Annotated in this window: 47 protein-coding genes and 5 tRNA genes (1 of these 52 only partly in view); 27 read left to right on the top strand and 25 right to left on the bottom strand. The window is 44.6% G+C overall.

What is annotated here, in order from left to right; genetic code table 11:
• Positions 1 to 14: 14 nt before the first annotated feature.
• Positions 15 to 596, bottom strand: a complete 582-nt coding sequence (locus AACV20_RS13610) for a UPF0149 family protein (protein WP_013856580.1) — start codon at positions 594 to 596, stop codon at positions 15 to 17.
• Between the two features lie 161 nt (positions 597 to 757).
• Between AACV20_RS13610 and AACV20_RS13605 the strand changes: the two genes are divergently transcribed.
• From AACV20_RS13605 to AACV20_RS13580, 6 genes are all read left to right on the top strand, one after another.
• On the top strand, positions 758 to 3,181 hold the full coding sequence (locus AACV20_RS13605) for a hybrid sensor histidine kinase/response regulator (protein WP_212752603.1): 2,424 nt from the start codon (positions 758 to 760) through the stop codon (positions 3,179 to 3,181).
• A 237-nt stretch (positions 3,182 to 3,418) separates the two neighbouring features.
• Complete coding sequence (locus AACV20_RS13600; protein ID WP_017042265.1) at positions 3,419 to 3,868, top strand: L-alanine exporter AlaE; 450 nt, start codon at positions 3,419 to 3,421, stop codon at positions 3,866 to 3,868.
• A gap of 168 nt (positions 3,869 to 4,036) precedes the next feature.
• Positions 4,037 to 4,124: transfer RNA gene (locus tag AACV20_RS13595), tRNA-Ser, on the top strand.
• 188 nt (positions 4,125 to 4,312) lie between these two features.
• Complete coding sequence (locus AACV20_RS13590) at positions 4,313 to 5,347, top strand: ABC transporter substrate-binding protein (RefSeq protein ID WP_019280927.1); 1,035 nt, start codon at positions 4,313 to 4,315, stop codon at positions 5,345 to 5,347.
• Positions 5,344 to 6,684 (top strand): GGDEF domain-containing protein, encoded by a 1,341-nt coding sequence (locus AACV20_RS13585; protein WP_013856589.1) that lies wholly within the window; start codon positions 5,344 to 5,346, stop codon positions 6,682 to 6,684. The genes AACV20_RS13590 and AACV20_RS13585 overlap by 4 nt, the downstream gene beginning before the upstream one ends.
• A 149-nt stretch (positions 6,685 to 6,833) precedes the next feature.
• The gene (locus tag AACV20_RS13580; protein ID WP_170907466.1) at positions 6,834 to 8,285 is read left to right on the top strand and encodes an NAD-dependent succinate-semialdehyde dehydrogenase; all 1,452 of its coding nucleotides are present in this window, start codon (positions 6,834 to 6,836) and stop codon (positions 8,283 to 8,285) included.
• A gap of 11 nt (positions 8,286 to 8,296) precedes the next feature.
• Here the strand turns inward: AACV20_RS13580 and AACV20_RS13575 are convergent, their stop codons facing one another.
• Positions 8,297 to 8,551: a DUF1496 domain-containing protein gene (locus AACV20_RS13575; protein ID WP_017050367.1), complete on the bottom strand. Its 255-nt coding sequence runs from the start codon at positions 8,549 to 8,551 to the stop codon at positions 8,297 to 8,299.
• Positions 8,552 to 8,580: 29 nt separating this feature from the next.
• Positions 8,581 to 9,474 (bottom strand): pyridoxal-phosphate dependent enzyme, encoded by an 894-nt coding sequence (locus AACV20_RS13570; protein ID WP_170907465.1) that lies wholly within the window; start codon positions 9,472 to 9,474, stop codon positions 8,581 to 8,583.
• 447 nt (positions 9,475 to 9,921) lie between these two features.
• Between AACV20_RS13570 and AACV20_RS13565 the strand changes: the two genes are divergently transcribed.
• The 3 genes from AACV20_RS13565 (at position 9,922) to fabV (ending at position 14,266) form a co-directional block, all read left to right on the top strand.
• Positions 9,922 to 10,548, top strand: a complete 627-nt coding sequence (locus AACV20_RS13565) for a TetR/AcrR family transcriptional regulator (RefSeq protein ID WP_038198255.1) — start codon at positions 9,922 to 9,924, stop codon at positions 10,546 to 10,548.
• Between the two features lie 55 nt (positions 10,549 to 10,603).
• Positions 10,604 to 12,886, top strand: coding sequence for an acyl-CoA dehydrogenase (locus AACV20_RS13560; protein ID WP_170907464.1), 2,283 nt, complete (start codon positions 10,604 to 10,606; stop codon positions 12,884 to 12,886).
• Positions 12,887 to 13,063: 177 nt separating this feature from the next.
• Positions 13,064 to 14,266 carry an enoyl-ACP reductase FabV gene (gene fabV, locus AACV20_RS13555; protein ID WP_026028134.1) on the top strand — a complete coding sequence of 401 codons (1,203 nt, stop codon included), beginning with the start codon at positions 13,064 to 13,066 and terminating at the stop codon, positions 14,264 to 14,266.
• A gap of 121 nt (positions 14,267 to 14,387) precedes the next feature.
• Here the strand turns inward: fabV and AACV20_RS13550 are convergent, their stop codons facing one another.
• From AACV20_RS13550 to AACV20_RS13530, 5 genes are all read right to left on the bottom strand, one after another.
• Positions 14,388 to 14,786, bottom strand: coding sequence for a hypothetical protein (locus AACV20_RS13550; protein WP_017045220.1), 399 nt, complete (start codon positions 14,784 to 14,786; stop codon positions 14,388 to 14,390).
• Positions 14,787 to 15,114: 328 nt separating this feature from the next.
• Positions 15,115 to 15,297 (bottom strand): hypothetical protein, encoded by a 183-nt coding sequence (locus tag AACV20_RS13545; RefSeq protein ID WP_010319035.1) that lies wholly within the window; start codon positions 15,295 to 15,297, stop codon positions 15,115 to 15,117.
• 172 nt (positions 15,298 to 15,469) lie between these two features.
• The gene (locus tag AACV20_RS13540) at positions 15,470 to 16,447 is read right to left on the bottom strand and encodes a J domain-containing protein (RefSeq protein ID WP_094125746.1); all 978 of its coding nucleotides are present in this window, start codon (positions 16,445 to 16,447) and stop codon (positions 15,470 to 15,472) included.
• Between the two features lie 105 nt (positions 16,448 to 16,552).
• Positions 16,553 to 17,236, bottom strand: a complete 684-nt coding sequence (locus tag AACV20_RS13535) for a DUF2786 domain-containing protein (protein WP_017042255.1) — start codon at positions 17,234 to 17,236, stop codon at positions 16,553 to 16,555.
• A gap of 127 nt (positions 17,237 to 17,363) precedes the next feature.
• Positions 17,364 to 18,053, bottom strand: coding sequence for a DUF3334 family protein (locus AACV20_RS13530; RefSeq protein ID WP_170907463.1), 690 nt, complete (start codon positions 18,051 to 18,053; stop codon positions 17,364 to 17,366).
• 275 nt (positions 18,054 to 18,328) lie between these two features.
• Here AACV20_RS13530 and ydiJ point away from each other — a divergent pair, with 275 nt between their 5' ends.
• Together ydiJ and AACV20_RS13520 are read left to right on the top strand one after the other, a co-directional pair.
• Positions 18,329 to 21,364, top strand: coding sequence for a D-2-hydroxyglutarate dehydrogenase YdiJ (gene ydiJ, locus AACV20_RS13525; RefSeq protein ID WP_170907462.1), 3,036 nt, complete (start codon positions 18,329 to 18,331; stop codon positions 21,362 to 21,364).
• Positions 21,365 to 21,444: 80 nt separating this feature from the next.
• Entirely contained in the window at positions 21,445 to 21,906 is a 462-nt protein-coding gene (locus AACV20_RS13520) for a methyltransferase family protein (RefSeq protein ID WP_038148466.1), read from the top strand.
• A 141-nt stretch (positions 21,907 to 22,047) separates the two neighbouring features.
• Here the strand turns inward: AACV20_RS13520 and AACV20_RS13515 are convergent, their stop codons facing one another.
• The 6 genes from AACV20_RS13515 to hutC all read right to left on the bottom strand — a co-directional run bounded on the left by AACV20_RS13515 (position 22,048) and on the right by hutC (position 29,263).
• A complete protein-coding gene (locus AACV20_RS13515) occupies positions 22,048 to 22,773 on the bottom strand; it encodes a DUF3581 domain-containing protein (RefSeq protein WP_026027168.1) in 726 nt (241 codons plus the stop codon).
• 109 nt (positions 22,774 to 22,882) lie between these two features.
• On the bottom strand, positions 22,883 to 24,415 hold the full coding sequence (gene hutH / locus AACV20_RS13510) for a histidine ammonia-lyase (RefSeq protein WP_064625495.1): 1,533 nt from the start codon (positions 24,413 to 24,415) through the stop codon (positions 22,883 to 22,885).
• 11 nt (positions 24,416 to 24,426) lie between these two features.
• A complete protein-coding gene (gene hutU / locus AACV20_RS13505; RefSeq protein ID WP_094146921.1) occupies positions 24,427 to 26,124 on the bottom strand; it encodes a urocanate hydratase in 1,698 nt (565 codons plus the stop codon).
• 77 nt (positions 26,125 to 26,201) lie between these two features.
• Entirely contained in the window at positions 26,202 to 27,215 is a 1,014-nt protein-coding gene (hutG, locus tag AACV20_RS13500; RefSeq protein WP_017050359.1) for a formimidoylglutamase, read from the bottom strand.
• Positions 27,208 to 28,422: an imidazolonepropionase gene (hutI, locus tag AACV20_RS13495; RefSeq protein ID WP_170907461.1), complete on the bottom strand. Its 1,215-nt coding sequence runs from the start codon at positions 28,420 to 28,422 to the stop codon at positions 27,208 to 27,210. Before hutI ends, hutG begins: the two co-directional genes overlap by 8 nt.
• A 127-nt stretch (positions 28,423 to 28,549) precedes the next feature.
• Positions 28,550 to 29,263 (bottom strand): histidine utilization repressor, encoded by a 714-nt coding sequence (hutC, locus tag AACV20_RS13490; protein WP_038148510.1) that lies wholly within the window; start codon positions 29,261 to 29,263, stop codon positions 28,550 to 28,552.
• A 210-nt stretch (positions 29,264 to 29,473) separates the two neighbouring features.
• On the opposite strand from hutC, the gene yqfB reads away from it, so the two are divergent.
• Complete coding sequence (gene yqfB, locus AACV20_RS13485) at positions 29,474 to 29,818, top strand: N(4)-acetylcytidine aminohydrolase (protein WP_094150161.1); 345 nt, start codon at positions 29,474 to 29,476, stop codon at positions 29,816 to 29,818.
• A gap of 98 nt (positions 29,819 to 29,916) precedes the next feature.
• Here yqfB and AACV20_RS13480 read toward each other — a convergent pair whose 3' ends face one another.
• A complete protein-coding gene (locus tag AACV20_RS13480) occupies positions 29,917 to 30,237 on the bottom strand; it encodes an HI1450 family dsDNA-mimic protein (protein ID WP_017048043.1) in 321 nt (106 codons plus the stop codon).
• A 2-nt stretch (positions 30,238 to 30,239) separates the two neighbouring features.
• Positions 30,240 to 30,806 (bottom strand): elongation factor P-like protein YeiP, encoded by a 567-nt coding sequence (gene yeiP / locus AACV20_RS13475; RefSeq protein WP_013856610.1) that lies wholly within the window; start codon positions 30,804 to 30,806, stop codon positions 30,240 to 30,242.
• A gap of 134 nt (positions 30,807 to 30,940) precedes the next feature.
• Here yeiP and AACV20_RS13470 point away from each other — a divergent pair, with 134 nt between their 5' ends.
• Positions 30,941 to 31,708, top strand: coding sequence for a nucleotidyltransferase (locus AACV20_RS13470; protein WP_013856611.1), 768 nt, complete (start codon positions 30,941 to 30,943; stop codon positions 31,706 to 31,708).
• 24 nt (positions 31,709 to 31,732) lie between these two features.
• Here AACV20_RS13470 and AACV20_RS13465 read toward each other — a convergent pair whose 3' ends face one another.
• Positions 31,733 to 34,096: a DNA polymerase II gene (locus AACV20_RS13465; protein ID WP_170907510.1), complete on the bottom strand. Its 2,364-nt coding sequence runs from the start codon at positions 34,094 to 34,096 to the stop codon at positions 31,733 to 31,735.
• Positions 34,097 to 34,577: 481 nt separating this feature from the next.
• Between AACV20_RS13465 and uvrY the strand changes: the two genes are divergently transcribed.
• The 8 genes from uvrY to AACV20_RS13425 all read left to right on the top strand — a co-directional run bounded on the left by uvrY (position 34,578) and on the right by AACV20_RS13425 (position 40,078).
• On the top strand, positions 34,578 to 35,222 hold the full coding sequence (uvrY, locus tag AACV20_RS13460) for a UvrY/SirA/GacA family response regulator transcription factor (protein ID WP_026028128.1): 645 nt from the start codon (positions 34,578 to 34,580) through the stop codon (positions 35,220 to 35,222).
• Positions 35,222 to 37,054 (top strand): excinuclease ABC subunit UvrC, encoded by a 1,833-nt coding sequence (uvrC, locus tag AACV20_RS13455; RefSeq protein ID WP_047688276.1) that lies wholly within the window; start codon positions 35,222 to 35,224, stop codon positions 37,052 to 37,054. The genes uvrY and uvrC overlap by 1 nt, the downstream gene beginning before the upstream one ends.
• A 46-nt stretch (positions 37,055 to 37,100) precedes the next feature.
• On the top strand, positions 37,101 to 37,658 hold the full coding sequence (pgsA, locus tag AACV20_RS13450; protein WP_017046228.1) for a CDP-diacylglycerol--glycerol-3-phosphate 3-phosphatidyltransferase: 558 nt from the start codon (positions 37,101 to 37,103) through the stop codon (positions 37,656 to 37,658).
• A gap of 268 nt (positions 37,659 to 37,926) precedes the next feature.
• Positions 37,927 to 38,000 (top strand) — tRNA-Cys (locus tag AACV20_RS13445).
• Positions 38,001 to 38,002: 2 nt separating this feature from the next.
• Positions 38,003 to 38,078: transfer RNA gene (locus tag AACV20_RS13440), tRNA-Gly, on the top strand.
• Positions 38,079 to 38,163: 85 nt separating this feature from the next.
• Positions 38,164 to 38,250: transfer RNA gene (locus tag AACV20_RS13435), tRNA-Leu, on the top strand.
• Between the two features lie 23 nt (positions 38,251 to 38,273).
• Positions 38,274 to 38,349, top strand: a tRNA-Gly gene (locus AACV20_RS13430).
• Positions 38,350 to 39,103: 754 nt separating this feature from the next.
• Complete coding sequence (locus AACV20_RS13425; protein WP_088728926.1) at positions 39,104 to 40,078, top strand: carbohydrate porin; 975 nt, start codon at positions 39,104 to 39,106, stop codon at positions 40,076 to 40,078.
• Positions 40,079 to 40,162: 84 nt separating this feature from the next.
• Here the strand turns inward: AACV20_RS13425 and AACV20_RS13420 are convergent, their stop codons facing one another.
• Positions 40,163 to 40,645 (bottom strand): GNAT family N-acetyltransferase, encoded by a 483-nt coding sequence (locus AACV20_RS13420; RefSeq protein ID WP_094132000.1) that lies wholly within the window; start codon positions 40,643 to 40,645, stop codon positions 40,163 to 40,165.
• A 216-nt stretch (positions 40,646 to 40,861) separates the two neighbouring features.
• Between AACV20_RS13420 and pheS the strand changes: the two genes are divergently transcribed.
• The 3 genes from pheS (at position 40,862) to ihfA (ending at position 44,967) form a co-directional block, all read left to right on the top strand.
• Positions 40,862 to 41,845 carry a phenylalanine--tRNA ligase subunit alpha gene (gene pheS, locus AACV20_RS13415; protein ID WP_017044058.1) on the top strand — a complete coding sequence of 328 codons (984 nt, stop codon included), beginning with the start codon at positions 40,862 to 40,864 and terminating at the stop codon, positions 41,843 to 41,845.
• Between the two features lie 16 nt (positions 41,846 to 41,861).
• Positions 41,862 to 44,249: a phenylalanine--tRNA ligase subunit beta gene (pheT, locus tag AACV20_RS13410; RefSeq protein WP_170907460.1), complete on the top strand. Its 2,388-nt coding sequence runs from the start codon at positions 41,862 to 41,864 to the stop codon at positions 44,247 to 44,249.
• A gap of 421 nt (positions 44,250 to 44,670) precedes the next feature.
• Positions 44,671 to 44,967 carry an integration host factor subunit alpha gene (gene ihfA, locus AACV20_RS13405; protein ID WP_010319630.1) on the top strand — a complete coding sequence of 99 codons (297 nt, stop codon included), beginning with the start codon at positions 44,671 to 44,673 and terminating at the stop codon, positions 44,965 to 44,967.
• A 68-nt stretch (positions 44,968 to 45,035) separates the two neighbouring features.
• Here the strand turns inward: ihfA and AACV20_RS13400 are convergent, their stop codons facing one another.
• Positions 45,036 to 45,809 carry a phosphoribosylglycinamide formyltransferase gene (locus AACV20_RS13400; RefSeq protein WP_017044849.1) on the bottom strand — a complete coding sequence of 258 codons (774 nt, stop codon included), beginning with the start codon at positions 45,807 to 45,809 and terminating at the stop codon, positions 45,036 to 45,038.
• A gap of 347 nt (positions 45,810 to 46,156) precedes the next feature.
• Between AACV20_RS13400 and AACV20_RS13395 the strand changes: the two genes are divergently transcribed.
• Positions 46,157 to 46,804 (top strand): thiopurine S-methyltransferase, encoded by a 648-nt coding sequence (locus AACV20_RS13395; RefSeq protein ID WP_170907459.1) that lies wholly within the window; start codon positions 46,157 to 46,159, stop codon positions 46,802 to 46,804.
• 121 nt (positions 46,805 to 46,925) lie between these two features.
• Positions 46,926 to 48,224 carry a methyl-accepting chemotaxis protein gene (locus AACV20_RS13390; protein ID WP_088728922.1) on the top strand — a complete coding sequence of 433 codons (1,299 nt, stop codon included), beginning with the start codon at positions 46,926 to 46,928 and terminating at the stop codon, positions 48,222 to 48,224.
• Positions 48,225 to 48,288: 64 nt separating this feature from the next.
• Here AACV20_RS13390 and purT read toward each other — a convergent pair whose 3' ends face one another.
• Entirely contained in the window at positions 48,289 to 49,464 is a 1,176-nt protein-coding gene (purT, locus tag AACV20_RS13385) for a formate-dependent phosphoribosylglycinamide formyltransferase (protein WP_017047011.1), read from the bottom strand.
• A gap of 288 nt (positions 49,465 to 49,752) precedes the next feature.
• Between purT and AACV20_RS13380 the strand changes: the two genes are divergently transcribed.
• Positions 49,753 to 52,500, top strand: a complete 2,748-nt coding sequence (locus AACV20_RS13380) for a bifunctional diguanylate cyclase/phosphodiesterase (protein WP_249929754.1) — start codon at positions 49,753 to 49,755, stop codon at positions 52,498 to 52,500.
• 58 nt (positions 52,501 to 52,558) lie between these two features.
• Here AACV20_RS13380 and cdd read toward each other — a convergent pair whose 3' ends face one another.
• From cdd to AACV20_RS13355, 5 genes are all read right to left on the bottom strand, one after another.
• Positions 52,559 to 53,446, bottom strand: a complete 888-nt coding sequence (cdd, locus tag AACV20_RS13375; RefSeq protein ID WP_105976632.1) for a cytidine deaminase — start codon at positions 53,444 to 53,446, stop codon at positions 52,559 to 52,561.
• Between the two features lie 208 nt (positions 53,447 to 53,654).
• Positions 53,655 to 54,335 (bottom strand): CidB/LrgB family autolysis modulator, encoded by a 681-nt coding sequence (locus tag AACV20_RS13370; RefSeq protein ID WP_010319624.1) that lies wholly within the window; start codon positions 54,333 to 54,335, stop codon positions 53,655 to 53,657.
• Positions 54,335 to 54,667, bottom strand: coding sequence for a CidA/LrgA family protein (locus AACV20_RS13365; RefSeq protein ID WP_033197434.1), 333 nt, complete (start codon positions 54,665 to 54,667; stop codon positions 54,335 to 54,337). Before AACV20_RS13365 ends, AACV20_RS13370 begins: the two co-directional genes overlap by 1 nt.
• 124 nt (positions 54,668 to 54,791) lie before the next feature.
• Entirely contained in the window at positions 54,792 to 56,216 is a 1,425-nt protein-coding gene (gene sbcB / locus AACV20_RS13360; RefSeq protein WP_017047014.1) for an exodeoxyribonuclease I, read from the bottom strand.
• A 151-nt stretch (positions 56,217 to 56,367) separates the two neighbouring features.
• Positions 56,368 to 57,671 carry the 3' portion of an L-cystine transporter gene (locus AACV20_RS13355; RefSeq protein WP_170907457.1) on the bottom strand. It continues 64 nt past the right edge of the window, so the window shows 1,304 of its 1,368 coding nt (coding positions 65–1,368); its start codon lies beyond the right edge, outside the window; the stop codon is at positions 56,368 to 56,370.

The following is a 57,671-nucleotide window of genomic DNA, read 5'->3' as shown; positions in this document are numbered from 1 at the left end:
ATTCAAAAACAAAGTTATTGCTCTAGTGCCAACTGAGCGCCGCGCTGCGTTAAGCCACACAACATCACCGGTATGGCCTGATAGATTTCTTCAAACTGGTCGAGTCCTTGCATACCTTGTTGGGAAAGTGTTGCTAAGGACGTCTCCGGATCATAAAGCATACTCAGCGAAAGGAGCACGCCCCCAAGTAGCGCATTATCTTGGCTATCTTCAGGCATTAACGTTTCCCAATCATCACGCGTAAGTTGCCAACCTTGAAGAAAACCTTCACAAAAATCACGGACATGTTCAGTCACTATTTCTTGTTCATCGAGTGAGCAACCTGCAGGCCAGCTCCATTGATTTTCGAGCAAAGCAGGGCGATAGTCATTCCACATTTCAACGATCAGTTGGAAATAGGTTTCTAGCTGTTTGCCTTCGCTAAATGGCGCGATCTCTTCTCCCCCCCATAGAAAAGGGAGCCATTCCTCTGGCGGGAGCAAGTTAGGCGCTGACGCCATGGATGCGACAAAACCTTGAGTTTTGGCCTCATTAAGCAATTTATCTTCTAGTTCGGGTTGGGTAAGGAGTTCTTGTAAATTCACAGCAGATCCCATCAGTTGCCGAGTGTATTTGCAGCCATTTTAACGTTAAAGCGATACAATGTGCGAATTTTGCTGATAATTTGTTGGCTTTAGTGAGGTTTTACAACAATCAACATATTGCTCGCTAAGATTATTCACTATAATTTGCACAAAAGAAAAAATTGAAAGGATTTATGAGAGCACCTATTTCATTGAAGAAGAAGAGCATTATCGCCCTTTCTTTTTATCTCTGCTTTTTTATTGCGATCACAGGTACCGTCACTTATTGGATTGTCGAAGCGCCACTACGAGCTGAATTAAAACAGAATTTAGATCTTCGTGCAGAAGTGTTATCAGCCCAAATTCGCGAACCTCTCAACCGTTCTATTGGTGTGCTCCAAAGCATTGTCAGCCTTGGGCAAGCTGCAACTAACCAAGCTGAGCAAGACAGAATGCTCTCTTCGCTGTTCACTATACTTGATGATGTTGTCGTCAGTGGTGGGCTATGGCCGAAACCCTACAGTATTAATGCATCGCAGCGATACAGTAGCCTGTTTTATAATCGGGCCGCTGACGGTCAAGTCGACAAATTGCATTCTTGGAACAATCAAGAAGCGTATGGTTACGATAACGAAGAGTGGTACAACGCAGCAAAAGAAAAGCCTGTCGGTAGTGTGGCATGGTCAGAAGTCTATGTCGATGCCTATACGCACGTTCAGATGATCACGGCTTCATCGCCCTATTACGTTAACGGTGAATTTGCTGGAGTAGCAACAGTCGATCTGTCATTGGCGGGGTTAGCCACATTTATTGCCAGTCAAGCGGAGCTTTATAACCTTGGCGTATCCTTAAGTGATTCGGGGGGCTCCCTGATCACTGAACATAATTTTATAATACGTGAAGAAGCTAACGTAAGTCATTTCGGTTTTGGTGATTTTGAATGGCGAGTTGATGTTATTAATGCCCATCGGTTAGTGAATGACGAAGTGTTTGATCTGGTGATGAATGTCGAACGGAGTATCATTCCAATCCTTTTAGTTTGCGTTATGATCGGTTATTACTTGATCAATCAATATGTGATCAAACCGATTACCATCATAGCCAAAAAAGTGAGTGATTCTAAACAAGGCGGTATTATCGATATGCCGTATCGAAGCCAAGATGAGATCCGCCAGCTTATCGATTCATTTAACCAAAAAACCGTTTATCTTGAAGCGGAAAAAGTGAAAGCTCAAGCTTCCACTCAAGCCAAAAGTGCCTTCTTAGCAACTCTGTCACACGAAATCAGAACTCCAATGAATGGTGTTTTAGGAACCGCGCAAATCTTATTGAAAACAGAGCTTTCCCCAGAACAGAGGCAACACCTTAATAGTCTGTATGAGTCTGGCGAGCACATGATGGTGCTGCTTAACGAAATTCTCGATTTCTCCAAGATTGAACAAGGGCGATTAGAACTTGATAACACCCGTTTCCCCTTGGATTCACTGATTGGTAGCATTAACAGTGTTTACCATACCTTATGCAATGAAAAAGGACTGCAGTTTAGAATTTACAGCGATATTGTTCACGATCGCTGGTATTACTCAGATAAAGCACGATTGAGACAGATTCTGTTTAATTTACTGAATAATGCGGTTAAGTTTACCTCTCACGGCTTTGTCGAAGTGACTCTAAAAGAGCAGCAGATGGAAGATAAACGGTATCTTTCTATTCGGATACGGGATTCGGGGATAGGTATAGCAAAAGAAGCTCAGGAAAAAATATTCCGCCCATTTGAACAAGCTGAATCATCGACGACAAGGCGTTTTGGTGGAACGGGGTTGGGCTTAGCAATTGTAAAACAAATTGTAGAGCTAATGGATGGGACAGTCACGGTAACCAGTGAGTTAGGAATTGGTACCAGTTTTCACGTTATGCTAGCGATAGAAACAACGACGCCCGGGACCATTGAAGTCAAGCCACGTCGCAAGCTTAATTACCAAGGACTGAAAGCTCTCATTGTGGAAGATAACCGGACCAACTCTATCATCATCGAAACCTTTATGAAGAATAAAGGGTTTACATGCGATTGTGTTGAGAATGGTGAATTGGCAATTCAAGCGGTTGTTGGCGGGAATTATGACCTGATATTGATGGATAACCATATGCCCGTAATGGATGGCGTAGAAGCGGTGTCTGCGATTCGGATCTTAGTTGGGGAGCAACGTAATGTGCTCATTTTTGGTTGTACTGCTGATGTTTTCAAAGAAACTCGTGAGCGAATGTTGTCGGCCGGCGCTGATTATATTGTCACCAAACCCATTGATGACAATGAATTAGATGATGCTCTTTTCCAATTTGTCGAAAAACTGTATCAATATCATCCAGAGTCCTCTATGCCGCTAAAGATAGGCTCAGCAGAGGAATCATTGGTGACGTTTTATATGGCCGTGGAAGATCAAAACATAGAACTTGCATTAGCCATGATTCAACGTTTGATACAACAGTTGCCGGAGATTGAAAATACTCATATTCATCAAGTGTTAATCGATACCCAAACAAGCTTAGAAAAACACCAGTTACCTACACAGCAGCAAGTCGATTTGCTAACGGTATTGCTTTCCGATTTTTGTAATTAAATAACCATTTTGAGATTTAGTAAGAATGCGTTGTAACAGGAATTTAAAGAATAGCGTTAGATTCTAGTTTCCGATTCAAAATTGGTTATAAATTTACCTAAGTTAATTAAAATTGGTCACTAAATCTACAAAATATGTGTTCTAATTCCCTCATTATCTAGCTTGTTGTTATTTTCTAGGTATCTGTATTGCTGATTGGCATATTTAATAGTTATATCTATTGTGTAGAGGGAAGTAATGAAAGCTCGTGGCCCATTTTGTATTCGTCATGCTGCGGCGGACACATTTGCAATGGTTGTTTTTTGTTTTATATCAGGCATGATCATTGAAATTTTCATCTCTGGAATGACCTTCGAACAGTCGCTAGCATCACGTACACTGTCTATCCCAGTTAATATCGCAATAGCATGGCCTTATGGTGTATTTCGTGACTTTATTCTGCGCCAGGGACGTCAATGGTCTGAGACTGGCTTAATGAAGAATGTCTCGGATTTGGTTGCTTACGTTCTATTTCAATCTCCGGTCTATGCCGCCATTCTATGGGCTGTAGGCGCATCTACAGAGCAGATCATAACCGCAGTATCAAGCAATGCCATTGTGTCGTGTGGAATGGGCGTTCTCTATGGCTATTTTTTAGATATGTGCCGCCGTTGGTTCCGTGTCCCTGGTTATCATCGTAGCGCCTAACCGTGACACTCACTGAAGAAAGGCTTGTATTGAATTTCATCAAATAAGTCAATAAGTAGTCAAACGAACCAAAGTGGTGGGCTTTTTTATTATTTTGGCTTGACCTAATCCTATAGAATCATTAAATTAGCGCCTCGTTAGCCAAATGCGCTAACCACAATATAATTTGGTGAGTTGTCCGAGTGGCTTAAGGAGCACGCCTGGAAAGTGTGTATACGGCAACGTATCGAGAGTTCGAATCTCTTGCTCACCGCCATATTCTAAACCGTAGACGATCGTCTACGGTTTTTTTGTGCGTAAAATACCATGTTAACTCAAGCTTAACTCACTGTTTAATCTAAACAATCTCAATGCATCCCCTGCTAAAAGTTATTAAATAGCCATTCACTCAAAAATAATCCCAATTCAGAGCTAAACTGTCATATATAAAACTAATTTCACTTATTGGCTATGGTTACGAAAAAGCACAAAGCTCAGACCTTTCATAAAGTTGCAGTGGCTATTGTTGTATTGGTAGTCACTATTGCTATTTTTAATAGGCAACTTGGTCATTTTTATGATGCTAGCCGTGTTGAAGAGCGTAAAGCAGTAAGAATAGCGGTTTCGCAAACGCCACTCTCTTCCTCCTTTATTATTGCCGACAGTTTGGGTTTTTTTGAACAACAAGGGGTGAATGTCGAACTAGTGCCCTGTTCTGGAGGTGTGGCCTGTTCTCAAGCTTTGTTTAGTGGGAATGTAGACTATGCAACTGCCTCTGAGTCGGTGGTTATGTTTAAGCTTTTCCAGCGTAATGATTTTGCACTATTAACCAGTTTTGTTGAGTCAGATAACGATTTAAAGCTGCTCACGTTAGAGCGATTAGGCATTGTTAACCTGAGTGACTTGGAAGGTAAAAAAGTAGGCATCGTTAAGGCGAGTGCCAGTGAGTTTTACTTTGATTCATTGTTGATTGCCAGTGACCTGAAAGAGATGGCTGTTGAAAAAGTCTATTTACCACCAGAAGCGCTAAATGACTCATTATTCTCCTCACAAGTTGATGCTATTTCTGTTTGGGAACCTTACGGTTATAAAACTGAAACCTCTGCACCATCCGATGTATTGAACCTTGGGCTATCTGGTATTTATCATTTGTCGTTTAATTTACTTTCGATGAAAGCAACCGTCGAAGAGGCGCATGACGAGATAGTGGCAATATTACGCGCATTAAAAGAGGCTAATGAATGGATTAACCTCAATCCTGAACAATCGAGAGAGGTGATTGCACAGGCCTTAAATATTCCGTTACCCCAACTCGAGTGGTCTTGGAATGATTATGTATTTCGTTTGTCGTTAGGTAATGCACTTTTATCTAACTTACAGCTTCAAGCAAGATGGGCGATTGAGGCTGGTATGGTTACGGGCGACAAGCCGGATTTTCGGACAGTGCTTGCTTCCAAGCCGATCGAGGAAGTGCTACGTACTAAGGTATCGATAAAATGATCAGTTCGATTGTACGTAAATTGACATTATTGTTCGCATCCACGGCATTTCTAATCCTTTTGATCACTTTTTCTCTGTGGGGCTTACTTAAAGAACAAGAGCAAACAAAAAAAGATCTAGAAGATATTATGCAGATCCAATTGAGTGTGGATTTGTTGCGTAGCCAACTTTGGATTTTCCTGCAGTATTCTGATGTATCAAGTTTGGACCAGGTTGATATTGCTCAGCAAAGCCTCTCCAAGAGACTGCTTAATCATAAGATGATGGGCAAACATATCGAAAACTTACAACGCATGAATACTAGCCTTGCCGTCCTACTGCAACAAGAAAAAAAGCTTACTCATCAAGATGCTGAAGCAAAAAGCAACTCTCTAATCAGCGCGAAAGGGCTGTTACATTCACGTTACAATATGCTTGTGCAAAATATGACTGAAGAGTTGTTTTACTTACAAAAATCAGTCTTAGCAAAAAGCATTGAGAGTCAACAAATGACCTTGATGTTGAGTGCACTGAAAATATTATTTTTTTCAATCTTAGTGAGTGGCATTGCCTGGTTGATTTTGAAACGTTTCAAAAGGGGGTTTGCGTCAATTAAACAAGGTATCCTAGCTTTGACGTATGGTGACCTTGAAAGCAAGATTGAACCAGTTAATCTGGATATTGAATTTGTAGCTTTGGCTGACTTTTTTAACCATATGAAGGTCTCACTAAAAACGACAACCGTGACAAAAGATGAATTGCAATTAGAGGTTGAGCGGCAAACCTCAGAGTTAAAAATTCAAAAAGATCAGCTTCAGTTTCTATCTGAACATGATTCGTTGACGGGGCTACTTAATCGGCGAGCGTTTGAAAAGTTGTTGGATAACGCCATCGTGAAAGCCAACAGGACTAAGGTGAAGTTAGCGCTGCTTTTCATTGATTTGGACAATTTCAAAACCATCAATGACACTCAAGGCCACTGCGCGGGAGATGAAATTTTAAAGCAAATCGCGATTCGCTTAGAGGCCAGTATCCGCCAATCTGATTTTGCGGCAAGGCTTGGCGGCGATGAATTTGTAGTGTGCCTCGATCTGATTGATGAGTACGACTTTGTCGCAGAGAAAGTCAAACAAATCATCAAATGCTTAGGGCTGCCCATTGAGTTTGAAGGGCAAAGCCTAACCGTTGGTGTTAGTGTCGGTATCAGCTACTTCCCCTTACAAACCAATAGTATGCACCATTTAATGGCCTTAGCTGATGAGGCTATGTATCAAGCGAAAGAGGTGGTTGGTAACACTTATTGCCAAAACATTGATCCCTTAAGGGGAGTTTTTACAGTGGAAGACGTGGTGAGTTAACGCCATTTTTCTGCATAGGAAGCGGCTGGGTCGAGGCTGATGCATGAGTAGATAGTCGCAATCCCTGAATAATACCGTTTATCAATTGAACCTGACTCAGTTTCCTTTTACCCTGTGCTTCTCCCCTTATTATCGCTAGGAGCATCGTCATGCAGCTTCGTGATCCTCAACTTTTTAAACAACAATGTTATCTCAATGGTCAATGGGTTTGTGCATCCAACTCGCTCACCTCAACCGTTTACAACCCTTATGATGGCACTCTGATTGGAACGATTCCGCAGCTAGATAGTGCGCAAGTTCAACAAGCGATTGAGGGTGCAGAGCTTGCGCAGAAACTGTGGAAAAAACAGCCAGCGGCGGACAAAGCGAGAGTGCTTAGATCTTGGTATGAATTGATTGTTGAACACAGCGATGATCTGGCACTGATTTTAACCAACGAGCAAGGCAAACCTTTAGCGGAAGCGAAAGGCGAGATCAGCTATGCTGCCAGCTTTGTCGAATGGTATGCCGAAGAGGCAAAACGAGCTTATGGTGAGCTTGTCCCGAGTCATAAAGCGGATGCAAGAATACTGGTATCGAAAGAACCTATTGGTGTGGTTGCTGCGATCACGCCTTGGAATTTCCCTGCGGCTATGGTGACTCGTAAATGTGCTCCAGCGATTGCGGCTGGGTGCGCAGTGGTACTTAAACCAGCACCAGATACGCCTTTTACGGCTCTTGCTTTGGCGGAATTGGCGCATCGTGCTGGGCTTCCCGCTGGCTTATTGCAAGTGGTGACTGGAGAGGCAATCGCAATCGGGCAGCAATTAACCAGCAGCAAAGTGGTACGCAAACTCTCATTTACTGGCTCAACAGGAGTGGGGAAAATATTAATGGCACAGTGCGCGCACAACATCAAAAAGTTGTCGCTCGAGCTGGGTGGTAATGCCCCTTTTATTGTGTTTGATGATGCCGACATTAATGCCGCCGTAGAGGGTGTGATGGTGGCGAAGTTTCGTAACGCTGGTCAAACTTGTGTCTGTGCCAATCGAATCTATGTGCAAGAGGGCGTGTACGATAAATTTGTTAAAAAATTGGTTGATAAAGTCAGCAAGCTGATTGTGGGAAATGGGTTGGAATCGGGCGTAACAATGGGGCCTTTAATCAATGATGCGGCGGTGGCTAAAGTCAAATTACATATTGCGGATGCCACCGCGCAAGGCGCTTTAGTGCAATATGGCACTCTGCCTCAAGCCGGTAGCCGTTTGTTTGAGCCTCACGTATTAACTGAGATGACAGAAGAGATGTTGGTGGCTCAAGAAGAAACCTTTGGCCCACTTGCACCTTTGTTCCGTTTCTCTCACGAAGAGGAAGTGATTGAACGTGCAAACCACACGGATTCTGGATTAGCTGCATACTGCTATACGCAGTCATTGGCTCGGGCTTGGCGATTGAGTGAGACACTGGAAGTCGGCATTGTTGGTATTAACGAAGGTTTGATATCAACTACAGTCGCACCGTTTGGTGGCATCAAAGAGTCAGGTCTTGGCCGCGAGGGAGCAAAGCAGGGGTTAGACGAATATTTGGAAGTGAAATACACCCTAATGGGAGGCTTAAACTAATCCTCCTCTCACTATTTTTGTTGAGTCAGTAACACCCATCTTAAGGGGCCATTGGTTTCAAAATCATTGGCCTCTTGGCAGATCATATACAGCTCACCGACTTGAATCACTGCACCGATAGAATAAGCTTGGTCCTTATAATAGCAAACACGTTGCAAAGCTTTACCTTCTGTAGCCACCACAACCGGTAGCGAAGCGGTAGTGATTACTTTCGTGTAGCCAAAGCTAGGAGCAATCAATAATAACCAAACACAGTACTTCAGCATGGTGTATCTCCTAATTTATAGTGAGGTAGTTAATCAAATTGCCGCTGATAGCGGGGCAGCATACTTTCATTACCCAGTAACCCACCTTGATGAATATAAATCACCGTTTTCTCTGGATGAGCTTCCATCCAAGGTAACAAACATTGCCACATCATAGGATCATACAACAGATCAAATTCCACATGAGTCTGCTCAAGTAGATTTTGCCACATCCGATAATCGGCTTCGTACAATCGTCCAAAGTGATGCTTTTTCTCTGTAGATATAATCGTAGGGTACTGGCGCTCTTCAAGCTCGTCAAATTGTTGGATGAGGTAGTCATTTCCCCCTACACAAGCACAGGTCAGAACCTCAATGCCGTGCGGTTTTAGATATTTTTGCAGGTAGATCGCAGTGGTTCCTGTCCCGGAGGGCAACGCAACGACGAATTGCGTTTTTGTCTCCATCCTCATCCAGTTGAGAATTTCTAGAGCCAACTGCTTAATGCCCGTTTCGGCCACCTTTGAGCGACCGCCTTCCGGTACGACTAAGCATGAAGCATCAGGCTGACGGATCGTATCAATATACTGCTCGGGGGCCATTATATTGAGGGGGCTAACTTCGATGATGTGCGCTCCTAAATCCAGTGCACCACGATAGTTGCCAATCGGCCTTTGTTGTAACCACGTTGGAATGTGGTCTACATAAAACTCAAATTTCCACCCTTTAATGCGCGCAAGAGCTGCCAGAGAATAGAGAGCATTCGACTGCGCCGAACCATAGCTGATTAAAGTGCTAATGCCGGGGAGATCGCTATCCAATAACGCCATGAACTTACGCGCTTTGTTTCCGGAAAAATGGCTGTGAAGTTGATCATCACGTTTTAAATAGAAGCGGTTATTGGCAAAAGTATGTTGCGTTATGGGGGTGTCAGACAGTTTCATGATGATTTTCGAGCAGAAAAGGGCCGTAGTATATACTGACCTGAGCAAAAATTGCAGTGTTGGCCGATTTTATCGCTCGTCAGTTACTGCTTTGCCTCTCATGCGGCAAAAAAAAGCCCAGAGCAAAAGGCGCTGGGCGGATACAAATAAACATAGGAGTTAATAAGAAAAAGCAGCATATCGGTAGTTACAGTAAGAAGAAAAATTTGACGGCCTGTAAAATTCTTAATGCTCTGCTAACTACACTTATTGAGACTGAGCATTTCACAATCAGTTCCATCTTAAAGCCATTTTTTTCAATTTATTTTTAAAATATTTATCTTTCATTAGCTTACTTCTATTTTACTCTTCAGCTCCGATCATTTCGTAAAAATGTGATGTTAACTGCTTGTTAATCAATTGTGTCGATAGTATATTTCAAACACCTGTTTGATACGAGTGATTGAAATGGCACCAAGAAGTAGTACCAAAGAAAAAATCCTAGATGTTGCAGAGGGATTGTTTGCTGAACATGGCTTCAACGATACATCGTTACGAGCTATCACCAGCAAAGCTGGAGTAAATCTAGCCTCGGTTAACTACCATTTTGGTGATAAGAAAACGTTAGTGCGTGCAGTGTTGAATCGTTATTTAGAAGCATTTATGCCAGCCGTTCAACAAGCGCTGCAGGAGTTAAACTCCCAAGATGAATATCAAATGTCGGAAGTGTTTGAGTCATTGCGTACACCATTACGTGCGTTGAATGATGTTAGGCCCAATGGTACCAGCCGTTTTATGTTGTTGATTGGCCGCGGCTATACCGATGTGCAAGGTCATTTGCGTTGGTTTATCACCACACGCTACAACGATGTATTGTCACTGTTTACTCAGTCAGTGATGAAGGCGAACCCAAAACTGACGCCTGAAACTCTATTCTGGCGTTTGCACTTCACGCTAGGCACGTGTGTTTTTACCATGGCGTCGAGCCAAGCATTGGCTGAGATTGCCGAAAGTGATTTTGGCAACCAAGTGGATGCCAAAGCCGTCGTCGACTTACTTATTCCTTATTTAGCCGCCGGCGTTGCGGCTGATTAACCCAATTAAATCTATTATAAGAAGTAACAATCCAAGCGAACAAAAGGATCTGATCATGAGCTCTCTACGAAGAAAATGGATAAGCGACCCCGCCTTTAAACTGTTTAAGCAAGTTTTGCCTCCGTTATCGGAGACAGAAAAAGAGGCGATGGAAGCGGGCAGCGTTTGGTGGGATGGTGAACTGTTTTCAGGTCGTCCAGACTTTACCAAGCTGCATCATTACCCAAAACCAACCTTGTCAGATGAAGAGCAATCTTTCATTGATAATGAGTTGGAAACGCTGCTGTCCATGTTAGATGACCATAAAATCGTGAAAGAAGATCGCGACTTGCCAGCGGAAGTGTGGACGTTTCTGCGTAAAGAGCGTTTCTTTTCTTTGATTATTTCAAAGGCCTACGGTGGTCGTGAATTTTCCGCACTCGCCAACTCCACCATAGTGTCACGGATTGCGACGCGCAGTATCAGTACCGCTGTTACAGTGATGGTGCCAAACTCCCTTGGCCCGGGAGAGCTCCTCTCTCACTACGGTACACAACAACAGAAAGACTACTGGCTTCCTCGCTTAGCTGACGGTACGGATATCCCTTGTTTTGCGCTGACCGGGCCAGAAGCAGGCTCCGATGCTGGCGGCATTCCTGATCAAGGCGTGGTGTGTTACGGCAAGCACGAGGGCAAAGAAGTCCTTGGGATTAAACTCAGTTGGAATAAGCGTTATATCACGCTGGCTCCGGTTGCAACTGTGCTAGGCCTAGCTTTCAAACTCAGTGATCCTGAAAAACTTCTAGGCGATAAGCTCGATATCGGTATTACCTGCGCGTTGATCCCTGCTAATCACAAAGGCGTGGAAATTGGCGAGCGACACGATCCACTCGGCCTTGCGTTTATGAACGGCCCAACGCGTGGTCAAGATGTTTTCATCCCGATGGATTGGCTCATCGGTGGTGCTGACTATGCGGGTAAAGGCTGGCGCATGCTGGTGGAATGTTTGTCGGCAGGGCGTGGTATTTCATTACCCGCACTTGCTACGGCGATTGGTCACTTAACTTCGCGCACGACAGGTGCATACGCTTATGTGCGCAAGCAATTTGGCATGTCAATTGGTAAATTTGAAGGGGTAGCTGAAGCACTGGGCCGTATCGGTGGCTTAACTTATTTGCTTGAAGCGACACGAACCTTAACCACAACCTCGCTTGATTTGAAAGAAAAGCCGGGTATAGTGACCGCCATTGCCAAATACCATATGACAGAAATTGCGCGCACAATTTTAAATGATTCGATGGATATTCACTCTGGTCGAGCGATTCAAGATGGACCAATGAACTACCTCGGAACACATTATCTTGGTATCCCGGTCGCAATTACGGTTGAAGGGGCCAATATCCTAACTCGCAATTTGATGATCTTTGGCCAAGGTGCCACTCGCTGTCACCCTTATGTTTTGAAAGAGATGGAAGCGGCGGCTAATCCTGATACAGAGCAAGGCGCGAAAGATTTCGATAAGCTGTTGTTTAAGCACATTAGCCACGCGACCAAAAATACCTTTGGGGCGCTCGGTGCTGCATTAACGGGTTCGCGCTTTGTCAAAGCGCAGATGAGCGGCCCAACAAAAGCGTATTACCAACAGTTGACGCGCATTAGCCGAGCACTTGCCGTGAGTGCCGATTTCGCTATGTTGACGTTAGGTGGCGATCTTAAACGTAAAGAGATGATCTCAGCGCGTTTAGGTGATGGTTTGAGTTATCTGTACATGGCTTCAGCGACCTTGAAAAAGTATGAAGATGAAGGCCGCCAACAAACCGATTTAGATTACGTGCACTACGCGGTGCAATATTGTTTGTACCACGCGGCTAAATCTTTGCAAGAGGCGTACAGCAACTTCCCCAACAAAGTGGTTGGGCGCTTACTTAAAGTGTTGGTCTTCCCTTTGGGCAACCATTATGACAAACCTAGCGATGAGCTGTCGGTCAAACTGGCGGAAAGCTTAATGACTCCTGGAGCACATCGAGATCGTCTCACTCATCTTTGCTACATTGGGCCAGAGGAAGACGATAGCGTTGGCTTGATGGAAAAAGCGTTTTTGGCGATGTACGGCATCAATGCACTTGAACGCAAGCTGTTCCGTGCGGCCAAAGAGGGTAAAATTGCGCGTAAAGGTGCCCTGACTGAGCGATTGGCTCAAGCCTTAAGCGAAAATGTGTTGACTCAAACTGAAGTAGACCAAATTTTGGCCGCAGACAAACTGCGTTATAAAGCGATTCAAGTTGATCACTTTAGCCATGACTTGAGCGAGGTGATGACCAATAAGCCGGGAAAGCCAAAGCTTAATCATGTTGCTTAGTCGCGAATATCGTTACTAAAAGTGTGACCGTATATCAGGGCATCCTAGTCGGGTGCCCTGATTTTTTGAGCCACGAGAGATCCAACCACTTGCAATTTCTGCCTGTTTTTAAAGAAATAGGGTGAGATCTTCGAGCGAAACTTTTATCCTAGCGGAGATTTTTGAAGGAAGTTGAATATGATCATCAAACCTAAAATTCGTGGATTTATCTGTACGACAACGCACCCTGTGGGTTGTGAAGCTAATGTAAAAGAACAAATTGCTTACACCAAAGCACAAGGCCCTATCAAAAATGCACCGAAACGTGTACTTGTTGTAGGCTCATCCAGTGGCTACGGCCTTTCGTCTCGTATTACCGCCGCTTTTGGTGGAGGTGCTGCGACCATCGGTGTTTTCTTTGAAAAACCGGGCACGGATAAAAAACCAGGCACCGCCGGTTTTTATAACGCAGCCGCGTTTGACAAGCTTGCTCACGAGGCGGGTTTGTATGCTAAAAGCCTAAATGGTGATGCATTTTCTCACCAAGCAAAACAGAAAGCGATCGAGCTAATCAAACAAGACTTAGGTCAAATTGATATGGTGGTTTACTCGCTTGCTTCACCAGTGCGTAAGTTACCTGAAACTGGCGAACTGATTCGCTCATCATTGAAACCGATTGGCCAAACATACACCGCGACAGCGGTTGATACCAATAAAGACATCATCATTGAAGCCAGTGTTGAACCTGCAACTGAGCAGGAAATTGCAGACACGGTAACGGTTATGGGCGGTCAAGATTGGGAGCTGTGGATCCATGCACTTGCTGAAGCTGGCGTATTGGCCCAAGGGTGTAAAACCGTGGCTTATAGCTATATCGGTACTGAGCTAACTTGGCCAATCTATTGGGATGGTGCGCTAGGTAAAGCGAAGATGGATTTAGACCGCGCCGCATCGGCACTGAATGAACAGCTTTCTGTACTAGGTGGTACGGCTAATGTGGCCGTTCTTAAATCGGTTGTTACTCAAGCCAGTTCAGCTATTCCTGTTATGCCTCTTTACATCGCAATGGTGTTTAAGAAAATGCGTGAGCAAGGTGTACATGAAGGATGTATTGAACAGATCTATCGCATGTTTAGCCAACGTCTTTATAAAGAAGACGGTAGTGCGCCGGAAGTAGATGAGCAAAATCGTCTGCGTCTGGATGACTGGGAACTGCGTGAAGATATTCAAAAGCATTGCCGTGAGCTTTGGCCACAGATCACTACTGAAAACCTAAAAGAGCTGACGGATTACGTTGAATACAAAGAAGAATTCTTGAAGTTATTCGGTTTTGGTGTTGATGGCGTTGATTACGAAGCCGATGTCGATACTGAAGTGGCATTCGATGTAATTGATATCTAATCCATTGATGTCACAGTGACACAATAAGATGTTCTAATCTCAAAGGTCTAGCCACAGTGCTAGGCCTTTGCCGTTATGGAGGGTAATACAGCATTATTCACCCTCAACAGCATTTTCTCGATCAATGAAACGGTTGCTGTTTCCCTGCAACAAAAAATACATCACAGTGGTGCTCGGCCGCTAATTGCTTGAGTAGGTGTTGGTTGATAGGCTCAATAGTATTTGACGCGATTATCGCACTGGCATTTCCGGAGCGGATAGCTTTAATCACAATCTCTAATTCCGATAACGTTTGAGAGGGTTTCATGTGGATCACTCTGTCGCAATGTATATTGAAAGAAGCAAACTGTTCATACTGTGGTCGAGGACATTCAGAGGTGAATAAGATCCACTGCTGTTGGTGCTGGGATAGCTTAGCAAGCTTTGACATCATGGCTTGTTCAATCGTATTGACTGAGCGATGGGCATTAGCCAAAGGGTACTGAGCTGATAGTTGAGAAGCGAAATTTACTTGAAGCATAATACTGTCCTTTCATACATGCTGTATGTGTATACAGTATTTGAGTTGTAGATACTGATCAAGTTTTTTTTGCTGAATTTATCAGCATAACCAAGCTTGAATTCGTTAGATTTTGTTTTAATTTATTGATTAATAACTATTTTTAGCAAACAATCAAATTGTTCAAAGATAAAGCGCTGTTGTCTGTTTTGTGATCAATGTAAGTATCCTAGTAACAGTGTCTCGTCACTAATTAGATAAGTTATCATAGTCGCTGAAATGGTTGTGCTTTAAAACAGGCAGTAAAAAAGCGCCGTGTTGGCGCTTTTTCATGTATAGCTATTGATGCCTAATGTGACAGTGACTGTCGATCTCGAAATGCTTGCTCTGCAATATTAAACTGCCTGACATCCATGCGCGCAAACTCATTGCAACTTTCACATGAGTGATGCGATTTCCCATCAATATATTCGTGTTTTATTAATAGCTTTGGTTGTTTACACCAATCGCAAATACCTTCAATCGTAAACATGTTTTCTCCCCACCTAGAAGATTTAGGTGTAATTTTCGCGGCGCATTATCCCATATAAAAGAGAATTAAGTTAACTATTTGTTACTTTAAGTGAGATGGAGATCGATTGCGTTGTCTATCTTTGGCGAGTGTTTTAATCGCGAGCGGTAATATTTCGCATTAAAAATAACATTTACTTAACGTGAGGCAGGATGATTTTTAACGCCCCATTGAGTCGTTTCATTTCTTCTTGTGAGCCTTGAAGATCTGGGTGGTATATTTTGCACAGTTGCTTGTAGCGAAGCTTGATGCTTTTTTCATCGGGAAGTTCACTGGGTTTAAAGCCAAATAATGCACAGGCTAATAGTAATTTTTGATCCTGAGATTGAGCAACATGATTGTTTTGTAGCCTTTTGATCTCTTTGAATAAGCTTTCAAGCTGCCTTTTTTGCTGTTTGATCATAAAAGCCTGCGATTCGATTTCTTGCTGGTGTTGACTATTTTTATCGTGTTGCTGGGTCTTACGTTTTCGGCTCCAGAAGCGGAAAAGATAGATAAGCATCAAAAGGAGTACCATCAGCAACAACAGAGATAAGTAATCCGTCATGATAGAGCTTGTCGAGTTGCGATCAACGGGTGCAGTGCTGACCACCATGTCAGCTTCATCGCTGCTGTCAAAAGCGCTGTCTAATTGGCTGATGGAGGAGACTTGTTTTGCACGTTGTTGATTGAATTTTTCTTGCAATACACGGGCATAACCCTCTTCGGCTTGGCTACTCTTACTTGCCGCAATGCGATACCACATTTCTGACAATTCTAACGCTGAGGGTGGCGAAGGGAGTGTTTCGTATGTTCTAGCGAGTTGTAATTGAGCATTCACATCGCCGCTAGTGGCTAAGTCTGTCAGCCAAAATAGAGCTTGAGGGATGTCTTTTGGGGTTCCTTGTCCCTTTAAATAGAGATTGGCTAGCCTAGATTTGGCTAAGGGGTGTCCATTCTGCGCCGCTTGCTGAAACCAATAAAACGCATTGTTTAGGTTAACAGCAACTTTGTCCCCTTGCTGATAAGCCAGCGCCAATTGATATTGTGCATTTGAGTTTTGTTGCTGAGCTTGGGCAGTTAGCTCTGCAACAGGAGAAGCCAGTACTAATGAGGAGAAAAACAGGCACAAACTAAGGACAACTCTCAAATTTTCACCATGTTTTGTGGGGCTAATTTCTGTTCAAATAGTAGCGCATTTCTATCGAATGCACAGAGCAGAATAGCGCATTAATGGTTATCTAAGACGTTTTGGAGCAGGTGCGCCATCAATCGGTCGGTTTACAGATACTTTACGGCCTTTTTTTAACCCAGTTTCGTAATCCGCGGTAATATTTTTCATAGCATCACGCAGCTGCTGCTTGAAGGTTTCACGGTCAATATTTTGAAACTCTTTATCAATGTAATTATTGATTTTGTTATTGGATTCATCATCGGCGGTGATCACTGGAAGTTTTTCTAATGCCCCTTCAATCCAACCCGAAACGAATGAATTGACGCGCCGTGTGACTTCCATGCTGGAAGTTCCACTACCCGCGAAACTATTTCGAAATTGGCCTGTGTGCTCGTTCATTTCTCGGTAAATGATATCAAAAGCGAATGCGGCAAAAATAGCGCGATCGGCCTCACCAATAAACTCAACACGTTTGAGTCCTTTATGATTGAGTAGCACCGCTTCTACACCAAACTTAGTATTGATACCGCGGATCACTCGCAGTAGTGATGAGGTGATCGATGCGGGTAGTAAATGGGTTGATTGGGTTTTGCCCATCTTGATAAATTCGATGTCATCTTTATCAAGCCCATACTTCAGCATCAGGCTATGCGCCATCTTGATGGCATTGGCCGCTTCATTCACATTCGCGGAATTACCAAGTTCAAGACATTTAGCGATCTTCTTTAGAGCTTTCTGTTTATCCATTAATTCGCAAATACAATTCTACAACTTCAGAAAAGTCCGACATTTTAGCGGTTTTATGCGGGAAGTGAAAGCGAAGTGGAGAATCGCTGCCCAAAATCAGGCAGCGAGTCGAGAGGAGGTTGGTGGTTTAAATACCAAGTTCATCCAATAGGTCTGTAGTCAAATCATCAGCACTGTTGTTTTGCTTGTCGTTTTTTGCTTTGGCAGACAGCTTTTGCTGAGTCGCTTCTAAAATTGAATCAGGGCTTTCATCTTCTTGAACTTCAAACTCTTCAAGTTGGATGAATTCGGTTTTATCCATTGCCAGTTCAAGATAGAAAATATTATTACTTTCTGTCGAGAAGGTAACTCGGCGTGCTTGTGGACGATCTAAATTAGTATCCACCGACAAAATTACCTGTTTGTTGAGTGACAGCATCTTCGGTTGGTTTTGGGTAATGTTGGTTTGCAGTTCTTTGCGGATTTTATTTGTGAAGTCGCCTACGAGTTGATTCATCAATTCGCCCAGTACATCGCCCACCTCGTCAGAAGTGTGCAGCACGGCCAGCTCTTCTTCTGGCATTCCCATGTTGCGCATATAACTGGTGTAAATTTCCAGCGCAGCCTTGGCCGTAAAGTTGATAACAACGAGCCCAGAGAAGCCACCATCAAACAAAACGAAACAGCCGAAATCTGGCTTTAGTGACGTTTTGTTGATTTTTTGTACCATCGCTGAGTAAGCAATGTTGGTCGCTGTTGCAGAACTGAGCACTCCTGACACTGATTGACAAAGCTTAAGCAAAATATCTTCAGTGGTAACAATCTTGTTTTTTTTCATTCTGATATCCGTAATGTGCATTGCAGTTTAAAAGCGGTATTTAACTCTCTATATCAATATATAAAGCATAAAGCGTTAATTAACTATATATAGCTAAAATGTTGTGTACAGGAAAAATGTCGTACTGATGACTTTTTAGAGAGATTCATTCTTGCATTGAGATTCTGATTTGATCACCTTTTTAAATGTTGTAAAGTGACGAAATTCAAAGATTAATATCAAAATAACCATTAACCCACAGCTGATTGGATCAGCGCAGTAGGGGCAGGAAGCAAATGTTACCAAGACTTCATCACCAAACGGACGTCGATCCCGTCGTTTTGAGCTTTTTACAACAACTCGAAAACGAGGGGTTTAGCGGCGATATCGAATCACAATACTCTAGCCGACTTGCTGTTGCGACTGATAACAGTGTCTATCAGCAATTGCCTCAAGCCGTTGTGCATCCCAAATCAACTCATGACGTAGCACTTATTGGTAAGATTAGCTCAAAACCAGAGTTTGAGAGAGTCACTTTTTCACCGCGCGGTGGTGGCACTGGTACCAATGGCCAGTCGTTAACCAAAGGTATTGTGGTTGATTTATCTCGTCACATGAACCAAGTGCTTGAAATTAATGCTGATGAAGGTTGGGTAAGAGTACAAGCTGGCGTGGTGAAAGACCAATTAAATGATGCGGTCAGACCATTAGGTTATTTTTTCTCACCGGATCTTTCGACCAGTAACCGAGCTACACTTGGTGGCATGATCAATACCGATGCGTCAGGGCAGGGCTCTTTAAAATATGGCAAAACGTCGGATCATGTATTGTCTCTGCAAGCCGTTTTTGCCGATGGCTCGGTACTTGAATCGGATCTCTCATTAGGCTTGCCTGAAAGTGGTACTTTTGCTGCGAATGCTTTGCAAGTGACCGAAGCGGTATGCCGTGAAAAGCGCGAACAAATTGTGGCGAAATTTCCACCTCTTAACCGCTTTCTGACGGGCTACGATCTTAAAAATGCGCTTGATGAAGAAGGTGATCACTTTAATCTCACTCGGGTACTTTGTGGCGCAGAAGGCTCTTTGGTCTTCATCACAGAAGCAACCTTGAATCTGACGCCTATCCCCCAAGCTCGCACCTTAGTCAATGTGAAGTACAACAGCTTTGATTCGGCATTGCGTAATGCCCCTTTAATGGTAGCGGCCAATGCGTTATCGGTTGAAACCGTCGATTCCAAAGTATTAAATCTAGCTAAGCAAGATATTGTTTGGCATAGCGTCAGCGAGTTATTAGCGGATGTTCCGGGCAAAGAGATGCAAGGCATCAACATGGTCGAATACGCAGGCCAAAGCGAGCAAGAGGTCGCCGCGCAGGTCGCTTCATTGACGCAGCGTCTTGATCAGATGCTTGAGCAAGAACAAGCGGGCATCATTGGCTATCAAGTGTGCAGTGATTTGGCGAGCATTAACCTGATTTACAACATGCGCAAAAAAGCGGTGGGGTTATTAGGGGCGGCCAAAGGCAAGGCTAAACCTGTTGCTTTTGCTGAAGATACTTGTGTTCCTCCTCAACACTTGGCTGATTTTATTAGCGAATTCCGTACCTTGTTGGATAGTAAAAATCTCAGTTATGGCATGTTTGGTCACGTGGATGCGGGCGTGTTGCATGTGCGTCCTGCTTTGGATTTGTGTGACCCACAGCAAGAGCTTCTGATGCATGAAGTGTCTGATGAGGTGGTCAAGCTGGTGGCAAAATATGGCGGTTTAATGTGGGGCGAACATGGCAAAGGTTATCGCTCCGAATATGGCCCCGCGTTTTTTGGTGAGGAGCTATTTACTGAATTACGACGCGTTAAAGCAGCCTTTGACCCGCACAATAAAATGAACCCCGGCAAAATATGTACGCCACTTGAGACCAATTTTGAATTGGTCAAAGTCACGGACACCAAACGCGGCTATTTTGATCGTCAAATCGATGTGAAGGTCCGTGACAGTTTCAAACAGGCGATGGAGTGTAATGGTAACGGTTTATGCTTTAACTATGACACCAGTTCGCCGATGTGTCCGTCGATGAAAGTCACGGCGGATCGTCGTCACTCACCGAAAGGCCGTGCCGGTTTGGTGCGTGAATGGTTACGCCAACTTACCGAGCAGGGTGTGGATATTCTCGACCTAGAGAAGCAAGTGTTGGAGTCGAACCCAACCATCAAAACCATGATTGATCGCGTGCGTAACTCTTTCAATAAATCGCGTGAGTACGATTTTTCACATGAAGTGTATGAAGCGATGAATGGCTGTTTGGCGTGTAAAGCGTGTGCCAGCCAATGTCCAATCAAAGTGGATGTGCCGAGTTTTCGCTCTCGTTTTTTAAATATCTACTACTCACGTTATCAGCGTCCGGCTAAGGATTATCTCGTCGCGAATATTGAAACGCTTTTACCGGTCATGGCAAAGGCTCCGCAAGTGGTGAACGGGGTGTTGGCTCAGAAATGGGTACAAAGCCTCACCGCTTCAACCGTTGGTTACGTTGATGCGCCCTTGCTTTCGGTACCGACGTTGGCAAAGCGTGTCGCAGGCCAAGTGGTGAAATTCGATATGCAGCGCCTCGCTGGGCTGTCACAGCAAGATCGCGCTGAACATGTGATTATCGTTCAAGACCCATTCACCAGTTATTATGATGCTGAGGTGGTTGAAGATTTCGTACAATTGCTGATCAAATTAGGCAAAAATCCGATACTGTTGCCATTCAAACCCAATGGTAAAGCGCAGCATATCACAGGATTTTTAAAGCAATTCACAACCACTGCGAAAAACACCGCTGCGTTTTTGTCACAAGTGGCTGATCTCAATATTCCAATGGTCGGTGTCGATCCAGCGTTAGTGCTTTGCTACCGCGATGAGTACAACGAAATTCTTGGCGATAAGCGCGGTGAGTTTGATGTGTTGACCGTTCATGAGTGGCTGTTGCCACGTTTGTCGGAATTTAACCATCACCAAAACCACAGTGACGCGCCTTGGTATCTGTTTGCTCATTGCACGGAAAAGACCAAACTACCGAATGCAGAAAAAGAGTGGGGTGCGATATTTAGCCATTTTGGTTCTCAGTTAAAAACGGTGCCTGTTGGTTGTTGTGGCATGGCAGGAACCTTTGGCCACGAACAGGATAAGCTGGAGATGTCGAAAGATATTTATGGCTTAAGCTGGAAGCCAAGTTTAGAAAAACTGCCCAAAGAGCGTTGCTTGATCACAGGATATTCCTGCCGCAGTCAAGTGAAACGATTTGAACAGGTAAAACCAAAGCATCCGTTACAAGCTTTACTGGCATTGTTGTAAACCCTAAGCCCAGACCTTACTGGGCTTTTTACTATACTGTCGATATTGGTTTAGAGCGAAGTACAGTCAGGTGGAGCAGCATGGAAAAATTTGAACTGAAAATACCCCCAGTGGCGATATTTATTGTGGCGCTACTGTTAATGCATCGCATCTCATACAGCTTTGAGTTTGCAAGCCTCGCTTTACCTCTGCCTCGAGTGGTCTTTGCGATTTGCTTTGTTTTATCTGGCATCGTTGGTTTACTGGGGATTTACGAATTTCGTCGCAAGAAAACTACGGTCAATCCAACCAAACCAGAAACGACATCGTGTATTGTGGATAGCGGTATCTACCGTTATTCGCGGAATCCGATGTATCTGGGGCTATTTTTTCTGTTGTTTGGTGTAGCCTATTGGCAACACAATGGGTTGAGCCTCGTGGTCGCATTTTTATTTGTGTGGTTTATGAATCGTTTTCAGATTTATCCAGAAGAGCGAGTGCTGGAAGCGCGTTTTGGCGAAGAGTATGTCGATTACAAGCAGCGTGTCAGGCGCTGGATATAGTTGAATGTCGTAAGGCATCTGAAATCAAAAGCCCCGCGAGAATAGCGGGGCAGCAATCTATACGACGAACATGGTTCTAGACAACAAACATGGTTCTAGATAATGGGCAAAAGAGCTCAAGCCATAGTGAAAAGAATACGGTTAGGCTGCTTTTGAAAATTGAGCTAAAAACATCTCTTTACGTTCATTGAAGCGATTAACTAAGTCATCGACTGCTTCTTGGTCATAAGGTTTCAGGCCACTAGCTACCATGCGCTTTACCCCTTTCCCTACGATTTGACCGTTTTCTTTAAAGGCAAAGTTAAGCGTGACAATGCCACGTTTACCGTCGACATCAAACGTCGCACCAGAAAACTCAACTTCAGGTGAAGTGAGGTCTAAACGTTCAAATTCCACTTCCATGCTTTCATAGATGACTAATGGGCGCTGGCAGTTAATCATCATTTGCGCTTCTTCCATCAATGGCACCATGATGTGCGGGAAGTTCATACCAGAAAACTGCACATAGTTCGTCACAACGTGTTCGATAAATGCGGTGTTGTGGCTTACTTGGCCTTCACGGCTCATGTGTAGATACTCTTTGCCCGCAGTATCGACAAGAGCGCTCTCTTTCATACACTTATTTTCAATGTGCAGTGCAATGCCATCGCTGACCATGCCTGAAAAATCAAAACGCATCTTTTGGCTAATGCCTTCTTTTTGCAGCAATACTGCAAAGAGCAAATCGCCCGGAACACAGAAACGCTTGCTGTCTTCGTCGTGGATTGGGTTGAAATCTCCCGCCACTTTTTTAGCAAAGTGACTCGCTTGTTGGCGAGTGAACTGGAATTTTTGATCTTGATGAGAGAAATAAGATGTAAGAGACATAATGCACGCTGTATAGCCAAAACTGACGCGATTATAAGTCAACTCCACTCGATGAATGGTCCAATCAGTAAAAAGAGCCTCACAGAGAGCGAGGCTCAATAGCGTAACATTATAGGCTAGGGAGAAGATTTTCCGGCATGAGCGAGTTATGTACCGCCAGTTCTAGCAAGGTATTGGCTTGTTCAATGTCTGGCGAGAAGTAGCGATCCTTATCGTAAAACGAAACTTTTTTACGCAGGATTTGTTTCGCTTGTTCGACCAATGCGGAGGATTTATTGGGCGCTCTGAAATCGAGCCCCTGCGCGGCAGAAAGATACTCGACCGCTAAAATACCACGCGTGTTTTCGCTCATATCACGCAGACGACGACCAGCAAACGTTGCCATCGACACGTGATCTTCTTGGTTGGCCGAAGTGGGTAAGCTGTCAACCGAAGCCGGATGGGCGAGCGTTTTATTTTCACTGGCTAGCGCTGCCGCCGTCACTTGCGCAATCATAAAGCCAGAGTTAACGCCACCGTTGTCCACTAAAAATGGTGGAAGCTTGCTGAGCGCGCTGTCAATCAAGAGCGCCATTCGTCGTTCTGACAAACTGCCGATTTCGGCAATTGCTAGCGCCAAATTATCCGCAGCCATCGCGACGGGCTCTGCATGGAAATTACCGCCAGAGATGATGTCGCCATCGTCTGCAAACACCAGAGGGTTGTCGGAAACGGCATTGGCTTCCACTTCTAGCGTTTCAGCCGAATTGCGAATTTGCTGTAAGCACGCGCCCATCACTTGTGGTTGGCAACGCAGTGAATACGGATCTTGTACTTTTTCACATGCGGTGTGGGATTCACCAATCTCGCTGCGGCTGTCAAGTACATGGCGATAAGCGCTGGCGGCATCCATTTGCGCGCGATGGCCGCGAACGCGATGAATGCGCGGATCAAACGGGCGGCGACTGCCCAGCGCCGCTTCGACCGACATCGAACCACACACAATGGCGGAGGCAAATAAGTCTTCTGCGGCAAATAACCCCTCTAGTGCAAATGCGGTAGAAGCTTGTGTGCCATTGAGCAGCGCGAGCCCCTCTTTTGGCGCTAAAGTAATAGGAGTTAGCCCTGCGATTTTCAACGCGTCCAGCCCAGAGATGATTTCGCCGTTGTGGCGAGCTTGTCCTTCGCCGAGCAGTACCGTACTCATGTGTGCTAAAGGTGCCAAATCGCCCGATGCACCAACCGATCCTTTTTGCGGAACACAGGGGTAGACTTGGTGATTAACTAACGCCATCAAGGCGTTGATCACCTCAAGTCGAATACCAGAATACCCACGGGAAAGGCTATTAATTTTGAGTACCATCATCAAGCGAACGGTTTCATCCGCCATGAATTTACCAATGCCTGCAGCGTGTGAAAGCACGATGCTGCGCTGCAAGGTTTCTAAATCTTCAGGGGCAATTTTAGTATTGGCAAGTAGGCCAAACCCCGTGTTGATACCATAAACAGTACGATTTTCGGCAATCACTTGCTCAACGACTTGTGTGCTTGCTTCAATACCCGCTATCGCGCTGGAGTCGAGTGATACGGTGACCGGCTTTCGGCTTACTTGACGCAGTGCTTTTAAGCTCAATTGGCCCGGTTTAATAACAAGATTTAACATGTTTTTTGTCCTTACTTCAGTTGCGCGAGTTCATGGTTGAGCATTGGCAGGTCGAGCTTTTGTTCTTTAGCGCAGCGTTTCGCAATGTCATAGCCTGCATCAGCATGGCGCATGACACCTGTAGCTGGGTCGTTATGCAAAACACGTGCAATGCGTTGGGCTGCGTCATCTGAACCATCACAGCAGATCACCATGCCAGAGTGCTGAGAAAAGCCCATACCTACGCCACCGCCGTGATGAAGTGACACCCAAGTTGCGCCACCGGCTGTATTGAGCAGTGCGTTGAGCAGCGGCCAATCGGAAACAGCGTCTGAGCCATCTAGCATACCTTCAGTTTCACGGTTTGGGCTTGCTACCGAGCCGGAATCTAAATGGTCGCGACCAATCACGACTGGCGCTTTTAACTCGCCACTTTTCACCATCGCGTTAAAGGCTTGGCCTAAACGTTCGCGATCTTTCAAACCCACCCAACAGATGCGAGCTGGTAGGCCTTGGAATTGAATGCGTTCGCGCGCCATGTCTAGCCAGTTATGTAGATGGGGGTTATCAGGGATTAACTCTTTCACTTTTTGGTCGGTTTTATAAATGTCTTCGGGATCGCCAGAAAGGGCGACCCAGCGAAAAGGTCCAATCCCCTCACAAAACAGTGGGCGAATGTAGGCTGGCACGAATCCTGGGAAGTCAAAAGCGTTCGCCACTCCTTCTTCGAGAGCCATTTGGCGGATATTGTTGCCGTAGTCGAGTGTGGCAGCGCCGCGTTTTTGCAGCGTTAACATCGCTTGAACTTGGACAGCCATCGATGCTTTGGCCGCCTTGACCACTTGGCTTTCATCTTGAGCGCGCATTTGAGCGGCGTGTTCCATGCTCCAATTTAAGGGTAAATAACCATTGAGTGGGTCATGGGCCGAGGTTTGGTCTGTCACCACATCGGGGGTGATATTACGCTCAACTAGCTGTGGAAAAATATCGGCGGCATTACCTAACAAACCGATAGAAATCGGTGTCTCCGAGCTATCGATCATCGCCAAGGCTTCATCTAAACTGGTGGCTTTTTTATCGACATAACCAGTGCGTAAGCGGTAGTCGATGCGCGATTCATCACACTCGACCGCAATCATGGAAAACCCAGCCATGGTTGCCGCTAATGGCTGAGCGCCGCCCATGCCACCTAAGCCGCCAGTTAACACCCAGCGGCCTTTTGCGCTACCAGCAAAATGCTGTTTAGCGATGGCGACGAAGGTTTCGTAAGTACCTTGTACAATGCCTTGTGAGCCGATGTAGATCCATGAGCCAGCCGTCATTTGACCGTACATCATCAAACCTTGCTTATCGAGCTCATTAAAGTGCTCCCAGTTGGCCCAATGTGGTACAAGGTTTGAGTTGGCAATTAGCACACGTGGTGCATTTTTGTGCGTCGGGAAAACACCGACAGGTTTGCCTGATTGAACCAAGAGCGTTTGATCCTCTTCAAGGCGTTCAAGCACTTCAACAATTTTATCAAAGCACGGCCAATTTCGGGCCGCGCGGCCAATGCCACCATACACCACAAGTGCATGTGGGTGCTCTGCAACGTCTGGGTCAAGGTTGTTCATGAGCATGCGCAGTGGCGCTTCGGTTAACCACGATTTGGCTCGAAGTGTTGTACCGTGAGGGGCGCGAATGGTGCGCGTAGTATCAAGACGTTGCTCTTGAGTATGGGGTTGCGTCATGTTGAGACTCCTTGTGTTTCACAATGTGGCGCTATTGTTGTTATGGTGCCAGTATCGGGTTAAGTGAGGTGTAGCGATTAATCGTCGGTCATGGCATTGGCGATATCCCAACACAACCTTGCTGCGAGGCGAGCAGTTTGATTGTCTTGGTCAAATTGCGGGTTGTATTCGGCAATGTCGGCAATTAACAGCTTATTTTTGTGGTAGAAAATTTTGTCAAAATAAGGGGCAAGCGCTTCATAACTTACGCCACGTGCTGCTGGGGCGCTGACTCCCGGCGCCGTTGCAGCTGGAAAGACATCTAAGTCAATCGTCAAATAGAGATAGTCACACTGGTCAATGAAGTGTTGCAGTTCACGCAGATGATCAATCGGGCTTAGTGCTGAAAACTGATTATCTTGCATATACCAAACGCCCAGTTCATCAGCTCGTTGAAACAGTGCCGCCGTATTACTTGCTCGGCTCACACCTAAGCAAGCGTAATGAAATGGCCATTGGTTTTGCTCGCACCATTGATGGATTTGATTAAAAGGGGTGCCGGAGCTAGGTCGCACCGAAGCGATCTCTGACTCAAAAGCACGTAAATCGAAATGTGCGTCAAAATTGATGATCCCAATCCGTGGTTGGCTGATGGCTTGTTGACTCAGATATTGCGCTGCGCCTTGAAACGTGGCCCAAGCGACTTCATGACCGCCACCCAGTACGATAACGGGCGTTTGTTTAAGCGTATGGGCAATCACATCAGCGCACTGTTGCTGAGCCAGCTCAAGCTCATCATCAATACAACGAATATTGCCCAGATCAAAAAAGCGAGAGTGCTTATGCCAAGCCATGTTGGCCAGCGCTTGGCGAATGGCATCGGGGGCCTGTTTTGCGCCAATGCGCCCTTTGTTGCGGGCCACCCCTGCATCGCATTCAAAACCGATAATGGCAATGGCTTTCTCATCTTGGTTTTGTTGAATGGGTAGCGTATTGACGGTGCAACGTTGAGTTTGATGATGAACGCGTGTACCTAACTCGCCATCTTCGGCATCGTGACGGCCTTGCCACTCGAAGCTGTGCTGAGTGTTGCTAAAGGTAGGGTTATTCATAGGTCAATGCTCCGTCAACTACCCGTGCATGCAAACGCGGTACGCCTACTTGATAACTTAAATCGGCTGGGTGGCTAATATTCCAAATGGCGAGGTCGGCATCATAGCCAGTGGCAATTTTGCCGCGAGAATCAGCAAAACCTAACGCTTGCGCAGCATGTTGAGTCACACCTCGTAAGGCTTCTTGGGGGGTTAAGCCAAACAGTGTGCACGCCATATTCATAATAAGAGTGAGGTCAGCAAACGGCGATGTACCGGGGTTGAAATCACTTGCGATGGCCATTGGAATATTATGCTGACGCAGTAAATCAATCGGTGGGCGTTGGGTTTCACGTAAGAAATAAAAAGCACCGGGCAGCAAGGTTGCCACGGTATTGGAACGGGCGAGTGCAAACACACCTTGCTCATCTAAATATTCGATATGATCGGCAGACAAACCTTGGTAATGGGCGGTTAAAGCGCTTCCCCCTAGGTTTGATAATTGCTCGGTATGACCTTTCACTTGCAGCCCATGCGCAATTGCGGCTTGGAACACTTTTTCTGTTTGTGCCAGCGTAAAACCAATCGATTCACAAAACACATCGACGCTCGAAGCGAGTTTTTGTTCGGCCACCAGAGGGATGATTTCCTGACAAATATGCTCAACATAATCGTCTGTTCGGTGTTGATATTCTGGTGGAATGGCGTGAGCGGCGAGCAGTGTTGTGACGACTTTAATGCGGCGATGATCCTCAAGGTGCTTAGCCGCTTTGAGCATTTTTATCTCATCATGGAGCGTTAAACCGTAGCCCGATTTGATCTCAACGGATGTGACACCGGAACGCAGCAACCCCTCTAACCTTGGTAGTGCCAACTCAACCAATTGGTCAATGGATGCGGTGCGGGTGGCGTGGACGGTTGATAAAATACCGCCGCCTTGCTTGGCGATCTCTGGGTAGGGAACACCTTGCAAGCGCATTTCAAACTCATTGGCGCGGTTACCGGCATAGATAAGGTGAGTATGGCAATCTATCAACCCCGGAGTGATAAGCTTGTCTTGGCAATCTATGACTTTGTGTTCTGGCGCGGCGGTGATGGGAATGTGGCTATCAAAGTAGGCGTCAATTTTGCCCGCTTTTATCACCACAGTTTTAGGAGAGCTAGGCTGATAGCCAAGCTCTCCTTGTTCCATGCTGACGATACGCGCGTTGGTCAGTATTAGATCCATCTTTATTGTCACCGTTATCGCTTAGTGCGCTGCTGATTTAAATGTATATACAAATAAATAAGGCAAAAGCGCAGGCGGTGCAAGATGAATGTTGCAAAAGTGTGATCGAATGTTGAAATGTGTAGCGTTAATCGAGCATCACTTTAGAGGTTAATTTGTATTTCGAGCCCGGGTGATAAAGCAGTGCAGAGCTGACTAACTTATCGCCACTCCAGGTACGGCGATTAAGTAGTAAACAGGGTTCATTGACGGCCAACTGCAACAATTGTTTGATGTGATGCTCGGCAATAATGGCTTCAACAGTGTGCTCAATTGCACTTAATGGGCAGTTTTGTGAAAGATATTGATTGGGCGTCATGAACGAGAAGTTTTGTTCAAGATAGTGGGGCGCGTAGCGGCTATTGACCCAACGTACTTCCAGTTGTATCGGAGTATCATTGGCAAAGTGAATGATTTCACTATAAAAAACAGAAGATCCTAGCATGACGCCGAGTTTGATAGCGACACTTTCATCTGCTGTTAACGCAAGTTGCTTTAAGACTTTACTGCGATATTGCTTCCCTCGGCTAGCGACCTCGTCAGCAATATTACGAATATCAAGTAGCGGTGATTCCGCTTTGTCTTCTACAGCGCAAACAAAAGTACCTAGCCTTGGTCGGCGTTGCAGTTTTCCATCAGCTACCAGATCCCGTATCGCTTTATTCACCGTCATCCGACTCACATTAAATTGCTCAGTCAGTTCTAGCTCGGTGCTTATGCGTTGGCCGACAGGCCAGTGTCCGGATTCAATGTTATCTAAAATAAATTGTTTTATTTGTCTATAAAGTGGTGAACTTGACATGGGCATGATGAGTTTTATTTGAATATACAAATAATTAACGAAGTCGCTGGGAAATGCAATATTTAGATAAGGCTTTGCGATCATCATCGGTCAAAACTGTGAATTGGTGAAGCAGCTATCGACGACAAAGGGTCAGTGTCACGGTAAGATGGCGCCGTAACTTGTGTTGTAAATGGTAACTTGTGGTTTAGATAATAAAGAGAAAATGCGATGACAGCTCCAACAGAAATGACTTTTTTCGCTCGTTTTGAAGCGGATATTTTGGCGAAAAAGAAAGTGATCACCATTCGTGATGAGAGCGAAAAGCACTACCAAGTTGGCTCTATTGTCGAGGTGAGTACGTTGGAAGAGGGACGAAAGTTCTGCCGCTTGTTAATCAATAAGGTTGAACCGATCCTATTTAGCGAATTAAGCCACTACCATGCAGAGCAAGAAAATATGTCACTCACGACACTGAAAGAGGTGATTCAAGACATTTATCCCAATATTGAACAGTTGTATGTCATTCACTATCAACTGGTTGAAGAGAAAGATCTGGAAAAAGATCACGCTTAAAAATAATAACGCCAATCAATCACGATTGGCGTTATTGCTGTTTTCCTCAAGACCGTGTCACGACGATTTCATTATAAAACGCAGCAACAGTAATGAGGTTAGTCACGCTTCCACAGAATGTGGCAGAACTTTTGGTCTGGGTCGCGGCTAACGAGCATTCTTGCAAACACATCGTCTAGTACGTCGTCCTCTTCATTGACAAGACCGATCAATACTTCCGCGTAAGCTTCCTTATCGACGTCAAAACCCACGTGTTGAACCCAATCATCACCAACGTCAACCAGTTCAGCCGCGCCACGGTCTTCAAATTGTGCTGTAAACAGGATGACATCAACAGGTTCTAGATTATCGGGTGCCATTTCAAGAAAGATGTCGTAAGCCGCATCAATGGCATCGTCGTAAGAAATCAAATCAGACATTATTATGCTCGGCTCATGTATTTGCGTTCAGCGGTGTTGATAATAATACGGTCGCCAGTTGCGACATATTCAGGAACCTGCACAACAAGGCCAGTGCTTAAACGTGCTGGTTTTGAACGCGCAGAAGCTGAAGCACCTTTGATGGAAGGATCAGTCTCTTCAATCACAAGCTCAACAGATGAAGGGACATCTAGTGCTACCGCAACACCGTCAACGACAACCACATACATACCTTGGATTTCTTCAGTGATGAACAGTAGCTCATCTTCGATATCCGCCTGTTTAAACGTAAATTGAGTGTAATCTTCGTTATCCATGAAGATGTACTCATCGCCATCAACATAAGAAAACGAAACCGCACGGCGGTTCATGTCAACGGTGTCGACAAAGTCATCGGCTTTTAAACGCTCATCAACGCGAGCGCCAGTGTTCAAATCAGTACAACGTAGTTTGTAGATTTTAGAACCACCGCGGCCACCAGGAGTGGTCACTTCGATGTCTTTGATCAATAGCGTCTTGCCACCAGAAATAATAGCAAACCCTTTTTTTAATTCATTCGCCTTTGGCATGGAATTTTTCCTTCATACTTAGTTTCGGCGCATTATACCTTGCCGTTTTCGAAAAGGAATATCTTGATTGATTGCTTTGCATAGTAGAACATGACCGCGTGTACTTTTTCTTAAATTAACTAACGCTTTTTGCTATGTATTTATCGGTTATTGACCCAAAACAACCCTTTCAGGCTGAATATCAAGCGGCTATCGATGATCTCATCAAGTTTCTGCGTGCCGGGTTAGGTGACAATCTACATAGTCTTTACCTTTATGGCAGTGTGGCGCGTAGAACTGCGCGTTATGGGCGCTCCAATTTGGATGTAGTGTTGGTCACGCACCGTGATTTCTCCGAGCAACGAGCAACTCTACTAAATACGATAAAATGGCGATTTCAGAAAAGTTTCCCACATATCACCGAAGTCTCGATCAAAACTGCACTCGTGAGCGAGGTAGCCACTTTAGAGAGCATTTTTACGTGGGGATTTATGTTGCGCCATTGTTGCGTTTGTATCTTGGGTGATGATCTGGCGGAATGCTTTGGCGATTTCGAACCCAGTTGGGAAATAGCTAAACACTGGAATATGGACATCGCAGATTGGGTCTTTTTTTACCGTGATAAAATTGCAAAAACCAGTTCTGAAAGCGAACAGAGCAAGGCGCAAGTAGCCATTGCCAAGAAATTACTGCGCGCCAGTTATTCTTTGATTATGTATCGTGACAAAAATTGGTTTGATGATCCTATCGAATGCGGGCAGCAGTTTTTACGTTATCACCCGGAGAAAAAAATCGACATTGAGAGATTGGGTATTTTGCTCTCTGGGCGAGTGATCGCTAAACGCTCAGTGATTGGAATTCTAGACAGTTATGGGCAATGGCTTGCAAAGCAGTATCAAAAAACAGAGTTTCGGATTGGTTAACCGCTGGCTAGATCGTCGTACTTCTTAAAATAACCCAAGTTGTGGCTGGCTGAGCTGTTCGAAATTCAAGCTAACAAAAGGCAAAATGGCTTCTGCGACTGGCTGCAATTGTTTATCGATATAGTGCTGATAATCGATAGGACTTTTTAAATACTCTTTAGGCTCAGGGCCATTCAGTGTGATGAGGTATTCGATACGACCTCGATTTTGATATTGCAATGGTCGGCCTAACTGCTGGTTTATCGTATCAGCAAGTCGTGCGGCTCTTACTTGTGGTGGTACGTTTTTTTGGTATTCATGCAGCTTGCGACGCAACCGTTTTTGGTACACGAGCTCATGGTCGAGTTGACCGGTTTGAGTTTGCTCAACGATTTCACGAATAAACGCCGCAGGGTCTTCACCATTAAAAATCATCGAATAAAGTTGGTGCTGAAAGCGTTGTGCGAGCGGAGTCCAGTCCGTTCTTGCACTCTCAAGGCCTTTAAAAATTAGCCGCTCGTTTTCGCCTTCACCGATCAATCCCGCATAGCGTTTTTTTGACCCCGTTTCTGAACCTCGGATGGTTGGCATCAGAAACTTTCGGTAGTGGGTTTCGTATTCCAATTCCAGCATCGATTCCAATCGGTACTCTTCACGCAAGTGGGTCGTCCACCATTGATTGATGTGTTCAACCAGTTGTTTTCCTACGCGATCCGCTTGCTGCTGTGAATATTGACCACCTAAAGAGACAAAGGTTGAGTCGGTATCACCATAAATCACCTGATAGCCTTGCGCCTCAATTAACTTTTTAGTTTGCTTCATGATCTCGTGTCCGCGCATGGTAATACTGGACGCCAAGCGAGTATCAAAAAAACGACAACCTGACGATCCAAGCACCCCGTAGAAAGAGTTCATGATGATTTTTATCGCTTGTGAAAAGGCTTTGTTATTGTTCTTTTTCGCCACATCACGCGCAGCCCATAATTTCTCGATCATTTCTGGAAGAAAATGTTTGGTGCGGTGAAATTGACCGCCACGAAATCCCGTTACTGCTTGGTTATCCTCTTTACCAAGTGGAATTTTTAGCCCTTCAATCAAGCCAAGTGGGTCAATTAAAAATGAACGAATGATCGAGGGATATAAGCTTTTAAAATCAAGAAGTAATACAGAGTCGTAGAGGTTAGGGATGGAGTCCATCACATAGCCTCCGGGGCTTGCGACCCAATTTTCGGAGTGTAAGTTAGGTGCAATGTAACCCGCGCGATGCAATTGAGGTAAGTAGAGATTGGTAAAGGCGGCGACAGAACCGCCGACGCGATCTAGCTCCACACCCGTGAGACGGGAACGTTCAATGGCGAAATCCAGCAAATGGGTATGTTCAAAGATTTTATTCACTAACACACAATCTTGCAGGTTGTATTTCGCCAGTGAAGGTTTGTCTTTTTTAAACATACGGTTGATTTCATCCATCCGATCATGGGCGTTGTGAATCGCTTTTCCTTCGCCTAATAGCTCCCTTGATACTGATTCCAATGACCAAGAACGAAATTGGTAAGTGGCTGTTTTTAATGTATCAATTCCATCCAACACTACTCGCCCGGGAATGGTAATAAACCCTTGCTGACTCTGGTTTGAACTACGAAAAAAACTGTGCTGTTTGCCACGGCCAATCGCAAGTTTTAACTTATGCCACTCGGCTCTTTTATGGAGTAAGCGAAAATCAAAATCAATCACGCTCCAGCCAATTACTACATCAGGGTCGAACTCAGTGAACCAATCGATGAGAGCGTTGAGCAATGCGTATTCGTCTTTCACCCATTGAATCGGGGTATCGCAAGGCTCAGGCTCACCAATCATGATTACGCGGCTGTCCATTGGGCTATCAAAACCAATCGAGTAGAGAATGCCTTTTTCAGAACACTCTAAATCCAGCGAAACCACTTTCAGATGAGGAAGATAGTTGCCCGGTCGACATTTCGCCTGTTCTATTTTTGAGTGGGAAAACGTCTGGGTAAGCCGTCCAGTGAATTCAATGCTGCCTTTAAGAAAACGCTCCATAAGAAAGCGGTCGGCAAGCTTAATATCATCTTCTAACGTCAGAATATGATGTTGCTTTAGTAGTGCCGAAAACTCAGCATGCGTTTGAATCGTTTGACAATAACAACCCGCTAGGAGGGTATGTTCAAAATCTTCCAAATCCAATGTCTTTAATTCGATAGAGAGCTGCCGCTCTAACGCTAATTTTTGCGCTTGTGGCACATCTTTCTGTGGTATGAAGAAAACGGGTTTTTCACCACGGATAATCAGTTGGGTTGGACCTTGAGGCGTACTCAACCACAACTCAATATGAGTCGAGCCATGAAGGTCTCTTGCATGGCGAGTAAGTAAAAAACCGTGTTGAATAACCAAGCGTAATAAATCCAAATAGTCGTAACCTTGGGGGAGGGCATCATATCAGAGCTACGAGGTAAATAACGAATTTCAGTGAGGTGAGTAAGCGGGCGATGGAGATCAAATAACCGTTAATTGGTATGGTGTATGCATTTTAACTTTATGATTTGTTTTGGTTTTGTATTTTTATGAGGCTGGTTGCATTTTTATGTTTAGGTTCAAATTTGTCAAAAAATCATGTAAAAGTCGTGCGGCATCTCTGCTAATATAATTAAGCTTTTGATTTGTTAATGGATTCTCATTGGATGATTAGCCGAACAAATAAGTACTTGCCAAATTTGGGGTTTGAGCACATATTCAGTGTGAGTAAAAACTAATGTTAAGTTAATTACCCGATTGTGAGTTAATTTCCAATTGTGAGCTAATTAATGTGGGCCGCGATGCTGCTATCCACGATTCAGTGGGTGCAGAGCCAATAGATGAGTGTGGAGATACAAGTTTGATAAGTGTTTTCCTTGTAGATGATCACGAGCTGGTTCGCACAGGGATACGACGTATTATTGAAGACGTCCGTGGAATGAACGTAGTAGGGGAAGCTGACAGCGGTGAAGAAGCAGTAAAATGGTGTCGCAGTAATCATGTCGACGTTGTTTTAATGGATATGAACATGCCTGGTATCGGCGGTTTGGAAGCGACAAAAAAAATTCTGCGCTTTAATCCAGATGTGAAAATCATCGTGTTAACGGTTCATACGGAAAATCCATTTCCGACCAAAGTGATGCAAGCTGGAGCCGCGGGTTATTTAACCAAAGGTGCAGGCCCAGATGAAATGGTCAACGCGATTCGCATTGTGAATAGCGGGCAGCGTTATATCTCGCCTGAAATCGCACAGCAAATGGCGTTAAGCCAATTCTCGCCAGCTTCTGACAATCCATTTGCTGATCTCTCGGAAAGAGAGCTGCAGATTATGATGATGATTACCAAAGGGCAAAAAGTGACGGATATTTCCGAGCAACTTAGTCTTAGCCCCAAAACAGTAAATAGCTATCGCTATCGACTGTTTAGTAAGTTAGCGATCAGCGGTGATGTTGAACTGACCCATTTAGCTATTCGACACGGAATGTTAGACACAGAGACGCTTTAGTGACTTCTTTGTTCGACTCGGTCGCTTTTCTTAAAACCGTTACCCATCAGCCCGGCGTTTATCGAATGTATAACGCCGAGGCTGATATCATCTATGTTGGCAAAGCCAAAGACCTCAAAAAACGCCTTTCTAGTTACTTTCGAAAAACAATCGACAGTGAGAAAACGCGCGCGTTAGTCAGCCATATCGATAAAATTGATGTCACCGTTACTCACACTGAAACGGAAGCGTTGATCCTTGAACATAATTACATCAAGCAATATTTGCCTAAATACAATGTGCTGCTGCGAGATGATAAATCTTACCCGTATATTTTTATTAGTGGGCATAAGCACCCTCGTTTGTCGTTGCACCGTGGCGCGAAAAAGCGCAAAGGTGAGTATTTTGGTCCATACCCTGATTCTGGTGCGGTTCGAGAGTCGTTACACCTCATCCAAAAAATATTTCCGGTAAGACAATGTGAAGATACCGTCTATAGCAACCGGACTCGTCCTTGCCTGATGTATCAAATTGGCCGCTGCGCTGCACCTTGTGTGAGTCATATCATTGCTGATGAAGAGTATGCTGAATTGGTTAATTATGTTCGATTGTTTTTGCAAGGCAAAGATAACCAAGTACTTGAAACATTAGTGCAAAAAATGGAACAAGCCAGCCAAGCACTGCAGTTTGAAAATGCCGCTAAATTTAGAGACCAGATCCAAGCCATTCGAAGAGTCCAAGAACAACAGTTTGTTTCTGAAGAGACGATGGATGACATGGATGTATTGGGATTTGCCCAAGAAAATGGCATCGCTTGCATCCATATTTTGATGATCCGCCAAGGTAAAATATTGGGTAGTCGTAGCCATTTTCCTAAAATTCCGGCTAACACGACTCAAGAAGAGGTGTTTGATGGCTTTTTAGGACAGTATTATTTAAGTCACAATGAAGCGCGTACGATCCCAAGTCGAGTGATCTTAAATGCGGGTCTGCTAGAGGATGAAAAGCCGCTGCAAGAAGCCTTACAGACCCTAGTCGGGCGTAAAGTTTCTTTCCACATCAGCCCAACAGGTGTGCGTGCTCAATATTTAAAATTGGCTAATACCAATGCATTGAGCGCAATAACGGCTAAAATTAACCATAGAATGACGATCAACCAGCGCTTTAAAGCACTTCAAGCTGTTTTAGGGTTGGATAGCATAGAGCGTATGGAGTGTTTTGATATTTCGCACACCATGGGAGAGAGCACGATCGCCTCATGCGTGGTATTTAACCAAGAAGGGCCTGTTAAACCAGAATACCGCCGTTATAACATCACGGGAATTACTGGTGGGGATGATTACGCTGCAATGGGACAAGTGTTAGATAAGCGGTATTCCAAGCAGCTTGACGTGGAAAAAATCCCCGATGTCATTTTCATTGATGGTGGTAAAGGGCAATTGAATCGAGCTTTGCAGATCATCTCTAGCCATTGGCAAGATTGGCCGAAAAGACCGGTGATGATTGGTATCGCCAAAGGTGTTACCCGCAAACCGGGGCTAGAAACGTTGATTACAACCGATGGCGATGAATTTAACCTGCCAAGTGATGCGCCAGCTTTGCATTTGATTCAGCATATTCGCGATGAAAGTCATAATCACGCCATTGCTGGGCATAGAGCCAAACGAGGTAAAACACGGCGTACCAGTACATTGGAAGGCATAGAAGGGGTTGGGCCTAAACGCCGGCAAGCACTGCTGAAATATATGGGAGGGCTGCAAGAGCTAAAAAGAGCCACTGTTGAAGAAATCGCCAAAGTGCCCGGTATTAGCCATTCTTTAGCTGAAAACATTTATCAAGCATTGAAACAATAAGAAAAATAACGCAACATAACCGCGCAATCGATAAGAGCCTATAAATATGCGTTTGAATATTCCTAATATTTTGTCTTTATTACGACTTTTCCTTATCCCAGTATTTGTCGTTGTTTTCTATCTGCCTTACGGCTGGGGCCCTTTTGCTGCGGCAATGGTGTTTTGGATAGCGGGTTTTACCGATTGGTTAGATGGCATGCTTGCGCGAAAACTTGGGCAAACCTCTCGCTTTGGTGCTTTTATCGACCCAGTAGCGGATAAAGTGCTCGTTGCGACGGCTCTTATCTTGATCACCGACCATTACCACAGTCTCTGGATAACGATTCCAGCCGTGACAATGATTGCACGTGAAATCATCATTTCTGCGTTGCGAGAATGGATGGCGGAAATTGGTAAACGAGCCAGTGTGGCCGTTTCATGGGTTGGGAAGGTTAAGACGCTCACCCAAATGTTTGCATTGTGGGTACTGATTTGGCGTTATGATGATTGGATGGTGTGGGTCGGCTATGCAGCGTTATACATCGCCACCATTTTGACCTATTGGTCAATGGTTCAATACTTGGCGGCAGCTAAAGACGACCTCCTCAATGCAGAACATCATTAAGAAACGGGCTTAGGCCCGTTTTTTGTTCCTCCAATTTCTACAATCCCTTTCACAACATGCATTATTGCTTTAGTTAAAGCACAGTTATCTCGTGTAAAAGGTGGTGAATTTTGCTATCAAATTAACCAAATCTGTCCTTTTTGAATGTAAAATAGCCAAACGATTTAAAAACTAAAAAAATAATATTGACTCATCGAATCGAATGCGTAGAATGCATCCCGTACTTGAGAGGAACGGAAGAAACAACCCAACCCCTTGATGTTACAGGGGCGCGTTGGCAGAGGGGCTATGCAGCGGATTGCAAATCCGTGGACCTCGGTTCGACTCCGGGACGCGCCTCCATTGCGACACTAGCTCAGTTGGTAGAGCGCAACCTTGCCAAGGTTGAGGTCACGAGTTCGAACCTCGTGTGTCGCTCCAAATTTTGAGGTGTTGAACTTAACGTTCAGTATCTAAAGATGGTGTTACTAAATTTTGTAAACAGCATCGCAATGTAGAATTGCGTGCCCTGGTGGTGAAATTGGTAGACACAAGGGATTTAAAATCCCTCGACTTTCGAGTCGTGCCGGTTCAAGTCCGGCCCGGGGCACCATCTTTTTACTGCTTATGCAGTATGCGACACTAGCTCAGTTGGTAGAGCGCAACCTTGCCAAGGTTGAGGTCACGAGTTCGAACCTCGTGTGTCGCTCCAAATTAAAGTCCTAGCAGAAATGCTGGGGCTTTTTCATCTCTGTCTCACAGCCAGTTTACAACCAACGATATCGTTTTAGAGCAACCTTGCCAAGGTTGAGGTCACGCTTTTAGTTCAAAAGAAAGCGAACCTCGTGTGTCGCTCCAAATTAAAGCCCTAGCAGAAATTGGGTAAATCCCCCCCCTACGTTCACTATATTCGTTGACGGTTTCGGACGTGAAATTGAAATATTTTAAGCAAAGCCATCACCATCAAACAGCAGTGCTTCAATTTATGGTCAAATCTCGCATCGTTTTTACTCTCCATCCCCAATTCTAGAATGTTAATAATTTGATAAAGCAACCTTTATCTTGAGTTGTTATTATTTTGTGATGTGAAATTTCGGCCTACTTCACATAATTTTCGTGCCAACATTTAATTTATGGTGTGAATTATTTGCAAAAGCGTGATTTATATAAACTTATCAATAACCCATTCATGGGAACGGTTCCTAATGTGACATTGATCTATTTTTACATTGATTTGGTGAATGTAAACTCCATCCCCGTCAGCAACGTTAAGGGAATACATAAGCAGTGGTTGCTGAGTAATAAAGAGATTGAGTTATTCATGATTACCAAAGTAGCGTGCTACTTCCCCCGGTGAATCTGAACTTAACTCATTAATTTTATTGCCTATATCTCAGGATGAGATTCAAGGTGTCAAGCACCAACATAATGATAATGATGACCATAAGGTCGATGGAGTATAAAAAATGAATTTTGCTACCTCTGGTAAACTTTCTCTTGCCGCAATTCTAATTTCAGCCGCACTACAAGCAAACGCAGGTATCAGTGTTGAAGGTGAACAAGGTGTTTTCTCAATCGGCGGTGATGTTGAGTTCGATATCAACCTTCGTGATAAAAATGCCACTGACAAGCAAGAGCTAAATCAAGACGGTCGTCTTTTGGTTCAAATCGCTGGTGAGCGCAGTGTGAGTGGTGACCGTTATATCAAAGCACAAGCACAACCTTTACTTAAAACAACGGGTGATGTTGAGCTTGATGATGCGTGGATTGCATTTGGTCAAGCAAATAACTGGGAATTGAGAGTAGGTCGTTATGAAGCATTTGATCTATTCCCTGTTGGTCAAGATACTATGCTTGAATACGCAACAGCAGAACCGTATCGAGCGAATGCGGCTCGTGGTCGTGGCGATAACGGCCAAGTCGGTTTTAGTAAGACAGCGGATAATCTTTACTTTGAACTCTCTACCAAATTTGAGAAGAATGCGACTACAGCGGATAAAAATGCTGTGTTCGTACGCCCAGTTGTTGCGTACCAAATCGTTGACTCAGTTCGTGTTGCTGCTGGTTTAGAAGCCAATCTGACTGCAGATGATAAAGATGCTGCGAATGATTTCCTTGGTTATGGCGCGACAGTTAACTATTCTGCTAACGATCTTTCTATCAACGTGAACTATGCGTTCCGTGATTTCGACAAAACTAAACAAGAAGATACGACCATCGGTGCTAACTTACTGTTTAAAGGCTTTGGTCTAGGTCATGTCTATGGTGATGTTGATAAAGGTACTAGCGAGAAGGTAAATACCACTTATGCTTCTTACCAATTTGCTAATGTGATGGATGTGGAAGATTTCTCTGTTTATCTAGGTACTTACTACTCGAAAGTAGACGACACAGAAAACAAAGATCTAGGCATGCGTATCCGTCTAAAATACTTCTTCTAAGTTTTAAAACTTAAGCATTAAATCTCAACTGCTTTTGATGCCTACCGTTCGGTAGGCATTTTTTGTATAAGCAGATGCGATGATTTACAGCTGTTTAAGCATCCACACATCGCAGCCGTTGTGCTCAGTGCCGTCCATTGGTCGATCCAAATGTATAAATCCGAGCTTTTCATATAACTGAATGGCGGATGTCATACTAGATAACGTATCCAAATAGCAAGATTGATAACCTGCATTTTGAGCAAACGATAGGCATGCTTCACTGAGCATTTTTCCTAGCCCGAAACCGCGACTTTCTGGTAATAAGAAGAGTTTTTTTAGCTCACAGATCCGTTGGCTATGATGAAAGGCTGCAATACCTGCTCCACCGACAATGATGCCGTCACGTTTGGCTACCAGATAAAGGCTGCTTCTCTCTTGCGTATAATGTTGACTCATGTTTTCTACTTCAGCATCAGATGGGCCAAAACCCTCACCGATGGCCCCAAATTCAGCGCCTACAGATTGGATAATTTTACAAATGTCCGGATCATCTTGTGGTTCGATTGGTGTTATCGTGATGTTCATCGTTTCTTCTCAAAAATAGTCATGTTTTTATTATTGTTTGGGGAGAGGGAGGTGATATCAAGAGAGCGGCAAAAATAATGCCGTTTTTTTGTTCAAGAGCAAGCGTCAGTATCATTTCAATTTGGCTTTAGAGGTGGCTTTCGATACTATGTGCAGCTATCTGAAAAATACAAAAACATCCTATACGGACACTACCTACAGGTAGATGAGGAAACGATGCAACATCTAGAAGAGATTATTGCTAATGCGACCGCAGCGATTAATGCTGCCGATTCGCTAGTCGCACTTGATGAAGTGCGTGTTCAGTACTTGGGTAAAAAAGGTGAGTTAACCACTCAGCTACAGAGCCTAGGTAAATTGCCACCCGAAGAACGTCGCGCTGCAGGTCAAGAGATCAACGTTGCGAAAGAGACAGTGCAACACGCCATTGCTACGCGTAAAGATGCTTTGCAGCGAGCAGAGTTAGAAGCCAAACTAGCGGCTGAAACGATTGACGTTACTTTGCCTGGACGCCGCATTGAAAATGGTGGCTTACACCCAGTGACTCGCACAGTTGAACGCATTGAGCAGTTCTTTGGTGAGCTTGGTTTTCATGTTGAATCTGGACCTGAAATTGAAGACGCCTTCCACAACTTTGATGCGTTGAATATCGCTGCCGATCACCCAGCACGTACTGATCACGATACCTTCTTCTTTAATCCAGATTTAATGTTGCGTACACACACGTCAGGTGTGCAAATTCGCACTATGGAAAATGGTCAACCGCCGTTTCGTTTTATTGCGCCGGGCCGCGTATATCGTAATGACTACGACCAAACACACACACCAATGTTCCACCAAGTTGAAGGAATGTTGGTTGATGAGCACGTCAATTTTGCTCAGCTTAAAGGTATTTTGAACGATTTCTTATGTAACTTCTTTGAAGAAGAAGTTGAAGTGCGTTTCCGTCCTTCTTATTTCCCATTTACAGAACCTTCTGCGGAAGTGGATGTGAAGGGTAAAAATGGTAAATGGCTTGAAGTTCTAGGCTGTGGCATGGTTCACCCGAACGTTTTGCGCAGTGTTGGTATTGACCCTGAAAAATATTCTGGCTTTGCATTTGGTATGGGTGTTGAGCGTTTAACGATGCTTCGTTATGGCGTCAACGACCTACGCGCGTTCTTTGAGAACGATCTGCGCTTCCTCAAACAATTCAAGTAATTCAAGGGTAAACACAATGAAATTCAGCGAATCATGGCTTCGTGAGTGGGTTAACCCTGCGGTTACGACTGACGAACTTACACATCAAATTACAATGGCAGGCTTGGAAGTCGATGACGTTCTTGCTGTCGCCGGTGAATTTACTGGCGTCAAAGTGGGTCACGTTGTGGAATGTGGTCAACATCCAGATGCCGACAAACTGCGTGTAACGAAAGTTGACGTGGGTGAGGAAGAACTGCTTGATATCGTTTGTGGTGCAGCAAACTGCCGCCAAGGCTTAAAAGTGGCGGTAGCGACTGTTGGTGCTGTACTGCCCGGCGATTTCAAGATTAAAAAAGCAAAATTACGTGGTCAACCTTCTCACGGCATGCTTTGTTCATTCAGTGAGCTAGGGATTGATGTTGAATCCGCTGGCATTATGGAGCTTGCAGAAGATGCCATCGTTGGTACTGATTTCCGCGAATTCCTAAGCTTAGATGATGTGACTATTGATGTCGATTTGACCGCGAACCGCGCAGATTGCTTTAGTATTCGTGGCCTTGCCCGTGAAGTAGGTGTATTGAACCGCATTGATGTCACTGAGCCATCAGTCACCGCTGTTCCTACTTCAATTGAAGATAAAGTCTCTATTGAAGTGAAAGTACCGGCCGCTTGTCCGCGTTATCTTGGTCGCGTGGTTAAAAACATTAATGTTCAAGCCCAAACACCGCTTTGGATGCAAGAGAAGTTACGCCGTTGTGGTCTACGTTCAATTGATCCAGTGGTTGATATCACTAACTATATCTTGCTTGAACAAGGCCAACCGATGCATGCCTTTGATCTTGCCAAGATCGAAGGCGGTATTGTTGTTCGTATGGCCGAGCAGGATGAAAAACTTACGCTACTCGATGGTACAGAAGCTAAGTTGAATGTTGATACGCTGGTTGTTGCCGATCACAATAAAGCATTAGCCATTGCGGGCATTTTTGGTGGTGAAGGTTCAGGCGTTAGCTCAGAAACCCAAGATGTACTGCTTGAGTGTGCTTTCTTTGCACCAGACCATATCCGCGGTCGTGCTCGTAGCTATGGCCTACATACTGATTCATCCATGCGTTTTGAGCGCGGTGTTGACTACGCGTTGCAAGCCAGTGCGATGGAACGAGCGACTCAGCTGCTGGTTGATATTTGTGGCGGTGAAGTTGCACCTGTGGTTAGTGTTGAGTCTGAAACGGAGTTACCTAAACCAAATCAAGTCACACTTCGTCGCACTAAACTGGACAGTTTGCTTGGTCATCACATTGCGGATGCTGATGTGGTTGAAATCCTAAAACGTTTAGGTATGAGTGTTGAGAGTCGCGCAGACAGTTGGGTCGCTACCGCGCCAACGTGGCGTTTTGATATCGCGATTGAGCAAGACTTGATTGAGGAAATTGGCCGTATTTACGGTTACAACAATATCCCTAATCAAGCTCCCGTTGCAGCATTGAGTATGAATGACCACCAAGAAGCAAACTTGCCACTTAAGCGTGTTCGTCATTTGTTAGTTGACCGTGGTTACCATGAAGCGATCACCTACAGCTTCGTTGAGCCAGAGCAGCAGAAACTGATTGTTCCAGATGTTGAACCACTCATTCTACCTAATCCTATCTCTGCTGATATGTCGGCGATGCGTTTGGGCTTGATCCAAGGTCTATTAAATACCGTGGTTCATAACCAGAAACGCCAGCAGCCACGCGTTCGTTTGTTTGAATATGGTTTGCGTTTTATTCCTGATGCTTCGGCAGAGAACGGTATGCGCCAAGAACCTATGCTCGCGGGGGTAATATCCGGTACTCGTGGTGAAGAGCACTGGAACATGGACACCGCAACGGTAGATTTCTTCGATCTAAAAGGTGACTTGGAAGCTATTCTTGATTTAACCGCCAACGGCAAAGCTTACAGTTTTACTTCTGTTGCACACCCAGCGCTGCACCCTGGGCAATCGGCCGCTATCGTTGTCGATGGTGAGATTATTGGGGTGATAGGCACTGTTCATCCAGAGCTTGAGCGTAAGTTTGGCTTGAATGGCCGCACCATCGTATTTGAACTTGAATGGTCAGCGGTGAACACCCGTGTAATTCCAGAAGCTGCATCACTGTCTAAGTTCCCAGCGAACCGCCGTGATATAGCACTGGTTGTTGATGGCGCCATTGCTTCAGGTGATATTGTCGATGCATGTCGTAACGCTGGTGGTGAGCTTCTAAAAGATGCGAAGCTGTTTGACGTTTATGTAGGCAAAGGGGTTGAAGAGGGCAAGAAGAGTTTAGCGATTGCGTTGATGCTTCAATCGACTGAACGTACTTTAGAAGAAGCCGATATTGCAAGCGCTGTTGAATCGATTGTGACTTCAGTAGCGGCACAGTTTGGTGCAGCCTTGCGCGACTAATTCAGAAAGTAGCCTAAGTATATTTGAGCAGGTTCAAGTTGGGCCTGCTTTTTTATATGCAATTTAGTGACAAGTTAGTGTTAAACAAGTCTATGATTTAACAGGTTATAAATTTTTTTATCAGAAATCGATATCCATTCAAAATAGTATGAAATTCTAAAAATGTTGGCCGTTATAATATAACTAACTAAATTGTCAGTGTTTTTTCTCAATCTTCGACGTCTAATTGTATAAATGCAGCCAGTATATGCGCTTATTTTGATTAAACTATTAATATTGTTGCGAATAAAAAAGTTGGCGAAAATCAGAAGCTTGGCATACACTTTTCAGGTAAAGCCGATATCTTATTGATTGGCTAAGCGAAAATGCTTTGGCGCTGCTTAGAAGCAGCAAGGTTTAACATAGCTTTGAGGGAAGTTTTATGGCGCTCACAAAGGCCGAATTGGCTGAAAACCTGTTTGAAAAGCTTGGATACAGTAAACGGGATGCCAAGGAAACGGTTGAAGTGTTTTTCGAAGAGATTCGCAAGGCGCTTGAAAGTGGCGAACAGGTAAAACTATCTGGTTTTGGTAATTTTGATCTACGAGACAAAAACGAGCGTCCGGGTCGAAACCCAAAAACAGGTGAGGATATTCCTATCTCCGCTCGACGTGTCGTAACGTTCCGCCCAGGGCAGAAATTAAAAGCCCGAGTCGAGAACATTAATGTCGAAAAATAGACCGAGCAATAGACCACGCTATGCGTGGTCTTTTTTCTGTTTAAAGTGAGTTAAGGGTTCTGAACGTATTAGGCTGCTTGAATATGAGTGGTGATATACGGCTGCCAGGCGTTTTGGTAGAGCTCGATAGATTGGCGACGAAACTGGTTAATTTGCGCCTTTTCAATATCATGTAACGCTCGCTTCTCTAATGCGGCGACACGTTCAAACTTCTGGATCTGTTCATAGAAACGATGCTCGGGGCCATTTTTCACATCGGCAATGGCTTTAAGATGTAATTGTACTTCTGCAATAACATTGGTTTTAGGAAGTTGAACCAGTAAGTTTAAATCACGATAGCCTGATGCGGCAGGCGATTTAAAGCGGTTCTTTACTTTTACGATGCTGGCTTCTCGGCTTAATACTTCATAAGCCTCGACTAAGCTTGGCACATCATTTGCCACAAGAGTTGTTCTGGCTAAATCTGTGATCCTATCAGCTCGTCCACCTAATTCATGTTCTATTTTACTTAATGCTCGGTCACGTGATTTCACGCCAGAAAAGTGAGCCTCTGTTGATGTCAGTAAAGCAGTACTTCTGCACAATGTTTCAAGTTCACGTTGAGCTTGGTGAGCTTTACTGTAGAGAATTTCAAAGTCGTTGTAGGGTTGCAAAGGCTGGTTGTTGGTGGACTGGATGCCATATAAACCGCTTAAACTATGCTTGAACAGTTTAGATGAGAGTTGATTTTTCGATTCACCAACTTTGGCATCACTTTCTGAATTGAACGGAACGGCTGCAAAGGCAGGGGCTCTGCTTAGTACTAAAAGCATCAGTGCCGTAGTACGTAAAAATAGGCTCATTCATTCTCCTTAACTTAGTCTAGGTAAAAGGTGAAACCAAAATAGACCTAAACACGTGATAACCAGAGTCGCTTGCTATGAGATCTTGGGCTAAACAAAGTCAACTCAATAGCTCGTGGAACAATTAATCTATAATTTTGCGCTTTATCACAGGTCTTATCTTCAGACGCCTCGCCAGGCTATCTGTTCAATTTGATGTGTTACCAAGTGTATCTAATGAGGATGAACCAAATATGAACATCTTTATCTGTCTTTGTGCTGTTTGTTTAACCCGTTGGGGATTCACTTATTCGTCAGTAGCATGTACTTTGTCTGGCTGTAGATTTTAATCGTAGAGTACGAAGATAATGAAAGATCCCGAGTTTTGGCACAAGAAATGGGCATCCAACCAAATAGGATTTCACTTAGAAGATGTGAACCCATTGTTGATCGAATATTGGCCTCAACTCTCACCTCAACGAAATGAAAGTGTATTTGTACCATTGTGCGGAAAAAGTGAAGATTTGATATGGCTCGCTTCCCAGCATGAACAGGTTCAGGGTGTAGAGCTGAGTGAAATTGCCGTTCGTTCCTTTTTTGCCGAGCATTTTTATACGCCAACGGTCACTCGTTTAAATGGAGCGCATGAACTGTATCAGTTTGATGAACTGATGATTTATACCGGAGATGTCCTTAGTGCGCCGCTAAAAGCGGTTGAGCTTATCTACGACCGAGCGGCGTTAGTTGCGCTGCCCCCTGAAATGCGAAAGGAGTACGTTACTCGCTTGCTTTCACTCTTAAAAGAGGGCGGAAGGGTGCTGCTTGTGACGCTGGATTACGTTCAAAGTGAAATGATGGGCCCTCCATTCTGTGTCGCCAAAAATGAAGTTGAGTCGTTATTCACTGACTGCAAAGTGGCGTGTCTGTTTCGTGACGATGCTGATGAAAATCACCCTAAGATCAGTCAACGAGGATTGAGCCGTTTTGCTGAAGTCGTGTGGTTAATTGAGAAGTAACAGACTATGCTTAAATCGTTTATTTATACATCTTATACAACAATAAATAGGTAGGTTTTAGGCGTTTGATGAGAGCAAGCCATTACGTCTATATCAGCCGCTCTAATACTAAGGAAAAACTATGGGTTTGTTTAGTCGGAAGCCAAACAGCAATCAACAGTCTAAAAAGAGCAGTGATGAACTGGTGGTTGATTCAATAAAACGCACGATGGCTTATATTGAGTTTGATCCACAAGGACATATTCTGACTGCCAGCTCCTCATTCTTACAAGTGTTGGGTTATTCATTATCGGAAGTGGTGGGCCAGCATCATCGAATGTTCTGTGAAAGTGAATTTGTTAATGCGCCTCAATATAGTCAACTTTGGCAAAATTTAGCGCAAGGTAAACCTCATGCGGGTACGTTTTGCCGTTTAACTAAAAGCCATAATAAAGTCTGGATTGAAGCTACGTACATCCCAGTAAAAGATGAGCAAGGAAAAGTGGTTAAGGTGGTGAAGATTGCCAGTGATGTCACTGCTGCAAAAGAGAAATTGGATAGACAAGTGGCCGTATTTGAAGCTGTCGATAAGTCAATGGCTGTGATTTCTTTCACTCCCGATGGGACGGTTGTGGAGGCGAATCCAAACTTTTTGTCCTGTGTTGGATACAAATTGGCAGAAATCGTTGGTAAGCATCATCGACTTTTTTGTGATGATGAATTTTATAAAAAGGATCCTAATTTTTGGGCGTCGCTCGCTAGCGGCCATTTTAAAACGGGATTATTTAAACGTTTTACAAAACATGGTGATGAAATTTGGTTAGAAGCGACTTATAACCCCATCTTTAACGAAAAGCATAAAGTGATTGGTGTGACTAAGTTTGCAACTGATGTCACGCAACGAGTACTGCAAGCTCGGGCGATTAAAGAGGCAGCAGCGGCTGCGCATCACACCTCACAAGAAACGGTTAATATAGCTCAACTAGGCACCACCACTTTAGCCGAAGCCGCTTCCATTGCTAAAGAGATTGATAACGCGATCACTAAGGCGAATACATCGATGACGCAACTGGCCAACCAGTCGCAGCAAATCACCAAAATTGTAACCACCATTACAGGCATAGCAGAACAGACTAATTTGCTGGCGCTCAATGCCGCTATCGAGGCTGCGCGTGCTGGGGAGTATGGCCGGGGTTTTGCTGTGGTTGCTGATGAGGTGCGCTCATTAGCCTCCAATACCACTAAAGCGACCGATGAAATTGGTAATATTGTTAAGCTCAATAGCGAACTGACCAACAGTTCTACCTCTATGATGGGGGCAATTCAAGGCCAAGTCACGGCATGTAATAGCAAACTGGAAGAGACGCAAAAGCTGATTGATGAAATGAGAAAAGCCGCGGACAGTGTGGTTGGCACAGTCAGTGAACTGATTAAAGAGTAAAGCTCTGCAGCGAGTATTGTTGGTGAAGAAAATGAAAGCGAGCCTAGTGGCTCGCTTTGCGTTTTTACAGAATCACTTGCACGCTTTTGGCACATTGAATTGCGTTGTGCAAAGCCTGTTTGAGTTCTTTATCTTTCGCCAGAGCAACCCCAAGCCGACGGCGTCCATCAATGTCTGGTTTACCAAACAGACGAAGTTGAGTGTGTGGGATAGACAGTGCTTCATTTATTCCATCAAATCTAAGGTTAGTGGAGGTGCCTTGACCTAAAATAACCGCAGATGCCGATGGCCCATATTGGGTAATACTGTTGATTGGCATACCCGTGAACGCGCGCACGTGTAACGCAAATTCAGACAGCTCTTGCGAAATGAGGGTGACCATTCCCGTATCATGTGGGCGAGGGGATACTTCATTGAAGATAACATTATCGCCTTTTACAAACAGTTCAACCCCAAATAAGCCGTAACCACCGAGTGCATTAACCACTTGTTCTGCTACATATTCAGCGGCTTTAATTGCGTTAGCCGACATCACTTGTGGTTGCCATGATTCGCGATAATCCCCTTCCTCTTGTCGATGGCCAATGGGAGCGCAGAAATGGACACCATCCACTGCTCGAATCGTCAAGAGAGTAATTTCGTAGTCGAAATCGATAAAGCCTTCGACGATCACTCTCCCAGCTCCACTGCGGCCACCTTCTTGAGCGTATGCCCAAGCGCGGCTAATATCCTCTTGCGTCTTAATCACACTTTGGCCTTTACCTGATGAACTCATCACAGGCTTAACTACGCAAGGCATACCGACATGCTCAATCGCCAGTACAAAATCATTATAGTCATCAGCAAACTGATAAGGAGAGGTAGGTAAGGCAAGAGTTTCTGCGGCTAAACGGCGAATGCCTTCACGGTTCATCGTCAATTGAGTGGCCGTTGCAGTGGGGACAACGTTTAAGCCTTGCGCTTCCAGTTCAACCAGCTTATGAGTGGCAATTGCTTCAATTTCTGGCACCACGTAGTCTGGTTTTTCGAGTTCGATAATGGCTTGTAGCGCATCGCCATCGAGCATATCCAATACGTGGCTACGATGCGCCACCTGCATTGCTGGAGCGTTGGCGTAGCGATCACAGGCAATCACTTCTAAACCAAGGCGTTGGCATTCAATTGCCACCTCTTTGCCCAATTCTCCGGAACCAAGCAGTAAAACGCGGGTGGCATTTTCACGTGTAGCAGTACCAAACATAGTGAATCCTTACATTCAAGCAATAGGTAATAGCGAAAACAGCCAAAATCATACTAAAATTAAGAATAAAAGCAAACGTTTGCCTTTGTGGTGAGAGATGAGTGATTTCCTGTTCGTGCTGTCGATAGAGTGGTTTGTGTAATACGCAGTAAACGAACTCATATCTGTACAAAATTAAGGCTGAAATAGCAATTAATGTGCAGTAAATAGCATTCGAGAAACTGCGTTAAGAATATGAAGTAATTTCAGTCTAAAGTTTATGTGGGATTGACTAAGAAAAAGACACCTATGGCTATGAAAACTTTCTTACGTTTGCGTTTTATAACTCTACACACGAAAACTGCTCTGTTGTTTTCTGTCGGGTTGGTTGGGATCATTCTTAGCAGCTTATTTATTACTCGCCACTTTTTTTTATATAGTTTGAATGAACTTGAATCAATTGAGATTCATCGAGATAGCAATCAAGCTCAGTCGGTCATTCAAGATCTTTTAGTACAGCAAGAAAAGCGTTCTTATGATTGGGCTTATTGGGATGAAACTTATCTGCTGCTGTTGAATGGCGACACTCAATTTGCTGAGCGCAACTTGTATCCTGATTCCCTCGATACTTTAGGTTTAGACGTTTTGGCTTTCATCACCGAATCCTCGCAATTGGTTGAATACTTATGTCGGGATATTGAACCTGGCACAAACTGTTCGTTAGTGGAACAGTTGATACGCTCACAAGGTGTGAGCGACCATTTAATTCAGATGCATCACACACTTGATGAGGATAAAACTAGCCGCTCTGGCCTCATCCGTGTGGAAAATAGTGTGTGGGTGGTGAGCCTAACTCCGGTGCGTAACAGTGAAGGTACGGCTGATGTTGTGGGGTGGATGCTATGGGGACAGCACTTAACCCGCCGTTTCCCTTCTCAGTATCAGAACCTACTAACCGCTAAAAATGACATTGTAGTTACCGATGCTCCTGTGATTTTACCTGTTAGTCATAATCAAGAGGGTATTGAAAGAGATCAAAATAATATCACGCATTACACCTTACTCAGTGATATGACAGGGCAACCTATTGGCTATCTAAAAACCTGTGCTCAGCGGCTTTACTATCAAAAAGGGAACGAAACTTTTTATTATTTGATTTTGACGATCATTATTGCGGCCGCCTTTGTTGCCGTGGCTACTTTTGCTCTGTTTCGCAGCAAGGTAGCCAAACGGTTTGAGAATTTTGAGCGTGGGATCAATCAGCTGATTGAAGAGAGTGCATTCTCTTCACAATCGAATGATAAACAAGATGAGTTTGAACGAATTACCGAACTTGTCCGTTCACTTGCTGCCTCATCCTCCTTGGCGGAAGATAGGCTTAAAGAGACGTTACAGAAATTTGATGCACTCTATCAAAGCCAAAATCTCGGAATGTTGCTGGTGGTTGATCGCTTCATTGTCGATGTGAACCAAGCCTTGTTGGATATGCTTTCTTATTCTAGAGATGAGTTGGTTGGAAAGGTTTTAGATGAGTTTTGTATTATACAAAATGATGTGGTGTGCAGCAGTGAATTACTCTACCAAAATATAGAACAAGGGATGCGTGAATTTGAGGGACATGTTGTTACAAAGGGTCAGCAGCGTTTAGAGTGTCTTATCGAAGCTACATTGATAGAACAACGTGGGCATCGCTCTATCATGCTATCGATTACTGATATCAGCGAGCAAAAGCAGCAAGAGCAGCTTATTTACGACCTTACTCATTGTGACCCAGTGTCAGGTTTACTTAATCGTCCAACGATGATGAGCCAAGTCCAGCCTTTGATTGACAATCCGACTGAATGTGGTGGGTTTTCCGTGCTCTACCTACGGGTTAAAAGACTAAAAGAAATTTCAGAAGTGTACGGACACAGTGCTTACGATATAGCCGTTAAACATTTTTCGGCTACGCTTAGAAACCGTTTCAATACGTCCATAATGGGACGAATTAGTGAATATGAATTTATGGTGTGTGAGTTGGGTAACGGGGCAACCTCTTTTTTGATTCACAGAGGCACTAAGCTTATCGATAGTTACAAGAGGAAGACTGACATTGGCGGCTTGGAACTCGATTTGAGTGTGGAAGGCGCTGTGATTGATTCACAATTGCCGATCGATTCTTTCGAAACTTTGGTTCAAAGTGGTTTTTATGCCATTCAACAAACAGAGAAAGCTGGAGCCAGCCTGGTTGTTTCAGTGACACAAGAATTGTTTGTTCATGCCCAGAAGTCGTTAGCGATCAATCGAGATCTCATCTCAGCTGTGAAAGATGGTCATATTATTGCTTACTATCAGCCGATTGTTCGTGCAGACAGTGCCGAAATCATTGGCTTTGAAGCTCTAGCTCGCTGGGAACACCCTCAACTTGGTATGGTTTCGCCAGCCGTATTTATCCCTTTGGCTGAACAACGTAAAGTGATCATTGAATTGGGAGAGCAGATACTAGGCCAAGCCTGCCAATTTATTAGCGAACTGCAAACGCAGTCGCAATTTTCGTTGGGTAAACGGCTAAGTATTCACTTCAATCTTTCTAGCCCGCATTTCTACAGTAAAAAATTGGTCGGGTACTTATCAGTATTGATTGAAAAATATCAAATTGAACCGGGACAATTAGTGCTCGAATTGACGGAAAGTATGTTGTTGGGGGCTGAAGAAGAGACGATCAAACGCATGGATGCGATAAAAAAACTCGGTATACAGTTGGCGCTTGATGATTTTGGTACGGGCTATTCCTCGTTTAGTACATTGTGTGATTTTCCATTAGATATAGTGAAGTTAGACCAGTCTTATATTTCCACATTGGAATCCAATGACAAAGCCAAAACCTTGGTGCGCAGTATTATCAATATGTCGCAAGAGCTAGGCTTAACTACCGTGGCTGAAGGGGTTGAAACTGCTTCGCAACTGCGCAAACTCAAAGTCTGGAATATTGATGAGATCCAAGGCTTCTATTTTTACAAGCCGATGAGTAAACAAGAGGTGTTCGATAATTTGTTGGGCGGAAAGGATATGCGGTAAAACCTGCACCATCAAAAGGCAAAAATCCCCATGCGTTGGGGATTTTTCACTAGAGCGCCTAAACCACAAGATAGGAAAGAGGAATGTCTGGGTTAATTACTTCCAAGGTGGCTTGAGTATCGGCTAAATGGCTAATACTGCCATCAGACATCTCAACTAATGCGGCTGCGACAATATTATCAAAGCGTTGGCCATCCATCATTAACTGAACAAGAGCAACTTGCAATGGTGGTAAGCTTGGGTTGAATGCGGCATTTTCAGCATACGCACCGACGTAGGTTTTACCATTCTCAATTTGCAGGGCAACACCACTGAGATTGTTGGTATAGGGTGCGTAACTGCGGTTTAGGCCATTAAGAGCTAAGCCAATGAGTGGATCATCTTCGCTAGTTGTTTTGCCGTGGTTAGCGTCTGCCATTAGACCAGAATCAACACCTAAATCGGCAGGACCAAATGATTCAGGTAGGTACTCTTGCAGTGACTTCTCATCACGCTGTGGTAGCTGAATGGCAAGCGAGTCTGCGGTTGTAAGCTCATTCATAAACTGACGGCAGTGCCCACAAGGGCTGAAGTTGATGGTAATGTCAGCAACGCCTTGTTCACCTTTCATCCACGCATGGCTGATGGCACATTGCTCGGCGTGTACGGTTTGGCCCAATTGCGCACCGGAAAACTCCATATTCGCGCCAAAGTACAAACGGCCCGATAAACCTCTGACGATGGCTCCCACGTAAAAGTTTGAAAGCGGTACATAAGCATAGGCGGCCGCAAAAGGCAGCAGTGCAACGCGCAATTCCGCATCGTCTAAGCCAGAAAGAGAAAGCAGTTGGTTGAACTGTTCTGGTGATAGGGTTGCGTCAAAATCATCGCACAGCAGAATGGGCGACAAAAATTCTGCAACGGGTTTTGGCGTATCCGCTAGCGCCTGTTCAATACGGCTTTTCATAATGAGTCCTTATCTATGTATTGAGGAATATTCTAGGCGAAGAATGAAATTTTACTGAGATTTAAATCACGTAATTTAATGTAACGTAATTTTGGTTTTCACATTTAGAGTGAGGTCACACATGAAATCGATTACAGTCAGCCTTAAAGTGAGACACGTCTACAATCAAAACCCATGAGTAGACGTATCTTTGATTTCTGTTGGCACTCTATAGCGTGGACAACCACATTGAAAAAGCAAAAAAACTTGGAGCAAGTATCGATGTGATTACGCCGCACACGACTAATGCAAGTGAACTAAATGCTGCGTCACGTGGATCTTTTTCAGCGCAGGTTGCTGTGCCCAGCGCATGAGATACGGTGCCCATGGTTAAGCCTTTAGCAATGGGATGCGTGATGTTGAGAAGGTTATAGATAGGGTAGGCGAGAATCGCGCCAAACAGCCCTACAATGACCACTAAAACGGCGGCAATGGCTGGCTCCCCACCGAGGTTACTGGAAACTTCCATCGCAATCGGTGTGGTAACTGATTTACCCAGTAGGCTGGCGATTAAATGTATATCCGTTTGAAGATAAACAGCAATTAAGCTGGCTGTGAGCATTGACATAGCACTGCCCACCCCACAGGCGAGGGCAATGATGCGCCAATTTGAGCGGATCTGAGGCAGTTGTTCATAGAGAGGATAAGCCAGCGCCACCACAGCCGGTTGCAACAGAAAGCTCAGCCATTGGTTATCAGCATAGTAACTGGCATAAGGAATGTTAAAAAATAGCAAGATAGGAATGATGATCACAAGGCTGAGCAGTAACGGATTCATTATGGCCGTTTTGCATTTTTTGCTGATCCAACGTGTCAGGAAAAAGACCGCAATTGTGAGTAATAACCACATCACTTATTCCCCTTTTTCAAAAAACGATCCAGCCCTAAACCCAGACAAACTAATACGATCAGCGTACCGCCCACCGCGCTGGCAAGAATCGGGATGGCGTTACTCATCAATAAATCAAAATGCTCGATTAATCCGACACTGATAGGGACAAATAAAATGACCATATAACGGATAAAAAGACTGGCACTGGGTTTTACCCATTCGACAGGCACGAGCCCACTTGCCAATAAACTAAACAGAATTAGCATTCCGATAATACTGCCCGGAATGGTGATGCCAAGCCAATGTTGAAGATTGATACCTGCCATCAGGCAAAGGAAAATCAGCCCCATAGAGACCAAATATTTTGCAATGGTATTCACAATAAAAGTCGGTGCCTTGTTGTGCCTAAACTATTTTCGGAAATGGAATCGCAGCGTGTTGGTTTGAAACCTGACAGCGCGAAAACCTCGTACATTAACTCGCGATGTCTTCGACATAACGGTAAACGGATTTTAAAATAGCCATTTTCTTTTCGTCACTGCTGTGGGTGTGAACTAAGTTCTCTAAATTGAGCATGTACTCTTCAAGGTGGCTTTCGAAATAATCACGACAGTGAGTTGCCCAACGCCTTTGCTCTTCGTCACTTAATGTCAATGGGTAATGGCGAGCGCGGTAGCGAAACAGCAAGGGTTCGATGCGCTTATCGCTAAAACTAATGTCTAATGCGGCGAGATTGACTGGGTCAGCTTGGCGAATGATCTCCATCGCCGCTTTGTCGGCTGGAGAGAAGAAACCGTCGTAGAGTTGAGTATCGACATCGTCACTGTGCTTATATTCGCGCTCAATTGTGTAGAGGCCAATCAGCTTTTCTCTGATCTCTGGGTACTGCTTGATGAGCGCTAAGTGTTCAAGACACAGGTTTCTATCGACCCCGATATGGTCTGCATTTTCGGCCGTTAATGTTTTGGCCGGCGCAAGGATAGGGCATTTATTGAGATGCACTAATTTGATGGGCACTGGCAATTCATCTTCTGCCAACTCTTCGCGTTTGGTATATAGACGTTGATGCAGTTCTTCGCTGCTTAAATCGATCAGGGGTTGAGGGTTTTTGGCAAGGTCCACCACAATAACCGCATTTTGATTGGTGGGATGCCAAGCAATCGGCACGATCCAACTGGTGTATTGGCATTCTCGGCCTAACATACCCGATACGTGCATTAAAGGTGTCATGTTGACGATATCAATCAGATCATTGAGTTTGCGTTTATGGCGCATGTTAAAAAAGTAATCAAACAACTTGGGTTGGGCGGCTTTTACTTTTTTGGCCAGCTCAATGGTGGCGATAACATCGGCCATAGCATCGTGGGCATTCGCGTGTTCGATGCCATTGGCAACAGAGAGATGCTCCAACTTAAAACTGGTAAAGCCTTCGTCATTTTCGGGCCAGTTGATGCCTTCTGGACGTAGCGCATGGCAGGCGCGCATCACATCAAGTAAATCCCAACGTGAATTGCCGTTTTGCCAGCTCCAAGCATACGGATCAATGAAATTACGATAGCAAGTGTAACGCGTTACTTCATCATCAAAACGAATACTGTTGTAACCAAGACTGGTGGTGTTGGGTGTGGCGAGTTGTTGATGAATTTTGGCGATAAATTCAGGCTCTGGCAAGCCTTGGGCCACCGCTTTTTGTGGTGTGATACCCGTAATAAGCGCCGCTTCTGGAGAAGGCAAATAGTCCGCTGGTGGTTGGCAATAGATAACCAGTGGTTCGCCAATAATATTAAAATCCATATCGGTGCGAACGCCCGCAAATTGGCTCGGACGATCTTTCGCAGGGTTGACTCCCCATGTCTCATAGTCGAGGAAAAAGAAAGTAGGCGGGTGCTCTTGTCGCATTCGATAGTATCCAGTCGCTGAAATTTAAGGTTTATTAGACCATTGCCCGTGTGACATAGCAATGTGCGAAGCATGCTCTGATGAGGATTTGAAATGAAAAAGCCGGCGCATTGGCACCGGCTTGGAGAAAAACGAGAACGTTCGATACTTTCTAGGCTTGCTGTTCTTGAACTTGTACCTGTTTACCGTTCAGTAAACGGCTGGTAATGGTACCTGCCGTCATTGAGCCTGAAACATTCAACGCGGTACGGGCCATATCAATCAAGGGTTCAATGGAGATAAGCAGTGCTGCAATCGTCACTGGTAGGCCCATCGCTGGTAGCACGATTAAGGCTGCAAAAGTGGCACCGCCACCGACGCCGGCAATACCAAATGAGCTGATTGCGATAATAGCCACTAGCGACAAAATAAAGTGCACGTCCATTGGATTAATACCGACGGTAGGAGCAACCATCACTGCGAGCATGGCTGGGTAAATACCAGCACAGCCGTTTTGACCAATAGTGGCACCGAATGAAGCCGATAGGTTGGCAATTGCTGGTGGTACGTTCAGCTTAGTGATTTGCGCTTCTACATTCAGAGGAATGGTTGCCGCTGAGCTACGTGAGGTGAACGCGAAGGTCAACACTGGCCAAATTTTTTGAAAATACTCTTTAGGGCTAACGCCTACAAAAGAAACCAATATACCGTGCACCACAAACATCAATGCAATGGCGACATAAGAGGCGACAATAAAACCGAGCAAACTCAGAATATCGCCCGCACTTGATGTAGCGACAACTTTCGCCATCAACGCCGCAATACCGTAAGGGGTTAGTGCCATCACCATTTTCACTAGGCGCATCACAATCGACTGTATCGCTTCGACAAAGGTGCGGATTGGCGTTTCTAGCTCGGCTTTCTCTGACATTACTTTACGCGCCGCAATACCCGTTAGTACGCCAAAAATAACCACAGCGATGATCGAGGTTGAGCGAGCACCGGTTAAGTCGGCAAAAGGATTGGTCGGAATAAAGCTTAATAGCATTTGAGGAATAGTTAAATCACTCACAGTAGCGGCGCGGCTTTCTAGTACAGCAATACGCGCCGTTTCACGGCTGCCTTCAACGAGGCCGTCTGCTGTTAAACCAAAAGCTTGGGTGACAAAAATACCGATCAATGCCGAGACAGCGGTCGTCAGCAGTAAGATAGAAATGGTCAGGCCAGAGATTTTACCCAGCGAGCCACCTTTATCGAGCTTCACAACCGCAGCGATCATCGACACCAGCACCAAAGGCATAATCACCATTTTTAGCAAACCAACATAGCCGTTACCGACGACGTTGACCCAGCCTAATGTTTCCTTGATGGCCACATGTCCTTCACCAAGAACCACTTGTAGAGCAAGGCCAAATGCGCTGCCTAGGATCAACCCAAGTAGCACTAAGCGTGAAAGAGTGTGAGACTTTTTCTGCT

This window comes from Vibrio sp. B4-6 (genome assembly GCF_963888245.1).
Taxonomy (GTDB): Bacteria; Pseudomonadota; Gammaproteobacteria; order Enterobacterales; family Vibrionaceae; genus Vibrio; species Vibrio anguillarum.
Note: the sequence above shows the minus strand (reverse complement) of the source record. Positions and strands in the feature narration are given on the sequence as shown.

Bases quoted from the DNA above. Each gene is read 5' to 3' on its own strand.
- hutC (WP_038148510.1), bottom strand. From the start codon at position 29,263: ATGTCAAGTTCACCACTTTATAGACAAATAAAACAATTTATTTTAGAT.
- AACV20_RS13530 (WP_170907463.1), bottom strand. From the start codon at position 18,053: ATGAAAAAAAACAAGATTGTTACCACTGAAGATATTTTGCTTAAGCTT.
- AACV20_RS13550 (WP_017045220.1), bottom strand. From the start codon at position 14,786: ATGCTTCAAGTAAATTTCGCTTCTCAACTATCAGCTCAGTACCCTTTG.
- cdd (WP_105976632.1), bottom strand. From the start codon at position 53,446: ATGAAAAGCCGTATTGAACAGGCGCTAGCGGATACGCCAAAACCCGTT.
- hutG (WP_017050359.1), bottom strand. From the start codon at position 27,215: ATGAATAACCCTACCTTTAGCAACACTCAGCACAGCTTCGAGTGGCAA.
- AACV20_RS13365 (WP_033197434.1), bottom strand. From the start codon at position 54,667: ATGGGGCTGATTTTCCTTTGCCTGATGGCAGGTATCAATCTTCAACAT.
- AACV20_RS13570 (WP_170907465.1), bottom strand. From the start codon at position 9,474: ATGAAACTGTCTGACACCCCCATAACGCAACATACTTTTGCCAATAAC.
- ihfA (WP_010319630.1), top strand. From the start codon at position 44,671: ATGGCGCTCACAAAGGCCGAATTGGCTGAAAACCTGTTTGAAAAGCTT.
- hutU (WP_094146921.1), bottom strand. From the start codon at position 26,124: ATGACGCAACCCCATACTCAAGAGCAACGTCTTGATACTACGCGCACC.
- AACV20_RS13390 (WP_088728922.1), top strand. From the start codon at position 46,926: ATGGGTTTGTTTAGTCGGAAGCCAAACAGCAATCAACAGTCTAAAAAG.
- hutI (WP_170907461.1), bottom strand. From the start codon at position 28,422: ATGGATCTAATACTGACCAACGCGCGTATCGTCAGCATGGAACAAGGA.
- AACV20_RS13610 (WP_013856580.1), bottom strand. From the start codon at position 596: ATGGGATCTGCTGTGAATTTACAAGAACTCCTTACCCAACCCGAACTA.
- AACV20_RS13380 (WP_249929754.1), top strand. From the start codon at position 49,753: ATGGCTATGAAAACTTTCTTACGTTTGCGTTTTATAACTCTACACACG.
- fabV (WP_026028134.1), top strand. From the start codon at position 13,064: ATGATCATCAAACCTAAAATTCGTGGATTTATCTGTACGACAACGCAC.
- AACV20_RS13535 (WP_017042255.1), bottom strand. From the start codon at position 17,236: ATGGATAAACAGAAAGCTCTAAAGAAGATCGCTAAATGTCTTGAACTT.
- sbcB (WP_017047014.1), bottom strand. From the start codon at position 56,216: ATGCGACAAGAGCACCCGCCTACTTTCTTTTTCCTCGACTATGAGACA.
- AACV20_RS13370 (WP_010319624.1), bottom strand. From the start codon at position 54,335: ATGTGGTTATTACTCACAATTGCGGTCTTTTTCCTGACACGTTGGATC.
- AACV20_RS13480 (WP_017048043.1), bottom strand. From the start codon at position 30,237: ATGTCTGATTTGATTTCTTACGACGATGCCATTGATGCGGCTTACGAC.
- AACV20_RS13605 (WP_212752603.1), top strand. From the start codon at position 758: ATGAGAGCACCTATTTCATTGAAGAAGAAGAGCATTATCGCCCTTTCT.
- AACV20_RS13515 (WP_026027168.1), bottom strand. From the start codon at position 22,773: ATGTCTCTTACATCTTATTTCTCTCATCAAGATCAAAAATTCCAGTTC.
- pheT (WP_170907460.1), top strand. From the start codon at position 41,862: ATGAAATTCAGCGAATCATGGCTTCGTGAGTGGGTTAACCCTGCGGTT.
- AACV20_RS13575 (WP_017050367.1), bottom strand. From the start codon at position 8,551: ATGCTGAAGTACTGTGTTTGGTTATTATTGATTGCTCCTAGCTTTGGC.
- AACV20_RS13565 (WP_038198255.1), top strand. From the start codon at position 9,922: ATGGCACCAAGAAGTAGTACCAAAGAAAAAATCCTAGATGTTGCAGAG.
- AACV20_RS13425 (WP_088728926.1), top strand. From the start codon at position 39,104: ATGAATTTTGCTACCTCTGGTAAACTTTCTCTTGCCGCAATTCTAATT.
- pgsA (WP_017046228.1), top strand. From the start codon at position 37,101: ATGCGTTTGAATATTCCTAATATTTTGTCTTTATTACGACTTTTCCTT.
- hutH (WP_064625495.1), bottom strand. From the start codon at position 24,415: ATGTTAAATCTTGTTATTAAACCGGGCCAATTGAGCTTAAAAGCACTG.
- AACV20_RS13580 (WP_170907466.1), top strand. From the start codon at position 6,834: ATGCAGCTTCGTGATCCTCAACTTTTTAAACAACAATGTTATCTCAAT.
- yeiP (WP_013856610.1), bottom strand. From the start codon at position 30,806: ATGCCAAAGGCGAATGAATTAAAAAAAGGGTTTGCTATTATTTCTGGT.
- AACV20_RS13420 (WP_094132000.1), bottom strand. From the start codon at position 40,645: ATGAACATCACGATAACACCAATCGAACCACAAGATGATCCGGACATT.
- AACV20_RS13545 (WP_010319035.1), bottom strand. From the start codon at position 15,297: ATGTTTACGATTGAAGGTATTTGCGATTGGTGTAAACAACCAAAGCTA.
- AACV20_RS13400 (WP_017044849.1), bottom strand. From the start codon at position 45,809: ATGAGCCTATTTTTACGTACTACGGCACTGATGCTTTTAGTACTAAGC.
- AACV20_RS13520 (WP_038148466.1), top strand. From the start codon at position 21,445: ATGGAAAAATTTGAACTGAAAATACCCCCAGTGGCGATATTTATTGTG.
- purT (WP_017047011.1), bottom strand. From the start codon at position 49,464: ATGTTTGGTACTGCTACACGTGAAAATGCCACCCGCGTTTTACTGCTT.
- AACV20_RS13560 (WP_170907464.1), top strand. From the start codon at position 10,604: ATGAGCTCTCTACGAAGAAAATGGATAAGCGACCCCGCCTTTAAACTG.
- AACV20_RS13585 (WP_013856589.1), top strand. From the start codon at position 5,344: ATGATCAGTTCGATTGTACGTAAATTGACATTATTGTTCGCATCCACG.
- yqfB (WP_094150161.1), top strand. From the start codon at position 29,474: ATGACAGCTCCAACAGAAATGACTTTTTTCGCTCGTTTTGAAGCGGAT.
- AACV20_RS13600 (WP_017042265.1), top strand. From the start codon at position 3,419: ATGAAAGCTCGTGGCCCATTTTGTATTCGTCATGCTGCGGCGGACACA.
- pheS (WP_017044058.1), top strand. From the start codon at position 40,862: ATGCAACATCTAGAAGAGATTATTGCTAATGCGACCGCAGCGATTAAT.
- ydiJ (WP_170907462.1), top strand. From the start codon at position 18,329: ATGTTACCAAGACTTCATCACCAAACGGACGTCGATCCCGTCGTTTTG.
- AACV20_RS13395 (WP_170907459.1), top strand. From the start codon at position 46,157: ATGAAAGATCCCGAGTTTTGGCACAAGAAATGGGCATCCAACCAAATA.
- AACV20_RS13470 (WP_013856611.1), top strand. From the start codon at position 30,941: ATGTATTTATCGGTTATTGACCCAAAACAACCCTTTCAGGCTGAATAT.